Source organism: Acidimicrobiia bacterium (genome assembly GCA_009694375.1).
Lineage (GTDB): Bacteria > Actinomycetota > Acidimicrobiia > Acidimicrobiales > VFJN01 > VFJN01.
Genome location: SHVB01000001.1, coordinates 1 through 57,671 on the forward strand (window position 1 = coordinate 1; position 57,671 = coordinate 57,671).

At 64.7% G+C, this 57,671-nt stretch carries 54 protein-coding genes and 5 tRNA genes (1 of these 59 running past the window's edge); 23 read left to right on the forward strand and 36 right to left on the reverse strand.

The features are described from left to right. The 4 genes from EXQ71_00005 to nadD form a co-directional block, all read right to left on the reverse strand. On the reverse strand, positions 1–534 hold a 534-nt coding region (locus tag EXQ71_00005; GenBank protein ID MSO85890.1), incomplete at its 3' end, for a hypothetical protein. Between the two features lie 26 nt (positions 535–560). Beyond that, positions 561–920 (reverse strand): ribosome silencing factor, encoded by a 360-nt coding sequence (gene rsfS / locus EXQ71_00010; protein ID MSO85891.1) that lies wholly within the window; start codon positions 918–920, stop codon positions 561–563. Between the two features lie 27 nt (positions 921–947). Continuing rightward, complete coding sequence (locus EXQ71_00015) at positions 948–2,162, reverse strand: LytR family transcriptional regulator (protein MSO85892.1); 1,215 nt, start codon at positions 2,160–2,162, stop codon at positions 948–950. After that, positions 2,159–2,809 (reverse strand): nicotinate (nicotinamide) nucleotide adenylyltransferase, encoded by a 651-nt coding sequence (gene nadD, locus EXQ71_00020; protein MSO85893.1) that lies wholly within the window; start codon positions 2,807–2,809, stop codon positions 2,159–2,161. The genes EXQ71_00015 and nadD overlap by 4 nt, the downstream gene beginning before the upstream one ends. A gap of 142 nt (positions 2,810–2,951) precedes the next feature. Between nadD and EXQ71_00025 the strand changes: the two genes are divergently transcribed. From EXQ71_00025 to EXQ71_00040, 4 genes are all read left to right on the forward strand, one after another. Beyond that, positions 2,952–3,782 (forward strand): sigma-70 family RNA polymerase sigma factor, encoded by an 831-nt coding sequence (locus EXQ71_00025; GenBank protein ID MSO85894.1) that lies wholly within the window; start codon positions 2,952–2,954, stop codon positions 3,780–3,782. A gap of 61 nt (positions 3,783–3,843) precedes the next feature. Beyond that, complete coding sequence (locus EXQ71_00030; protein ID MSO85895.1) at positions 3,844–5,187, forward strand: 3-deoxy-7-phosphoheptulonate synthase class II; 1,344 nt, start codon at positions 3,844–3,846, stop codon at positions 5,185–5,187. Between the two features lie 103 nt (positions 5,188–5,290). After that, positions 5,291–7,060: a nitrite/sulfite reductase gene (locus tag EXQ71_00035; GenBank protein MSO85896.1), complete on the forward strand. Its 1,770-nt coding sequence runs from the start codon at positions 5,291–5,293 to the stop codon at positions 7,058–7,060. Beyond that, complete coding sequence (locus EXQ71_00040; protein MSO85897.1) at positions 7,057–7,734, forward strand: phosphoadenylyl-sulfate reductase; 678 nt, start codon at positions 7,057–7,059, stop codon at positions 7,732–7,734. Before EXQ71_00035 ends, EXQ71_00040 begins: the two co-directional genes overlap by 4 nt. A gap of 17 nt (positions 7,735–7,751) precedes the next feature. Here the strand turns inward: EXQ71_00040 and EXQ71_00045 are convergent, their stop codons facing one another. The 3 genes from EXQ71_00045 to EXQ71_00055 all read right to left on the reverse strand — a co-directional run bounded on the left by EXQ71_00045 (position 7,752) and on the right by EXQ71_00055 (position 11,443). Next, on the reverse strand, positions 7,752–9,113 hold the full coding sequence (locus EXQ71_00045) for a VWA domain-containing protein (GenBank protein MSO85898.1): 1,362 nt from the start codon (positions 9,111–9,113) through the stop codon (positions 7,752–7,754). Positions 9,114–9,241: 128 nt separating this feature from the next. Next, positions 9,242–10,150 carry a MoxR family ATPase gene (locus tag EXQ71_00050; GenBank protein MSO85899.1) on the reverse strand — a complete coding sequence of 303 codons (909 nt, stop codon included), beginning with the start codon at positions 10,148–10,150 and terminating at the stop codon, positions 9,242–9,244. Positions 10,151–10,204: 54 nt separating this feature from the next. Next, on the reverse strand, positions 10,205–11,443 hold the full coding sequence (locus tag EXQ71_00055; GenBank protein ID MSO85900.1) for a glutamate-5-semialdehyde dehydrogenase: 1,239 nt from the start codon (positions 11,441–11,443) through the stop codon (positions 10,205–10,207). A gap of 74 nt (positions 11,444–11,517) precedes the next feature. On the opposite strand from EXQ71_00055, the gene EXQ71_00060 reads away from it, so the two are divergent. The 8 genes from EXQ71_00060 to EXQ71_00095 are packed head-to-tail and all read left to right on the forward strand — an operon-like array spanning position 11,518 to position 20,242. Further along, on the forward strand, positions 11,518–12,126 hold the full coding sequence (locus EXQ71_00060; protein MSO85901.1) for an N-acetyltransferase: 609 nt from the start codon (positions 11,518–11,520) through the stop codon (positions 12,124–12,126). Next, positions 12,074–13,561 (forward strand): AAA family ATPase, encoded by a 1,488-nt coding sequence (locus EXQ71_00065; protein ID MSO85902.1) that lies wholly within the window; start codon positions 12,074–12,076, stop codon positions 13,559–13,561. Before EXQ71_00060 ends, EXQ71_00065 begins: the two co-directional genes overlap by 53 nt. Further along, positions 13,558–14,481 (forward strand): hypothetical protein, encoded by a 924-nt coding sequence (locus tag EXQ71_00070; protein MSO85903.1) that lies wholly within the window; start codon positions 13,558–13,560, stop codon positions 14,479–14,481. Before EXQ71_00065 ends, EXQ71_00070 begins: the two co-directional genes overlap by 4 nt. Further along, positions 14,388–16,295 carry a VWA domain-containing protein gene (locus EXQ71_00075; protein ID MSO85904.1) on the forward strand — a complete coding sequence of 636 codons (1,908 nt, stop codon included), beginning with the start codon at positions 14,388–14,390 and terminating at the stop codon, positions 16,293–16,295. The genes EXQ71_00070 and EXQ71_00075 overlap by 94 nt, the downstream gene beginning before the upstream one ends. Positions 16,296–16,337: 42 nt before the next feature. Next, positions 16,338–17,099 (forward strand): hypothetical protein, encoded by a 762-nt coding sequence (locus tag EXQ71_00080; protein MSO85905.1) that lies wholly within the window; start codon positions 16,338–16,340, stop codon positions 17,097–17,099. Then, entirely contained in the window at positions 17,096–18,820 is a 1,725-nt protein-coding gene (murJ, locus tag EXQ71_00085) for a murein biosynthesis integral membrane protein MurJ (GenBank protein MSO85906.1), read from the forward strand. Before EXQ71_00080 ends, murJ begins: the two co-directional genes overlap by 4 nt. A 10-nt stretch (positions 18,821–18,830) precedes the next feature. Further along, the gene (locus EXQ71_00090; GenBank protein ID MSO85907.1) at positions 18,831–19,640 is read left to right on the forward strand and encodes a PspA/IM30 family protein; all 810 of its coding nucleotides are present in this window, start codon (positions 18,831–18,833) and stop codon (positions 19,638–19,640) included. Beyond that, the gene (locus tag EXQ71_00095; protein MSO85908.1) at positions 19,637–20,242 is read left to right on the forward strand and encodes an rRNA methyltransferase; all 606 of its coding nucleotides are present in this window, start codon (positions 19,637–19,639) and stop codon (positions 20,240–20,242) included. The genes EXQ71_00090 and EXQ71_00095 overlap by 4 nt, the downstream gene beginning before the upstream one ends. Positions 20,243–20,265: 23 nt before the next feature. On the opposite strand, the gene proB is transcribed toward EXQ71_00095, so the two are convergent. From proB to tig, 24 genes are all read right to left on the reverse strand, one after another. Continuing rightward, on the reverse strand, positions 20,266–21,360 hold the full coding sequence (gene proB / locus EXQ71_00100) for a glutamate 5-kinase (protein MSO85909.1): 1,095 nt from the start codon (positions 21,358–21,360) through the stop codon (positions 20,266–20,268). Positions 21,361–21,414: 54 nt separating this feature from the next. After that, complete coding sequence (gene obgE / locus EXQ71_00105) at positions 21,415–22,656, reverse strand: GTPase ObgE (GenBank protein ID MSO85910.1); 1,242 nt, start codon at positions 22,654–22,656, stop codon at positions 21,415–21,417. Positions 22,657–22,783: 127 nt separating this feature from the next. Further along, positions 22,784–24,154, reverse strand: a complete 1,371-nt coding sequence (locus EXQ71_00110; GenBank protein ID MSO85911.1) for a hypothetical protein — start codon at positions 24,152–24,154, stop codon at positions 22,784–22,786. Next, on the reverse strand, positions 24,145–24,696 hold the full coding sequence (locus EXQ71_00115; protein MSO85912.1) for a pilus assembly protein: 552 nt from the start codon (positions 24,694–24,696) through the stop codon (positions 24,145–24,147). Before EXQ71_00115 ends, EXQ71_00110 begins: the two co-directional genes overlap by 10 nt. 70 nt (positions 24,697–24,766) lie before the next feature. Further along, the gene (locus EXQ71_00120) at positions 24,767–25,753 is read right to left on the reverse strand and encodes a helix-turn-helix domain-containing protein (protein MSO85913.1); all 987 of its coding nucleotides are present in this window, start codon (positions 25,751–25,753) and stop codon (positions 24,767–24,769) included. Positions 25,754–26,013: 260 nt separating this feature from the next. After that, positions 26,014–28,359 carry a hypothetical protein gene (locus EXQ71_00125; protein ID MSO85914.1) on the reverse strand — a complete coding sequence of 782 codons (2,346 nt, stop codon included), beginning with the start codon at positions 28,357–28,359 and terminating at the stop codon, positions 26,014–26,016. Then, the gene (locus tag EXQ71_00130) at positions 28,352–28,948 is read right to left on the reverse strand and encodes a pilus assembly protein (protein MSO85915.1); all 597 of its coding nucleotides are present in this window, start codon (positions 28,946–28,948) and stop codon (positions 28,352–28,354) included. Before EXQ71_00130 ends, EXQ71_00125 begins: the two co-directional genes overlap by 8 nt. Further along, positions 28,948–29,622: a hypothetical protein gene (locus tag EXQ71_00135; protein ID MSO85916.1), complete on the reverse strand. Its 675-nt coding sequence runs from the start codon at positions 29,620–29,622 to the stop codon at positions 28,948–28,950. The genes EXQ71_00130 and EXQ71_00135 overlap by 1 nt, the downstream gene beginning before the upstream one ends. A gap of 310 nt (positions 29,623–29,932) precedes the next feature. Continuing rightward, positions 29,933–30,187 (reverse strand): 50S ribosomal protein L27, encoded by a 255-nt coding sequence (locus tag EXQ71_00140; protein ID MSO85917.1) that lies wholly within the window; start codon positions 30,185–30,187, stop codon positions 29,933–29,935. A 10-nt stretch (positions 30,188–30,197) separates the two neighbouring features. After that, positions 30,198–30,509, reverse strand: a complete 312-nt coding sequence (gene rplU / locus EXQ71_00145) for a 50S ribosomal protein L21 (GenBank protein ID MSO85918.1) — start codon at positions 30,507–30,509, stop codon at positions 30,198–30,200. 54 nt (positions 30,510–30,563) lie between these two features. Further along, on the reverse strand, positions 30,564–32,489 hold the full coding sequence (locus EXQ71_00150; protein MSO85919.1) for an Rne/Rng family ribonuclease: 1,926 nt from the start codon (positions 32,487–32,489) through the stop codon (positions 30,564–30,566). Between the two features lie 18 nt (positions 32,490–32,507). Next, positions 32,508–33,218 carry a DUF2344 domain-containing protein gene (locus EXQ71_00155; protein ID MSO85920.1) on the reverse strand — a complete coding sequence of 237 codons (711 nt, stop codon included), beginning with the start codon at positions 33,216–33,218 and terminating at the stop codon, positions 32,508–32,510. After that, positions 33,215–35,170, reverse strand: a complete 1,956-nt coding sequence (locus EXQ71_00160; protein ID MSO85921.1) for a TIGR03960 family B12-binding radical SAM protein — start codon at positions 35,168–35,170, stop codon at positions 33,215–33,217. Before EXQ71_00160 ends, EXQ71_00155 begins: the two co-directional genes overlap by 4 nt. An 88-nt stretch (positions 35,171–35,258) precedes the next feature. Next, positions 35,259–36,092, reverse strand: coding sequence for an aminoglycoside phosphotransferase family protein (locus EXQ71_00165; GenBank protein MSO85922.1), 834 nt, complete (start codon positions 36,090–36,092; stop codon positions 35,259–35,261). A gap of 156 nt (positions 36,093–36,248) precedes the next feature. Then, positions 36,249–37,427 carry a rod shape-determining protein RodA gene (gene rodA / locus EXQ71_00170; GenBank protein ID MSO85923.1) on the reverse strand — a complete coding sequence of 393 codons (1,179 nt, stop codon included), beginning with the start codon at positions 37,425–37,427 and terminating at the stop codon, positions 36,249–36,251. Next, complete coding sequence (mrdA, locus tag EXQ71_00175) at positions 37,427–39,475, reverse strand: penicillin-binding protein 2 (GenBank protein ID MSO85924.1); 2,049 nt, start codon at positions 39,473–39,475, stop codon at positions 37,427–37,429. The genes rodA and mrdA overlap by 1 nt, the downstream gene beginning before the upstream one ends. Continuing rightward, positions 39,424–39,951, reverse strand: coding sequence for a rod shape-determining protein MreD (gene mreD / locus EXQ71_00180; GenBank protein ID MSO85925.1), 528 nt, complete (start codon positions 39,949–39,951; stop codon positions 39,424–39,426). The genes mrdA and mreD overlap by 52 nt, the downstream gene beginning before the upstream one ends. Further along, complete coding sequence (locus EXQ71_00185) at positions 39,948–40,787, reverse strand: rod shape-determining protein MreC (GenBank protein ID MSO85926.1); 840 nt, start codon at positions 40,785–40,787, stop codon at positions 39,948–39,950. Before EXQ71_00185 ends, mreD begins: the two co-directional genes overlap by 4 nt. Before the next feature lie 14 nt (positions 40,788–40,801). Continuing rightward, complete coding sequence (locus EXQ71_00190; GenBank protein ID MSO85927.1) at positions 40,802–41,839, reverse strand: rod shape-determining protein; 1,038 nt, start codon at positions 41,837–41,839, stop codon at positions 40,802–40,804. A gap of 140 nt (positions 41,840–41,979) precedes the next feature. Next, a complete protein-coding gene (locus tag EXQ71_00195) occupies positions 41,980–42,393 on the reverse strand; it encodes a nucleoside-diphosphate kinase (GenBank protein MSO85928.1) in 414 nt (137 codons plus the stop codon). 21 nt (positions 42,394–42,414) lie between these two features. Continuing rightward, complete coding sequence (locus EXQ71_00200; GenBank protein ID MSO85929.1) at positions 42,415–43,716, reverse strand: bifunctional folylpolyglutamate synthase/dihydrofolate synthase; 1,302 nt, start codon at positions 43,714–43,716, stop codon at positions 42,415–42,417. An 11-nt stretch (positions 43,717–43,727) separates the two neighbouring features. Beyond that, the gene (gene clpX / locus EXQ71_00205; GenBank protein MSO85930.1) at positions 43,728–45,002 is read right to left on the reverse strand and encodes an ATP-dependent Clp protease ATP-binding subunit ClpX; all 1,275 of its coding nucleotides are present in this window, start codon (positions 45,000–45,002) and stop codon (positions 43,728–43,730) included. Positions 45,003–45,037: 35 nt separating this feature from the next. Then, positions 45,038–45,694, reverse strand: a complete 657-nt coding sequence (locus EXQ71_00210) for an ATP-dependent Clp protease proteolytic subunit (GenBank protein ID MSO85931.1) — start codon at positions 45,692–45,694, stop codon at positions 45,038–45,040. After that, positions 45,694–47,127, reverse strand: a complete 1,434-nt coding sequence (gene tig, locus EXQ71_00215) for a trigger factor (GenBank protein ID MSO85932.1) — start codon at positions 47,125–47,127, stop codon at positions 45,694–45,696. The genes EXQ71_00210 and tig overlap by 1 nt, the downstream gene beginning before the upstream one ends. Before the next feature lie 37 nt (positions 47,128–47,164). On the opposite strand from tig, the gene EXQ71_00220 reads away from it, so the two are divergent. The 5 genes from EXQ71_00220 (at position 47,165) to EXQ71_00240 (ending at position 51,085) form a co-directional block, all read left to right on the forward strand. After that, positions 47,165–47,239 (forward strand) — tRNA-Pro (locus EXQ71_00220). A 45-nt stretch (positions 47,240–47,284) separates the two neighbouring features. Next, the gene (locus EXQ71_00225; GenBank protein ID MSO85933.1) at positions 47,285–48,490 is read left to right on the forward strand and encodes a site-specific integrase; all 1,206 of its coding nucleotides are present in this window, start codon (positions 47,285–47,287) and stop codon (positions 48,488–48,490) included. 87 nt (positions 48,491–48,577) lie between these two features. Next, positions 48,578–48,895, forward strand: a complete 318-nt coding sequence (locus EXQ71_00230) for a hypothetical protein (GenBank protein ID MSO85934.1) — start codon at positions 48,578–48,580, stop codon at positions 48,893–48,895. A gap of 1,029 nt (positions 48,896–49,924) precedes the next feature. Continuing rightward, positions 49,925–50,851 (forward strand): class I SAM-dependent methyltransferase, encoded by a 927-nt coding sequence (locus tag EXQ71_00235; GenBank protein MSO85935.1) that lies wholly within the window; start codon positions 49,925–49,927, stop codon positions 50,849–50,851. Between the two features lie 45 nt (positions 50,852–50,896). After that, complete coding sequence (locus EXQ71_00240) at positions 50,897–51,085, forward strand: hypothetical protein (GenBank protein MSO85936.1); 189 nt, start codon at positions 50,897–50,899, stop codon at positions 51,083–51,085. Between the two features lie 44 nt (positions 51,086–51,129). Here the strand turns inward: EXQ71_00240 and EXQ71_00245 are convergent, their stop codons facing one another. After that, positions 51,130–52,317: a hypothetical protein gene (locus EXQ71_00245; GenBank protein MSO85937.1), complete on the reverse strand. Its 1,188-nt coding sequence runs from the start codon at positions 52,315–52,317 to the stop codon at positions 51,130–51,132. A gap of 618 nt (positions 52,318–52,935) precedes the next feature. Between EXQ71_00245 and EXQ71_00250 the strand changes: the two genes are divergently transcribed. Both EXQ71_00250 and EXQ71_00255 read left to right on the forward strand, forming a co-directional pair. After that, positions 52,936–53,010 (forward strand) — tRNA-Gly (locus tag EXQ71_00250). A 236-nt stretch (positions 53,011–53,246) separates the two neighbouring features. Further along, on the forward strand, positions 53,247–53,810 hold the full coding sequence (locus EXQ71_00255) for a signal peptidase I (GenBank protein MSO85938.1): 564 nt from the start codon (positions 53,247–53,249) through the stop codon (positions 53,808–53,810). Positions 53,811–53,845: 35 nt separating this feature from the next. On the opposite strand, the gene EXQ71_00260 is transcribed toward EXQ71_00255, so the two are convergent. Next, positions 53,846–53,922 (reverse strand) — tRNA-Arg (locus EXQ71_00260). Positions 53,923–54,007: 85 nt separating this feature from the next. Between EXQ71_00260 and EXQ71_00265 the strand changes: the two genes are divergently transcribed. Together EXQ71_00265 and EXQ71_00270 are read left to right on the forward strand one after the other, a co-directional pair. Then, positions 54,008–54,084 (forward strand) — tRNA-His (locus EXQ71_00265). 71 nt (positions 54,085–54,155) lie between these two features. Next, a tRNA-Lys gene (locus EXQ71_00270) sits at positions 54,156–54,229 on the forward strand. A gap of 67 nt (positions 54,230–54,296) precedes the next feature. On the opposite strand, the gene EXQ71_00275 is transcribed toward EXQ71_00270, so the two are convergent. Genes EXQ71_00275 through EXQ71_00285 form a run of 3 tightly spaced genes read right to left on the reverse strand, consistent with a single transcriptional unit; the run spans position 54,297 to position 56,831 of the window. Next, complete coding sequence (locus EXQ71_00275) at positions 54,297–55,025, reverse strand: hypothetical protein (protein ID MSO85939.1); 729 nt, start codon at positions 55,023–55,025, stop codon at positions 54,297–54,299. Then, a complete protein-coding gene (locus tag EXQ71_00280; GenBank protein ID MSO85940.1) occupies positions 55,022–55,657 on the reverse strand; it encodes a sigma-70 family RNA polymerase sigma factor in 636 nt (211 codons plus the stop codon). The genes EXQ71_00275 and EXQ71_00280 overlap by 4 nt, the downstream gene beginning before the upstream one ends. Next, positions 55,650–56,831 (reverse strand): class I SAM-dependent RNA methyltransferase, encoded by a 1,182-nt coding sequence (locus EXQ71_00285; protein ID MSO85941.1) that lies wholly within the window; start codon positions 56,829–56,831, stop codon positions 55,650–55,652. Before EXQ71_00285 ends, EXQ71_00280 begins: the two co-directional genes overlap by 8 nt. 35 nt (positions 56,832–56,866) lie before the next feature. Between EXQ71_00285 and rpe the strand changes: the two genes are divergently transcribed. Together rpe and EXQ71_00295 are read left to right on the forward strand one after the other, a co-directional pair. Then, positions 56,867–57,562 (forward strand): ribulose-phosphate 3-epimerase, encoded by a 696-nt coding sequence (rpe, locus tag EXQ71_00290; GenBank protein ID MSO85942.1) that lies wholly within the window; start codon positions 56,867–56,869, stop codon positions 57,560–57,562. Beyond that, positions 57,559–57,671, forward strand: partial view of a hypothetical protein gene (locus tag EXQ71_00295; protein MSO85943.1) — the beginning only. The gene runs 316 nt beyond the window's last position; only the first 113 of its 429 coding nucleotides appear in the window; it begins with the start codon at positions 57,559–57,561; its stop codon lies beyond the right edge, outside the window. The genes rpe and EXQ71_00295 overlap by 4 nt, the downstream gene beginning before the upstream one ends.

Genomic DNA, 57,671 nt, shown 5'->3' on the forward strand with positions numbered 1-57,671 from the left:
CACCCAGTCGGCGCGTCGGCCGCGGTTCAGGGCCGCCGCACAGATGATGCCTCCGACCAGGACCAAATAGTGGTTGAGCCATGACGGCGACAGGTCCAGGCCGCCGAAGCTCAGCAGCGAGAGCGCCGCGATGGCGGCGAGCGGCGGCGTCAACAGCCGTCGAGTCGTCACGAAGTAGGCGACGGGGGCGGCCAGTAGGCACAGCAGAGCCGTGACCCGGAACGGCCCGTAGGAGAAACCGAACACCTCGAAGAGAGCAAGGTACAAGGCGAGAATCGTGATACTCGGATGATCGTTGAACGGCGCCAGCATCCCGCGGAACGACCCGGACTGCCGGAGAAGCGACCAGTCGTCGCCGTTGAAGTACAGGTGGGTGCCAACCCCAAAGAGGTAGACGAACTCGACCGCGATGATGGCGACGAAGACGATCTCGACCGCGTGGGCAGCCGACCACAAACCGAGCCGCCGCGCCCGACCGACCGCCGGAAGCTCTGCCTGCCCCCGTTCCTGCTGCGTGTGTCCTTTCTGCGGCATGTGTCCTTTCCGCTGCACAGCCGCGTTCAGGCGGCGGGATCGGCCCAATCGAGTCGAGGAACGTCGGCCCAGAGCCGCTCGAGGTCGTAGAACTCGCGCTGCTCCTGCTGGAACACGTGCACCACAACGTCGCCGTAGTCCATGAGCACCCACGAGCGGTCGTCCAAGCCCTCGATTCGCTTCGGCTTCGGGCCGGCCCCCGCATGGATTTGGAGCTCCACCTCGTCGCAGATCGCCTTCACCTGCCGCTCGTTGGTTCCACTGGCGATCACAAACCAGCCACAGATCCCGAGCACCGCCGCCACCTCCAGAATCACCACATCCCGGCCTTGCTTGGCCTCGGCCGCCCGCGCCGCACGAATGGCCCACTGGCGGGTCTCGTCGATGGTGGTGGACTCAGCCAGGGTGTCTCCTCAGGTATCGGAACCGAGCACGACGGTCACATCGAAGGCATCGGTGGGACGAGGATCATCTACCACGACACCCGCTCCCAGCGAGTCGCGGATACGTTCCGCCGCCACTTTCATCCCGGGGCCGTGGTAGCGAATCTCCGTAACGGTGTAGCTGAACCGGTCGGCGTTGCCGGCAATCACGATCTCTGCGTTAGCGGGCACCACCAAGGGAGCCGAACGCGCCACATGATCCGCATCAGTGCTGCCATTGAGGAGTCGCACCCGCGTGCGGGCCCCTTCCACGTCGCCGGTGGGGAAAGGCACGAGGCCGGCGATCATCTCGTCCACCGTCGCCCGATCCGCCCGCAACACCGGAAAACCATAGGCATCGACGGTCTCGACGAGGGGCAGGGTCACGACCCGCGCCGGCCCATTGCCCAAGCCACGAGCAAACCGGCCGATGCCCCCATCAACCTCACCGGGCACGACGTCAGGACGATCTGGATCAGCAGCAATGGCGGCCGCCCACGCCTCCCAGAACAACTGCTGCCGGTACATCCGAGCGAGATCGCTTTCTCCCTCGTTGCCGGCCGCCAACCACGGCCCCACCTGCTCGGGGCTCAGGGACACCGGCCCGATGGGAAACCCCTCTAGGGCGTCGGGGTTCTCCAGGGTCAGCGGCGCAACGGGGCCCACCAACTCCGCCCATCGGGCATCGTCCACCACCACCGCCTCGGAGATCCCCATGCCCAACAAGCCTTGGACACCAACCCGAACACCCGCCGCCGGGGCCTCACCGTAGGCGTAGCTCACCGAGAGGGGACGCTCATCGGCTCCGCTGCCTGCGAGAGTGGCTCCGGGCACCAACATCACCGAGCCCCCCGCGTCACCGTTGTTGAGAGCCACTACGGCGACCGAATCGAGATTGCCGTTCACCTCATGGAGCACCGCCAGCGTTGGCGTGGGGGTGACAAAGGCCTCGAACCCTGGTGCCGTTGGATCCGTCACGGTAGACACAATCCGACCCGCTTTACTCGTGCGCACGGTTTGTAGGCCCACATAGGTGAGCACCAAAGATGCCCCCACGGCCACCACCATGCACGACGAGAACACCGCCATCCAACGGCGCGACGGTCCCCGTGACGCTCGGCGCGCCGAGCGCACCCCAGTGCCGTGCTCGGGCAGTTCGAGCGCCGCCACCAGATGCGAAAGAGGATCGTCTGAAGGACCCGTCATACCGGGTCCTGATACAGATTGTGGGCGGATATCCACTCCACTACTTCCCGGGTGGCGAGGTAGTCGAGCGGCCGCCCGTCGCTAACACGAGCCCGAAGGTCGGTACTGGAAACTTGGAGGCCGGGAACCTCCACGCTCTCCCACCGGAACCCCTCGAGCGGGGTAACCGCAGCGGCCCCGGGACGCTCCACCACCACGATCGTGGCCTGCTCGCGCACCTCATCGAGACGCTCCCAGGTGGGCAGACCAGCCGCCGCGTCAGCCCCGAGCACCACGAAGAAGTCGTCGGTGAGGCTCTCGGCCCTCAACCTGGCCAGGGTGTCGGCCGTATACGACAGTCCACCGGCGTCGATCTCAATGCGGCTGGCCTCCAGGCCGTCCACGTCAGCCACGGCAGCTTCCACCATCGCCAATCGCTGAGCGGCTGGGCTTATGGGCCGAGTGCCGATCTTTTGCCACGGAAGGTCGTTCACCACAAGCAGAACCCGGTCGAGGCGCAGGTGATAGCGAACATTGACGGCGCACACGAGATGCCCGACATGCGGAGGGTCAAAGGTGCCTCCGAAGATCCCAAGTCGCTCACCCAAACAGCACCGGTTCATACATCGCCATCCCCGCAACCTATTCGCTCCGACGGCCTGTGCCATGGCGGCTCACTGAGTGACCAAGGTCACCGCCCGGCCAGGAATCCTCATCTGGCCCCCGGTGTTGTTACGAATACCCCTACGAAGGCAGTGCAAATCGATTGCCTCCGGAAGAAGCCATGCGATAACAATCGTTAGGAACGCTATGACAGATTCAGTAGGTCAATACCTCAACGAAATCGGCCTGGTTCCGCTCCTCACGGCCACTGAGGAACGGGAACTCTCCCAGGTCGTAGAAGCTGGTACCGCCGCCCGAGAGGCCATCGCACAGGGCGATGACAGCGTCGAAAACCGGCGCATCGCCCGCAAGGGGACTGCCGCCAAAGACCGTTTCATCCGGGCCAACCTTCGGCTCGTGGTGTCCGTAGCCCGCCGCTACCCCCTGCCCCCCGCCATGGAACTCCTCGATCTGGTGCAGGAGGGCAACCTGGGGCTTGAGCACGCCGTCGACAAGTTCGATTGGCGCAAGGGCTTCAAGTTCTCGACCTACGCCACGTTCTGGATCCGGCAGGCCATCGGGAGAGCGCTTGATCAAAAGGCTTCCCTCGTGCGTCTCCCGGGGGATCGATCGGCCGGTCTGCGGGCTGCCCTTCGTCAGGTATCTGGGGATGGCGATGAACTCGACGATGAAAATGCTCGCCTCTACCGGCTCACCACCCCCACCAGCCTCGATCGCACCGTGGGTGACGACGACGGTAGCGAACTGATGGATCTCATCGCCGACGATAAGCCTGGCCCCGAAGCCCTCGTGGTGTACGCCGAGGACCAAGCGCTCGTAGGGGACCTCCTCGACGTGCTCGACGATCGGGCCCGCAGCGCCGTAGAGCAGCGCTTTGGCCTGGCCGACGGCCGCAAACGCAGTTATCGCGAGGTGGGCGAAGACCTTGGGGTCACCGCCGAAGCCGCCCGCCGGCTCGTGAAGCGCGCCGTCACCCTCGTGCGCGAAGAAGCCCTCGCCCGCAGCGCCGCCGCCTGAGCACCGACACCGCCAAAGAACTGGCTTTGCCTGTCCGGTCCCCACAGGGGAGGCTGGGGGTGTGACCACTAACTGGGCTCCCTCATCGTGGCTTGCCTACCCTGCCCGCCAGCAGCCGCTCTGGCCCGACGACGCCGCCCTAGCCGGTGTCCTCAAGCACCTCGGCACCCTTCCCCCCCTCGTGTTCGCCGGAGAAGCACGATCCCTGACCAGCGCCCTCGCTCAGGTGGCGGACGGCCGAGCCTTCCTCCTACAGGCTGGCGATTGCGCCGAATCCTTCGATGCCTTCTCCGCCGACGGCATCCGCGATCGTCTCAAGGTCATCCTGCAGATGGCCATCGTCTTGAGTTACTCCTCCGGTGTGCCCATCGTGAAGGTGGGCCGAATCGCCGGCCAGTTCGCCAAGCCTCGGTCCTCCGACACCGAGATAATCGACGGGGTCGAGTACCCCTCCTTCCGGGGTCACATCGTCAACGACATCCCCCCCACCGCTGCTGCCCGCGTGCCCGACCCTGCCCGACTCCTCCAGGCGTACCACCAATCGGCTTCCACCCTGAATCTCCTCCGGGCCTTCGTGAAGGGCGGCTTTGCCGACCTCTCGCAGGTGCACCAGTGGAACCAGGAGTTCGTGGGCTCCAGCCGCGAGGGCCAACGCTACGAGCACCTCGCCGACGAGATCGACCGGGCCTTGCGCTTCATGCGCGCCTGCGGGATCGCGTCGGAAACACAACCCTCGCTGCACGAAGTGGATTTCTTCACCAGTCACGAGGCCCTGCTGCTCGGCTACGAAGAAGCCCTCACCCGCCAAGACTCCCTCACGGGCCATTGGTATGACTGTTCGGCCCACATGGTCTGGATCGGGGAACGCACCCGTCAACTCGACGGTGCTCACGTGGAGTTCTTCCGGGGGATCCACAACCCCATCGGCTGCAAAATCGGACCCACCGCCACTGCCGAAGAGGTCCTCGATCTCTGTGAGGCCCTCGACCCCCATCGAATCCCCGGCCGCCTCACCCTCATTACCCGCATGGGCGCCGATCACATCGAAGACGGGCTCCGCCCGCTCCTGGCGGCGGTTCGCGATGCTGGTCGCAGCGTCGTGTGGGCCTGTGATCCCATGCACGGCAACACCTTCACCGCCGCGGGGGGCCGCAAGACCCGCCACCTCGATGCGGTGCTGGCCGAGATCGGTGGCTTCTTCGCGGCCCATCAGGCCGAGGGCACCTGGCCGGGCGGGGTGCACGTCGAACTGACCGGCGACAACGTGACGGAATGCCTCGGTGGTGCCGAAGAAATCGTCGATGCCGACCTCGAGGCCCGGTACGAGACCATCTGTGATCCCCGGCTGAACGGTCGGCAGTCCGTCGACTTGGCCTTTCGGGTGAGCGAGTTGCTGAAACGATAATTTGCGCAGGATCGGGAATGTTGACCGATCAAGTCAGGTTTGGGATGATTGTTGAGCGATCCACTCAGGATTAGACCGCGACACCCAACCCCGAAAGCCACCCATGTTGCAGCGTGAGATCGACCCGGAAGCCCAGGTCGACATCGAGAAGTTTGAGACACAGTTGGCCCGGTACCTCGCCGGGGAACTCGAAGAAGACGCCTTCCGGGTGTTTCGTCTGAACAACGGAATTTACGGCCAACGCCAGGGTGGCCACCACCAAATGGTTCGGGTCAAGGTTCCCTTCGGGTCGATCAGCCCTGAGCAACTCGACATGTTCGCCCATCTCGCCGAGACCTACAGCCGCGGCTGGGGCCACCTCACCACACGCCAGAACATCCAGTTCCACTTCGTCGATCTCGAGCAGATTCCTGCCCTGATGCGAGACATGGCGTCGGTGGGCCTCACCTCTCGCGAGGCCTGCGGCGACACGGTGCGCAACGTGATGGGTTGCCACCTCGCCGGCGCCTGCCCCCACGAGGCCCTCGACATCAGTCCGTGGGCCGAGGCGGCGCACCAGCACTTCCTCCACAACCCACTCAGCCAGCGCCTTCCCCGCAAGTTCAAAATCAACTTCTCCGGGTGCGAAACCGACTGTGGCCAGGCGATGTTCAACGACGTCGGAGTGATCGCCACCACCCGCACTCTCCCCGATGGCCGCCGCGAAGCCGGCTTCCGGGTGTTCATCGCCGGGGGCCTGGGGGCCAACCCGCACCCGGCGCTCGCCCTCGAAGAGTTCACCGCCCGCGAAGACCTGCTGATCACCCTCGAGTCCGTCCTGCGGGTGTTCTCCAATCACGGCAACCGCGACAACAAACTTCGCGCCCGCATGAAGTGGCTGGTGGACACCATGGGTTGGGAAGACCTGCAGGCCCGTGTCCTGAAGGAACGCAAACTCCTCCTCGCATCCTCCTCCTGGCCCGGCGGCATCCCCGAAAGCGTCCAGCAACACGGCGATGCCCCCGCTGGTCTCGGCCAGGGCGTCACCCCCACCCCCGTCGGGCAGGGCACGCCGGTCACCCTCAGTCGCCGCGACCCTTACCAGGCCTGGGACGATGCCAACGTGGTGCGCGGCGTGGCCAAGGGCACGGTTTCGGCGGTGGCCTACGCCCGCCTCGGCGATGTGACCACCGACCAACTGCGAGCCCTCGCTTCCATCCAGCGGGAACTCCGCGCCGACGTGCGCATCACCAACCGCCAGAACCTGGTGTTCCGCGACCTCACGGAGGCCCAACTTCCCATCTTGCACCAGCGCCTCGCCGCCATTGGCATGGACAAACCCGGGGCCGAGTTGGCCCGGGATGTCGTGGCCTGCCCCGGTGCCGACACCTGCAACCTTGCCGTCACCCAGAGCCGCGGGTTGGCTGACGCCATCGGTGTGGCCCTGGAGGCCGCGGGACTCGCCGAGGTGGATGGGATCCGCACGAATATTTCGGGCTGCACCAATAGTTGCGGTCAGCACCACATCTCCGACATCGGCTTCTTCGGGGCTGAACGCCGGGCCCACGGACAGTCGGCGCCGGGTTACCAGTTGCTGCTCGGCGGCTATGTGGGCCAAGAAAAAATTCACTTCGGGCAAAAGGCCTTGCGGCTGCCGGCTAAAAACGCGCCGGAGGCCGTGGTGCGAGTAGTACAGCGCTTCAACGATGAGCGCAACGCGGGTGAGGTATTCCGCTCCTGGGTCGACCGTGTCGGTGGCGTTACCGCCATCGCCGACGGGCTCCGCGACCTTGATGAGTTCCCCACCCCCGAGGACGGCCCGGAGTACTACGTGGATTATGACGAGACGGGCCCCTACGTCGCCGAGGTGGGCGACTCGGAGTGTGCGACATGAGCACGATGCTCGAGGTGAACCACTTCAGCGATGGGGAGCTGGCCGCACTCAACCGCCGGTTCGAGCGCCTGCCGGCAGCCCAAATCATCCAGTGGGCCGTCGATAGCTTCGCCCCCCATCTGAGCCTGAGCACCTCCATGAACGATGCCGTGCTGATCGATCTGGCTACCAAGGTGCACCCAGGTATTGAGGTCGTGTTCATCGACACCGGCTACCACTTCCCCGAGACACTCGAAACTGTTGAGACGGTGCGCCGGCGCTACGGCCTAAACCTGCGCATCATGACCGTCCCCCACCACGCCGAAGAACTCTGGCGGGTGGACCCGGAGAACTGCTGCTCGGCGGTGAAAGTGGGTCAACTCGACCGAGCCCTCGAAGGAAAAGCGGCGTGGATGAGCGGCCTGCGAAGAGAAGAAGCACCCACTCGGGGGGAGGCCCCGATCGTCGTCCGCGACCTGCGTGGCCTCGTGAAGGTGAACCCACTCGCGACCTGGACCGCGATGGATGTGGAGAACTACATCGCTGAGCACGATGTGCCGGTGAACACCCTCAAGGCGAAGGGCTACCTGTCCATCGGCTGCCAACCCTGCACCTCGATACCCACCGACCCCGAGGACCCCCGCTCCGGGCGATGGGCCGGGGCCGGCAAGACGGAGTGCGGCCTGCACGACTGATCGCCCCCGTACCCCGCTCAGGCGAGGTAGTCGACGAACTTCTCGAGTTGCCGAAGGTTGCGGCACTCGAACGTGCCGTCACAATGGTTGGCGTACTCCCCCACGATGGAATCGCCGGTGTCCCAGTACGACTTCGGCTCCGGGTTCAGCCAGTAGAGGTGCCGCGCCCTCTTTTCGATCTCCTTCAGCACCCAGGCCTGCGACGCGTGATAGTTGTTCCGGGCATCGCCAAGGATCATCACCGTCGTCTTCGAACTGATTTCCTTGCCATAGCGCTGCCAAAACACCTCGAAGGCATGGCCGTAGTCGGAGTGGCCGTCCACCCACACCACATCGGCCTCGGTGTTCACGCGATGGACGGCCTCGGCGATGTCGTCGATGCCCTCGAACAGACGGGTCACTTCGTCGAGACCATCGATGAATACAAACGCCCGCACCTTCGAGAACTGCCCCGAAATGGCATAGACGAGGTGAAGGGTAAACCGGGCGAACGAAGCGACCGAGCCGGAGATGTCGGCTATGACAAAGATCTCGGGTTTCGACGGACGCGGATACTTGAACTTCGGCTCGGCTGGCACACCCCCGTAGGACAGGGAGTGGCGCACCGTATTGCGGAAGTCGAGCGGTCCCTTGCGTCCGTGACGGCGCTTCCGGGCCAAGCGCACCGCCAACTTGCGGGTGAGGGGGTAGATGGCCTTACGGAGCGACGCCATCTCCTCGCGCGATGCATGCATGAAATCCACATCCTCGGGCAGAGGCTTACGCAGCGTGCGCGCCATAGCCTCCACCCCCCGATCCGCCACCAGTACCCGACGGATCTCACCTTCAATCTCCTTCTTCAACTGGTCGATGCGGCTCTGGTATTCGTCGTGCTCGAGACGCTCCTCAAGCGGACTGAGCGCCTCCGGCGAATCCTGCCGGGCCTGGTTCATCAACTTTTCGAGCACTGCGTCGAGATCCAGGTTCCGCAGCGTGCGGTAGAGGTAGTAGGTGCCCCCCACCGGGCGGCCCCGCTCCATGCCCGCAAAGCGTCGTACGGCCTGACGAGCAACCGCTCGCATGAGGGCATCATCGCCCCGCTGAAGTGCCTTGTAGAGCATCTCGGCGATCTCCTCGGGGGTCAGACTTTCGCCCCCTCCCGAGCCATTACGCGGCCCATCACCCTGCATCTCCTCTTGTTGCTCCAGCTCCTCGAGAAGTTGGGCCAACGCGTCGTCGCCCCCATCACCCATGCGGAACTGCGGTCCCCGCAGCGAAAAATACACCTCAAACACGGTCTCAAAGGCCCGCCAGTGGGTGTTGGTCTTCACCAGCGTGGCCGCCAGGGCGTACTTGAACGCCTCCCGATCCTCCAGCGGGATGTGCTTCACCGCTTCCATGGCATCGAGGTTCTCGGTGAGGCTCACCGGCAGTCCGGCTTGGCGGAGCTCTTGGATGAAGCCAGCCAACAACTCCGTAATCGCCTCGCCGGCGGCCCGCTCAGGGTGGAGGTCGGTCACGAACGCTCCTACTTGCCTGCGCTGGCCTTTTGAATGGTGCCGTGCTCTTGGTCGAGCTCGCGCACCGCTTTGGTGATGTCGCTTTGATACTTGAGAAGGATGTTAATCGTGGCCTTGGCTGTCTCGGCATCCACATGCTCGATTCCGAGGAGCAGCAGCGTGCGCGCCCAGTCGATCGTCTCGGAAACCGATGGGGCCTTCTTCAACTCCAACTGCCGAATCGACCGCACGATGCGAGCCACCTGATCGGCGAGGGAGTCGGTGATATCGGGAACCTTGGTGAGGACGATCTCCTTTTCCCGCTCCAGATCCGGGTAGTCCACGTGGAGGAACAAGCAGCGACGCTTGAGGGCCTCGGAAAGTTCGCGGGTGTTGTTAGAGGTAAGGAAGACCAGCGGAATCTGCTTGGCCACGATGGTTCCCAGTTCGGGGATGGACACCTGGTAGTCCGAGAGAATCTCCAGCAGCAGGGCCTCGGTCTCCACCTCGACGCGGTCAACTTCGTCGATCAACAAAACCACCGGATCGTCGGCGGTGATGGCCTCCAGAAGGGGACGGGTGAGGAGGAACTCGTCGGAGAAAATGTCGTCTTCGATCTGCTCCCAGGCGTTTCCCTCGCCCCGCTCGGCCTGGATCCGCAGCAACTGCTTCTTGTAGTTCCACTCGAACAGTGCCTTGGACTCGTCGAGCCCCTCGTAGCACTGCAGGCGGATCAAGCGCGCCCCAGACATCTCCGCCACGGACTTCGCCAACTGGGTCTTGCCGGTCCCTGCGGGGCCTTCCACCAGGATCGGTTTCCCTAGCCGATCGGCTAGGTACACGATGCCGGCGATCCCCTCATCCGACAGGTAATCCACGTTGCGGAGGCCTTCACGAACCTCGGCGACGGACTCGAAACGGTACGTCTGATCAGCCATAGGCGCAGCCTACGGTCTCACTTGACCGGTCGGTCAATCTCATGATTCTGACGCTTAGGAGCGGGTCTGGCCCTGACCGTGGATCACGAACTTCAGGGTGGTCAATTCGCGTAAGCCCATTGGCCCGCGGGCGTGAAGCTTCTGGGTGGAGATGCCGATCTCGGCGCCGAAGCCCAGTTCCTCCCCATCGACAAACCGGGTGGAAGCATTGACCAGCACGGCGGCAGCATCCACCTCAAGACAGAAGCGTTCCGCCGCTCGCAGATCAGTGGTGATAATGGCCTCGCTGTGGCCTGTGCTGTATCGGGTGATGTGGGTAATGGCGGCGTCAAGGGTATCCACTACCCGGATGGCCAACTTCATATCCAAGAACTCGGTTGCGTAGTCGTTCTCGGTGGCCAGGCTCGTCACCCGCTCCCCGAGGATCTCGCAGGTGGCGGCATCCCCCACGAACTCCACCCCCTCGAGACGAGGGGCTAGGTCGGTAAGGAAGGTGGCCGCCACGTTGCGATGCACGAGCAAGGTCTCGGCCGCGTTGCACACCGAAGGCCGCTGCGTTTTGGCGTTCTCCACAATGGCCGCGGCCATGGCCAGGTCGGCTGAGGCATCGACGTACACATGACAGTTGCCATCTCCATCGATCACGTAGGGAACGGTGGCGTTATCGAGCACCGTACGGATGAGAGACGGGCCCCCCCGAGGGATAAGCACATCGATGATGCCGCGTAGGCGCATGAACTCCACGGCGGCCTCTCGCGCCGTGTCCTCCACCAGCACGAGAGAGTCGTGCGGAAGCCCTGCCTTGGCCAGGCCCTCGCGGAGGGCCGAGGCGATAGCGATGTTGGAGCGGATCGCGCCGGAGGACCCGCGCAGGAACGCCGCATTGCCCGACTTCAAGCAGAGTCCGAATGCATCGCTGGTCACGTTGGGCCGATTTTCGTAGATGATGGCCACGACGCCGAAGGGGACTCGCACCCGCTGCACCTTCAGTCCGTTGGGACGGGTCCATCCGTCGGCCACCTCGCCCACCGGATCCGCCAGACCCGCCACCGACCGAAGGCCGTTCGCCATCGACTGCAGCCGGGCATCGTTGAGACGAAGTCGATCGACCACCAACGCGCCTTGCCCAGCGGCCTCCGCCGCCGCTACATCCTCGGCGTTGGCGCCTAAAATCTCAGCATGCCGGTGGAGGAGGACGTCGGCCGCCGCATGAAGGGCGGCGTCCTTTGTCGCCGTGGACGCGGTAGCCAGGACGCGGCTCGCCGCTTTGGCCCGCGCTCCGAGTTCGGCGATGGGGTCGTTAGCCACCGTCGGAGTGTAGAAGGACAGATCGCCCGATGCCCTACTGAATCTGGCAGGCTGGACCTATGGCGCATTCGGCACGGGCGGCGACGACCGAAGACCTCGGCGACATCGCCGAGGCGCTCGCCCTGGCGTTCCTCGACGACCCCCTGCTGTCCTGGCTGTTTGGCCAAGACCCAACCCGCGCCATCCGCTACACCCGGCGCTATTTTCGCAGCGAAAGCGCACGCCATCTCAAGCATCGGCATGTGTACACGACGCACGTTCTCTCGGGAGCCGCCTGCTGGGAGCCACCCGGGCACTGGCGCACCAAGACCACCGACATTATCAAGATCGCCCCCCTCATCCTTCGCGGCATCGGTTGGCGAATGACCCACGCGCTCGGCGGCCTCGCCCGGGCCGAGCGGATCCACGCCACCTTCCCCGAGCACTATTACCTCGCCACCTTGGGGGTCCGTCCCGACCATCAACGCCAAGGGGCCGGAACCGCCATGCTGGCCCCGATCCTCCAGCGCTGCGATCGAGAGGGCCTCGGCGCCTACCTGGAGAGTTCAAACGAATCCAACATCTCCTTCTATCGCCAGCATGGGTTCCAATTGAAGGGCGAAGTGGTCTTTCCCCATGGCCCGAAGATTTGGCCGATGTGGCGCGACCCGCGGCCCCACAATGGCTGAATCACTCGTTGGGCCTTCACACCAGTTCATCGAGACAACCGCCGCCACCCTGGAGTTGCTCAGCGGTGGCGTCGCCGGAGTGGGGTCGGGCACTTGGCGGCAGGATGCGGCCCTGGAGGCGTTCAACCTCGCCTGTGGCCTCGTGGCGATCGATCACCGCATTAGCGACGACGAATTGTGGGCCATCATGGGCGCCTTCGGTCCGTTCCTGCAGACCCGCCTCGCCGGCACTACCCCCGCCGACCTGCGCGACTCAGGCCTGGTGGAGGGCCAACGCCAGTTCACCGCCGCGCCGTCGGCAATGTTCGAGCTGTTCGTGGCGGCCGATGCCGCCGGGGCGAGCAACCACGCCCGGTCCTACTACTCCGCCGCGGTGGAAATCGCCTTCGCCATAGCCGCTATCGACCGGCACACTTCCGAAACTGAACTAATCGCCATCGAGCAGTTCCGGGGAATGCTCCTGCGGGCGATCGAGACCATGGAACGCGATCGCAGGATGGGGACTAAGGCCGCGCTAAGCGACCCCCGGGCCGAGACCCCCGCCCTCGCCCACCCACTCCCCGCCACCCCTGTCGCTCCCCGGCCCCTCGATGACCTCCTGAGCGAACTCGACGATCTCATCGGCCTCGACGCGGTGAAGCACGAGGTGAAACTCGTCACCAATCTGCTGCGGGTGCAGAACATCCGGCGCGAACGCGGCCTTCCGGTATCGGACCAGAGCCGCCACCTCATTTTCACGGGTAACCCCGGGACTGGGAAAACCACCGTGGCCCGGTTACTGGCGCAGATTTACCACAGCCTCGGGGTGGTGGATCGCGGCCAACTCGTGGAAACCGACCGCGCCGGCCTGGTAGCGGGCTACGTCGGACAGACGGCCCCACTGGTGGTGGCCCGATTTGATGAGGCCGACCAGGGTCTCCTGCTGATCGACGAGGCCTATTCACTGGTGCGGGGCGGGGAACGTGACTTTGGGCGAGAAGCGATCGACACCATCGTGAAATTGATCGAAGACCGCCGGGATCGCCTCGTCGTGGTGATGGCTGGCTATCCCGACGAGATGGAAGCCCTGATCGAATCCAACCCCGGCCTGCGGTCGCGCTTCCCGAAGTCGATCCATTTCCCGGACTACACCACCGACGAACTCCTGCGGATTGTCAGCCAACTGGGCGGGGCGGCTGGCTACCAACTCAATGCGGGGGCCACCGCCGCGGCCCGCCGGTGGTTCGATGCCATCGAGCGCGAGCAGGGATTCGGTAACGGACGCACCGCCCGCAACCTGTTCGAATATGCCGTCTCCGCCCAGGCCACCCGCCTCGCCCCCGTCGAACATCCCACCGATGCCCAACTCACCACCGTGATGGCCGAAGACATCCCCCGGCCCGGCACTGGCCCGCTGACCGCCGGAAGGCCCCCCGCTAGTAGTCTTTCTCCGTGATACAGCGGCTGCTGGCGGGACTCGGGGCGGTGGTGATGATCGGCGGGTCAATCATGATGCGCGAAACCCTCGACAGCGGTGACGGCGGGTCCCAGGCCGATGATCGCGTCGTGATCGTCTGCGCCAGTGATCTGGAGACCTACTGCGATGCCTTCGGCAACGAGGTGGAGATTCGTTTGGCCACTGCCGCCGATACCGCCGAGGCAATCCGCACCGGGTCCTTGCCGAGCGACATCGACGGCTGGATTACCTCGAGTGCGTGGCTGGAGGTGCTCGGTGACACCCCCGCTCTGGGCCGGTCAGAGCCGCTGGCCACGTCCCCCATCGTGGTGGCCGGCCTGGCCGACCGGGCTGATGCCCTCTCCACGCTGTGTGATGGAACACCGATCTGGGGCTGTCTGACCGAATCGGCGGGGCTATCGGGAACCGAGTTGAACGTGCCGCTCCCCGGGGTACTCAAGGTGGGGGTGCCGAGCGCCAACTCGGCCCTCGGCCTCCCGGTACTCGCCTCCGTGGCGGCCGGTTCGCTCGGCGGCGTCGGCTTCGCCTCCAACGACTTCGACGCGCTATTTCGCGCCAACCTGGCTGCATTGGTGGGCTCATCGGCGGGCGACGACCGTCATCCCGTCATCACCATGGTGACGCAACGGGGCCGCTACGCCGCCGCCGGCACACCGCAGGCCGTCCTCACTGAATTGCCGCCCGCTGAAGTAGTGGTCTTCAGCACCACTCCGGCAGTGGCCGCCACCGTGGTGCTGGTGGCCTTCCCCGATGGCGACGATCTTCCTTCCACGGAATCCGTCCGTGAGGCGCTGTTCGCCGCCGGATGGGCCCCGGCGGCCGGGCCCGGCGTGGAACCAACGCTCGGGCGTGGTGTGATGTCTGCGTTGCACAACCTCTGGCTGGAGGCCATCCGATGAACCGTTCCCGTGCCGTGCTACTCACCTTGACACTGACCTTGGTGGCGAGCGCCTGCTCGGCATCCAAGGAACCGAGCGCCAACGGCCTGGAGGACCCCGGTAACTGCACCGTCATCGACCTGGCCGTGTCGCCGGAGAAACGCGACTTGCTCACCGAACTGGCCCAGGACTTCAACGCGAGCGACCAGGCCCGCGACGGGGATCGCTGTTTCTTTGCCCGCGTGCAGGCCAAGTCATCCGGGGCAGCCGCTCAATTGTTGTCCAGCGAGTGGGACGAAACCGCTGAGGGTCCCCGTCCGGTTATCTGGTCTCCTTCGGCCTCCACCTGGGGTGCGATTGTGAATCAACGCCTCGAGGCGCAAGCCGAGCCTCCCCTCACCGGCGAATTCACCTCATTCCAACTCACACCGCTGGTCATCGCCATGCCCAAGCCCATGGCGGAGGCGCTCGGCTGGCCCAAAGAGCCGCTGGGCTTTGCCGACATCCTGGCGCTTTCACAGGACCCCGCTGGCTGGGCCGCCTACGGCCACCCCGAGTGGGGCCCGTTTCGCTTAGGCAAGACCAACCCCAACTTCTCTACCAGTGGCCTCTCGGCACTTCTGGCCCAGGCCTACGCCGCCAATGAGAAGACCGCCGGCTTGTCGATCGAAGACCTCCAGAAGCCCAGCACCTCCGTCTTCGCCAGCGCCATCGAGTCGTCGGTAGTGCATTACGGCGACACCACCCTCACGTTCTTGAACAACTGGTACCGAGCGGACCAGCGGGGCAACCCCTACGGCTACGTGTCGGCGGTGGCGGTCGAGGAAAAGTCGGTGATCGACTACAACCGGGGCAACCCCGATGGCGTGCTGCAAGACGGCGAGCAGGCCCGGCCTCCTCGCGTACCGCTGGTGGCGATCTACCCCGAGGAAGGCACGGTGTATTCCGACAATCCCCTCTACGTACTCGATGCCTCCTGGGTCGATAGTGCGCAGAAGAAGGGGGCCGACCGCTTCGTGGACTTCCTGGGCCGCACCGAAAACCAGAAGAAGATCCTCAAGTTCGGTTTCCGCCCGGGAAACCCGAAGGTGGAAGTGTCTAGCCCCATCGACGCTCGCAACGGGGTAGACCCGAATCAGCCCCAAACGCTGCTCGAGATCCCCGAACCAGAGGTTCTGGTGCAACTCCTCGCCGACTGGCAGGAACAACGCAAACCGGCCCGAGTGCTCCTTCTCGTCGATGTCTCAGGCTCCATGGGAGAGGTAGCCGACCCCGAAACCGGAGCCACGAAACTCGATCTGGCCAAGAGCGCGGCGATCACCGCCCTCGATGAGTTCAATGACGACGACGAAGTGGGACTCTGGGTGTTCACGACCGGCCTGCCCGGGGTCGACGGGAAACCCCTCGATCACCTCGAACTAGTACCCCCCGGTCGGGTGGGCGACGTGGGTGAGAAACTCAAAACCGAGTTGCGCAGCCTCATCCCGCTCGAAGGTACGCCCCTATACGCCGCCACCCAAACGGCCTACCAGAACCAGGTGGCGTCGTATGATCCAAGTCGGATCAATGCCGTGGTACTGCTGTCTGATGGCATCAATGACGACGGCGACCCCGATGATGACCGCAAGCAGTTGCAAGCGCTCCTCGCCGCCCTGAGTGAGGGATCAGAGGGACAGGCGAGCCAAAAGGTGCGCGTATTCACGATCGCCTACGGGGAAAGCGCCGATCTCTCCACCCTTCGTAGCATCGCCGAGACCAGCCAGGCCGCTCTCTACGACTCCAGCGACCCCCGCAGTATCAACAAAGTCTTTGTGGCGGTGGTATCCAACTTCTAGGCCCACCCCAGTTCACCCCGCCGCCTGTCGTAGCCTGCGGAGATGGCTGGGCTGTCGCTGCGGGATCGTTTCTTCACTCCCCCGGTAGCCCGGGCCGTCACCTCGCCCTCGGGAATCCTGTTGCTCGGAGCGGGCGCCAGCCTGGGGATCCTGGTCGGTGGCGGTGTGATCGGTGCGGTTGTCCTCGGCGCCTTGGCCTGGGGCGGTCGGGTGGCGGTCGCCATTCCGCGGCCCCAAGCCACGGAGCAGATCGACCCCTTCGCCCTCGCAGACCCGTGGCGGAGGTACGTGGCCGACGCCCTCGGGGCCAAGGCCCGCTTTCACACCGCGATCAACAGTGCCCGGACCGGTCCGCTCCAGGACCGCCTGCGTGAGATTGAAGACCGCGTCGACACCGGGGTACGCGAGGTGTGGGGTATCGCCCGCCGCGGCCACGAACTCGTGGATGCCCTGCGCCGCATCGATCCCGCTTCGATCCGCGCCGAAGTGGCCCTCTGCACGGACAAGGCCACGGCGTCAGGCTCGGCCACCGATCAACGCACCCTCGAGTCCCTGCGGGCCCAGTTGGTGATCGGCGAGCGTCTCGAGGCGGTCATCGGCGATACCGACAGCCAACTCCGTCTGCTCAATGCCCGGCTCGATGAGGCCGCCGTGCGCACTATCGAACTTTCCGTCCAGGCCGAGGACGTCGCCGACCTCGGCGGCCTTCGGCACGACGTCGATCAGGTGGTGGAGGAGATGGAAGCCCTCCGCCAAGCCATCGACGAGACCGGTGGGGGGCCCACCCCTTCTACCGCCACATGAGTGACATCGCCGGGGAGTTGAACGGACCGCTCGACAACGTAGAGGCGCCCACCGGTAGCGGATCCATCCCCCACGACGGACGACGCGGCTCCTTCCTGGTGGGCGCGGGCATCCTGCTGTCACGCGTGGCGGGTCTGGTGCGGGAGATGACCATTGCGGGATTTCTCGGCGTCGGCGGCACCGCCGATGTGTTCAAGGCGGCCCTGCGGATCCCAAACCTTCTACAGAATCTTCTCGGTGAGGGCGTGCTGTCGGCCTCGTTCATCCCCGTGTACTCGCGACTCTTAGAGAAAGACGAACGGGAAGCCAATCAACTAGCGGGAACGATTCTTGGGCTCCTGTTGATCGTAATGACCGCAGTGGTGTCGATCGGGGTGATCTTTGCCGGCACGCTGGCCCGGGTGATCACCCCCGGCTTCTCCGGCCAACGCCTGGAGTTGGCCACCACGTTGCTGCGGATCATGTTTCCGGCCATCGCCTTCCTGGTGCTGTCGGCGTTTTGCACCGGCGTACTCAACAGCCACCGGCGGTTCTTTCTCTCGTACGCCTCACCGGTGATGTGGAATGCCACCCAGATTGCCTTTCTGGTCACCGCTGGCATCATGGGTACCAGCAACGTGGGCCTCGCCCACGCGCTGGCGTGGGGTGTACTCGTTGGCTCCGTACTGGAGGTAGCTATTCAGGTGCCCGCCGTACGTCGCCTCACCGCTGGGGCCCGACTCTCGGCGGATTATCGCTCGCCCAATGCGCGTGACGTACTCAAGCGTTTCGCACCCGTTGCTCTCGGGCGGGGGGTCATTCAGATCCTCCTCTACGTCGAACTGTTCCTGGCCAGTTTGCTGGCCGCCGGTGGTATCTCGGCGCTCACCTACGGACAGGTGCTCTACCTCTTGCCCATCAGCCTGTTCGGAATGGCCGTGGCCGCCGCCGAGCTCCCCGAACTGGCTCGCCTGGGCCAGTCAGGGCATGCCGCCATCAAGCAACGACTCCACTTGGGTATCGAACGCATCGTGTTCTACGTGGCCTTCACCGCCGCCATCTACATCTTCGCCGGCGACATCATCGTGGCGGCACTGCTGCAACGAGGCCGCTTCAGTGCCTCCGACACCATGCTGGTGTGGTTCGTGGTGGCCACCTTTGCTCTCGGTCTGCTCGGCACGACGCAATCCCGACTCCTGCAGAACACCCTCTATGCCCTGAACCAACCCACGACGGTGGCGCGTATCGCCGTGGCCCGGGTGGCGCTCGCTGCGGGCCTCGGGGCGCTGTTCATGTTCCCCCTGGATCGCTTCGTCATCGTGAACTCCCAGATCAAACAAATCGCCCCCATCGCCTTTCGCCCTCTTCCGGACTACCTGCGCAACCTCCCCGACGGGCCTCCCCATCTGGGGATCGTGGGCTTGGCCCTCGGCGCCGCGCTGTCGTCCTGGATCGAATACCGCCTGTTGAAGGCGGCTCTCGAGCGCCACATCGGTCCCCTCCCGACCTTCAGTCGCGGTGCTCGCTGGTCTCTGGTGGCGGCCTTGGTGGCGGGCGTAGCGAGCATGGGTCTGCGGATCGCCTCCACCGGCCTCCCCCCGCTGGTTACTGCGGTACTGGTGGGGGTGCCTACCGTGCTCATCTACCTCGCCATCACCGGGGCGGCGGCCGTGCCTGAATCCGTGGCGTTGCTTCACCGCTTGGGCCGATTCCTGCCTGCTCGTGACTCCTCGAGGCGATAGGGTCCGCCCTATGTTCAAATCCCTAAAGCGGTGGTGGAAGTATTTCGTTGCCAAAATCAACTCGTCCTTCAATGCCAAAGCAGACCCCAAGATCCAACTGGAACAGGCCATCACCGAGGCGCAGGAGCAACACCGTCGTCTGCGGGAGCAGGCGGCGAACGTCATCGCTAACCAAAAGCAGACCGAAATGCGCCTGGAACGGGCGATCGAGGAGCTGGAAAAGGTCAACGGAAACACCAAACAGGCTGTGCTCATGGCCGACGAGGCCAGCAAGAAAGGCGAGACTGCCAAGGTCGCCGAGTACACCTCCGCCGCCGAGTCCTTCGCCACTCGTCTCATTGTGATCGAGGGTGAGGTGGAAGGCCTGAAGCAACTAGTCTTGCAGTCCGCCCAAGCCTCTGATCAGGCCAAGGCGGCTGTGCAGCAAAATGCCACGCTGCTCCAACGGAAGTTGTCGGAACGCCAGAAACTCCTCTCGCAGCTCGACCAGGCCAAGATGCAGGAGCAGGTCAACGTCGCGATGGCGTCGCTGCAGGAGACCGTCGGCCAAGATGTGCCCACCTTGGCCGAGGTTCGCCAGAAGATCGAAGCCCGCTACGCCAAGGCTCGAGGGATGGCCGAGCTCACCGGGTCGTCCGTTGAGTCGCGGATGCTGGAAGTGGAGCAAGCCGCCGCTAACAGCGAAGCCCAGACACGGCTGGCGCAGATTCGTGCACAACTCGGTCTTGAGCCGGGCCTCGAAACGGCCACCGAGCCTGCGGCCACGGAGCCTGCGGCCGAGGAGCCTGCGGCCGAGGCCGGCGAGGCCGGCACCAACTGAACCACGAGATCGGCGTGGGACCTCACCCCACGCCCTGGCCCAACGATCCCCGCCTCGATGCCCGGTTATTGGCCGACGGCGACCGCCGTAACGTGGTGGATCGGTACCGCTACTGGACCGTGGAGGCCATCGTGGCCGACCTCGATCGTCGTCGCCATTCGTTCCACATTGCGATCGAAAACTGGACCCACGACCTCAATATCGGCACGGTAGTTCGGAACGCCAACGCCTTCGGGGCGGCCGCCGTGCACATCGTGGGACGCCGCCGCTGGAACCGGCGTGGGGCGATGGTGACGGATCGCTACCAACACTTGTTGCACCATCCCACCATTGATGATCTGGTGATCTGGGCCGCCGGCGAGGCCACCGACTTGGTAGGAATCGACAACCTCCCCGGTGCCGTCCCCATCGAGACCACTTCTCTTCCAGTCCGATGCGTGCTCCTCTTCGGCCAGGAGGGCCCGGGCCTCTCCCCCGCCGCCCACGCCGGGTGTTCGCTGGTGTGTTCCATCACCCAGTATGGATCCACCCGGTCCATCAACGCGGGCGTTGCGTCGGGCATTGCCATGTACACCTGGCTGCGCCAGCATCCGCCCGCCTGATCCGAACCACGGCCCCTCCTCGCTCAAGGCAACACAACCAGATCGTCGCGGTGCACCACCTCATGCGGCATGGCCTCTGGTAGGTCGGCAGTTCGCTTTCCCGCCACCGTGGCCAGGTCCAGGGAACTCATCCGGGTGAGCCCCTTGGCAAACACCCGTCCGTCGGGACCGGCGATCTCCACGGCATCGTCAACCTCGAAGCGACCCGTCACCGCGTGCACCCCGACGGCAAGTAAGGAGAGACCGCGGTCCACCAAGGCGCCGCGGGCGCCCTCATCCACCACGATGGTGCCACTGGACCCCACCGCGAAGGCGATCCACAATTTGCGGGCCGGGAGCCGACTGCTCTTGGGCAGCACCACCGTCCCCGCCCCCGCCGCCCCTTGCACTGCCGCTTCCAGCACTCCATCCCGCGAGGCCTGGGCGATGACGGCTCGCACCCCAGACCAGGCGGCGATCTTGGCGGCAGCCAACTTGGAGGCCATCCCGCCGCTCCCACGCTGCGAGCCGGTTCCTCCGGCCATCGCTTCCATGGATTGATCCACCTCCACGATCTCCTCGATGAGCGAGGCGTTGGAGTCCAGCCGTGGGTCGGCGGTAAGCAGACCGGGAGCATCGGTGAGCAGAACGAGGAGGTCGGCGGCCACCAGATGGGCAACCAACGCCGCCAGACGATCGTTGTCTCCGAAGCGAATCTCGTCGTCAGCAATGGCATCGTTCTCGTTCACGACCGGCACCACGCCGATTTCCAGCAGACGGCCAAGGGTGGCCCGGGCATGGAGGTACTGCTGACGCACCATAAAATCCAGCGGAGCGAGCAGGATTTGGCCGGCCACGAGACCGTGGTCGGCGAGGGCGCTTTCGTAGACCCGCATCAATCGTGTCTGTCCCACCGCCGACGCCGCCTGGAGCGTCACGGCATCACGAGGCCGGTCCCCGCTGGTGTAGCCGAGGGCGGGAAGGCCCGACGCAATGGCCCCGGAGGTCACGATGACCACGAGATGACCGTTCGTGCGCAGGGCGGCCACCTCGCCACAGAATTTGGCGATGGCGGCGGCGTTGATCTCGCCCCCGGCATCAGTGATCGACGACGTACCTATTTTGGCGACAACGATCATGGGAGCAGGTTACGTGGCGGTGGCTCTCTCCCCGCACTGGAGCCGCCTTTAGTCTTAGGAGTCGTCTTCGTAATCGAAGGCGAGGCGGCCGATATGCACGGTCTCGCCGTGCTTCGCGCCGGCCCGCGCGAGGGCCTTGTCGATACCGATGGCCTTGAGGCGACGGTGGGCCTCATCGAGGGCTTCCACGTTGGTGAGGTCCGATAGGGCCACGGCCCGCTCAGCCTGCCGACCGATCACTTCCCAATCGCCGCTGATGTCGCGCTGCACGCGATACCCCTCGGCCGCAGGACGATGCACCACGAATGCATCCGGCTCGGGCAACTGCTGCCGCGCCTGCTGCACCATCTGTGCCATCGATAACACCAGGGGGCGTATCCCCCGGCCGGTCACGGCGGCGATCCGTTCCCCGTCGAATTCCAGGGCAGGGTCAGCCAGATCGGCCCGTGAGCCCACCACGATCCGTGGTCGGTCGAGCAGGTCGGGTTGATACTGGCCCAGTTCGTTCAAAAGGATGCGTTGTTGCTCGGCGGGTCGGTGTTCCGCAACCGGGGCGAGATCGAGCATCACCACGAGCACGCGAGCCCGTTCTACGTGACGCAGGAACTGGTGTCCAAGGCCGCGTCCTTCGCTGGCCCCCTCGATCAGGCCGGGGAGGTCGGCCACCACAAACTCGCTGTCCTCCCCTACCCGAACCACCCCGAGGTTTGGCTCGAGGGTGGTGAAGGGGTAGTCGGCAATTTTGGGTTTGGCCGCCGAGATGGTGGCGATAAGGGTGGATTTGCCGACGCTGGGGAACCCCACGAGGGCGACGTCGGCCATCAATTTCAGCTCGAGCCGCAGCCAGTGTTCCTCGCCAATCTCACCCTGCTCCGCAAAGGCCGGGGCGCGGCGCCGGTTCGACAGGAAGCGAGCATTACCGCGTCCCCCCCGGCCACCGTCGGCGGCCAGCCAGCGGTCGCCCGGTTGCACCAAGTCCGCCAGCACCACCCCGGCCTGGTCTTTCACCACAGTACCTTCGGGTACCGACACCAGGAGGTCGCCGCCGCCTTTCCCATGCTTTCGTTGGCCCTGACCATGCGTCCCTCCCTTGGCCGCCCGATGGGGGTGATCCTTGAACGCAATCAGCGACGAGACGTTGCGGTCCACCACGAGCCACACTCCGCCGCCGAGGCCGCCGTCGCCACCATCGGGACCGCCGAAGGGGACATGCGCTTCGCGTCGGAAACTTACCGACCCCGCGCCTCCATCCCCGGCCTTCACATGGAGCCCACATTCGTCTACGAATTGCGACACGCCTGCAGGTTAGGGGAGCGGTCTCCGGGTGGGAGAACCCACAGGGCACATCTCCGGTACCGCGTTCCTCCCGCCGCGGCGATCGCAGCGGCGTTCACGCATAAGCCCAGGGGCCAACAAACCCCTCCTAGAGCTCAAGACCGATATCGAGCAGCGGCTCGGTGGTCGGGCCAGTGGGCGACGTATTGACCGTCGTCTCGCTGTTGCCCTGGAACTCGTACGATCCGGCCACGACGATTCCGTCGACGACACGGTCTGCGGTTCCTCTCATAGTCATCTTCGCCCCAAACGCGTAGATGCTACCCAATCCGCTGCCTGCGGTGCCGCCGAGGCTCATCCCAGTGACGTTGCTCCGCCGTTGGTAGATCGACAGTCCGGCATAGGTGGAGCCGGCTGTCTGTCCGGCCTGGTAGGGAAGCAACTGCACGGTGCCATTACCATTGTTCGACAACGACCCGTTGTAGAAGTACATCAGCACCCCGCCCGCACCGGCGCTGCACGTCGAGCATCTCACGTTGTTATTTCTCGGGTCGAAACTGCCATTGAACCAATACACCCCTGGCGTCATGTTGACTGTGTTGTTGCCGTTGGGCGAGGAGCAACCGGAGCCAAAGTAGCCCGGGCCCATGGCCAGACCACAGACCCCCACTGCCGTGGGCACCGACGGGTTGGCACCGCTACAAGCAGTGGCCGCGGCAGGAAGACACACGGTGTCGGGTAGAGATACGAACGGGTCGGGGAAGGAATCGGCGCCCTCGACCACGCTGCCAACGTTCTGAGCATCCACGCAATCGGTAATGGTGCCCCCGGCGGCTACCAACTCCGCGGTGAGCGTGAAATTGGCACAACCACCACCATTCATGCACATAGCAGGGTTCGACGTACTGTTCGAAATCAGGGCGCCGCCCTGGATCACGACCGCAGTGTTGCCGTTGAATTCCACCGTACAACCGGTTGGGTTCATTGCCATCATGCCAATACCGGTCCCGGGGGCTGCCTCAACCTGACGGGCGACGGAGGCCCGGCACACGGAGATCGGGGCCGCTGACCATACCGTCGAAAACAGGGCCGGGGTGTCCTCACAGATCTCCACGCGCACCAGGTTGTAGGAGGGGACCGTCGAACCGGCTAGCACGTAGGGCGTGGTGGCGGTCACGGTGGCGGCCCCCACGGTGAAGGTACAGGTGTTTCCCGCTTGGTAGATGCAGGCCGCTCCCGCGGCACTGCCACCCAACGACGCCACCGCGTAGTCCCGGGCCGTATTACGGGCTGTGAGCGCCATGGTTGAATCTGCGGCCTCTGAAGGGAGGTCCTGGGACGCCGCCAGGGCGGCGGCATCGGCTGTCCCTTGCGTGTGGCGGGCGGTCTGACGGGCATTGCCGAGGTCGACAACGAACGCCGTCAGCCCGAGCAAACTCGTCATCAACAGGACTGAGAGGATCAACACGGCTCCCCGGTCCCCTCGGACGGCGGTGATTTTCGGATTCGTTAGCACCATGACCAGTTGGCTCCTGAGGGGTCGGATTCCTGCCACGTTGAGATATTTCCGAGATCAATGGTGACGCCCATCGATTTTTCGGCGCGCATCGTGATCTGCGTACGCAGCGGAAGATTACCCGTGAACGGAGTAAACAACCCGGTGATCGACCCCACTAGGCGCGTCTCACAGATCTTCACTGAATTGCCCTTCCACTGTGACTCGTTGGGATCCGCCACAACCCTCACCGCCACCCGCACGGAGTTGCCCAGGCCCGTTCGGGCCTTGGTTTGGCAGATCATCCTCTTCACGTCGTCGATGGCGCCGGCGGCAGTGCCATCGATTCCGCAACTCGTCACCGCTCCGTAATTCGTGACAACCGCCTCCCGGGCGCCTTCTCGGGCTCCCTGCCGGATGGACTGATAGTCGTTGAAGGCAAACCCAAATTCGATAATCCCGAATAACAGGAGAAACAGAATTGGGACGATTAACGCAAACTCCACCAAGGAGGCGCCTCGTTCGCCAGCGGCGCGCCGCGAGGCGGTGGACGCCGTTGCGCTCATTGAACTTCGGGCACTGGATCGGCGACACCGCCATTGAGTAGTCATTCGGTTCCTTGTGCTTCGGTTGATGTCATGCCGCCTGCGCCGCCGCTTCGACCACGTTGACGTAGGGCATCTGGAGGGCGTCGGCCAAGCGGACCAGGTTGCGGGGCACCGGACGGCTCCGGCCGTGCACCCAACGGCTCACGGTTGCCTCGGTGGTGCCCACCAGATCGGCCAGGTCCGCAGAACGCAGCCCCAGTTCGCGCTGGCGAGACAGGATGAGATCGCCCAGGGTCGTGGTGACTACCCGCCGGGGCAGGGCGGCGACCAGCGACGCCATCTCCACCGACAATACGGCGGCCAAGCGGGCGAGTTGTTTCGGCCCCGGAACCCGGTAGCCAAGTTCCCACGACACCACGCTGCGGATCGACACGCCCAGGGCCTCGGCCATGTCCGCTCGGTTGAGCCGGAGTTCCTGCCGACGGGCACCGACGAACTGACCGAAGGCGGGCCATCTGGCAAAGTCCACGACGAAGGGAACGGCACACAAGGTGGCCACTGCGACCTCGCTGATGCCCAGGAACGTTCCGATCTTGGCGAACCATTGAATCCCGGGGGCTGATCGGCCGGTCTCCCACCCGGCGTAGGTGGCATGGGGAACGTCCATAGCCTTCACAACCGCCGCCTGTGTCGTGCCTCGCTCTTTCCGCTCGGCGACAAGTCGACGAGCGATGGCGGGCAGTTCGGGAACAGGATCGGACGTCGCCGGCCAATCAGCGGCTCCCAGGGAGACGAGGGCGATCAACCGCACCAACCGTGCTTCGGAGGGCTGCACCGAGCCGTTCTCCCATAACCGGATCGTCTCCTCGCTCACCCCCAACTGGGCGGCCAGCTCGGTACGACGCATGCCCGCTGCTCGTCTGGCTGCCTCCAGGTGGCCCCCGAGACGGGGAGACCACAGCAGCGGCGCTTCATCAGTGCCCACGAAGACTCCCCTTCGGTCTTCCCGGCGGCGGGACGACGACGATTCCCGGCCCCCCACCGACCCCGACACTACGCATGATTTGGGTAACATGCACCATTATTCCAAAGAGTATGACCAGGCCGGATCAGCCTGTCAACCCTTGATTCCAGAGCCAGCGACCACCTGCGCTGATAATCCGTGTAGTAATACTGCCAGAAGGTCTAGCGGAGTGGCAACGCGCTACGCCGCCTCATGGGGCCACACGGGAGGAGCATCCCGCTCTTTGGAAACGGCGGCGGCGGACGAGCCCGAAGCCGCCGCCTTCGGAACCAAGAGTGGGGCACGCGGTATCGGAGACGGATCCGATCCGACTACTTCGTGAGCCGCAGGGGGTTGCCTTCGATCCGGGCCGTCCACGTGGTGGCGTCGGTCGCATCGTTCTCGAAGTCGTATTTGATCCCCCACCAGCAGGAGTTGGCGGTCGTCTCTGGGTCTACCCCCATGGTGCAGGTGTAGGTGGTGGGGATCGTGATGCGGATCTGCAACCATTCGCCGTTGAATTTCCGGTCGTCGGTGCGCACCATGCACTTGGAGTTGTCGTCGGAAGCCTGCGGTGCCACCACCTGGGTGCCGGTCCCTCCACCATCCGAATTGTTCTGCGCAGAGTTTGGGTAGGGCGATGCGGTGTATTTGCAGGTTGCGGCCGGCACGTGGACGGTGGGTTTGGGCGCCGAGGTCGCGGGCTTCATCACATAGAGATCGGCGTCACCGTTCACATCACCAGCATCGTAAAGATTGACCACCAGAACTCGACCGTTGTATTGCTGGCCCACCTCAGCAAGGTAGAAGGTGGATTCGCCCTCCGTAACGTTGTTAAAGATGGCCATCTCAGAGATTGCGGCCAGCGCTGGCTGCAATGCAGTGTCACAATTGCCCTGTGCACAAGCCTGCACGGCGTAACCGTTCAGACCGGAACCGGTAGTACCATTGGTGCGAACGTTGAGGAGATACGTCTCTCCCGACGAAACCCCGTTGAGCGTGCACAAGGTGTTCCACTGCCCCCTGAAGCCCGACTCCGAGCCGAGTTTCCAGTGACAACTACCCTCGGTTGTGTCGCCAGGGCTCGACCCCACCCGGCTGCGCACTGAAAAATCAAGAGCGTTGTTCTGCTTATACATCGTGTATTCCGTCTCGAAGGCCCCATTGACCGCCGCATTCGAAACATTGCTCGATGCATCCCCCGCCAGTGTGGAGAGGCTTCCCGACGGGTTGTTGCTCCCATCAAACACCGACACAACAATCGCGCCGCTCAAGCCAGTAGGAATTTTGATCGAGTACCAATAACCCCTGTTTTGATCGCTCGAAGGGCGATACATCAGATTGTCCCCACTGGTGCAGTTGGCGGTGATGTAGCAGCGAACTGAGTAGGCATCCCCATTTGGGGCCACCGTGCCCGGACCCTCAACGAGTGCCCAGAAACCAGGGCTGCGGGTGGAAGCGATCGGATTCGTACCGGGTATGGGCGGATGTTGGGTAGTGACGATGGTGGCGGCGACAGGGTTAGTGGTGATGATGGTGGCCGTCACCAACCAATTACACAACCTGTTACCGTCACTGGCTTTCCCAGCGACGGCCTTATCGGCGTTGCCGCCTCCGTCTTTGAGAAGTTGATAATCACTCGAACCGGAACCCTTGAACCATCCCGACCCAGCCGTCACGCCACTCCCCCGCAGGTGGGTGTCGTTCGGCTCGTAACCAGTGCGGCACTTCGCATTCGTCGGCGCTTGGGTGGCATATACCGAGGGCAGCGACGAAAGAATAGTGGTCCATTTCGTCCAACTACATTTCGTGGTCGGTGCGCCGCTCGTCGAACTGCTGTAAGTGGGGACAGTCGCGATCACTTTCCACTGGTCCTGTGTGGTGTTCCCGCCGTCTGTCTTCACGGCGCAGGGGGACGAGAGCGGCGGTCGGGTCGTATAGTCCGACGGGGGAAACGAGTTAGATCCGGCCCCGGAGCCAGTGGTGGGCGATCCGACGGGCACGACGTTCCACTTACACTGAGAGGCCCCGGATGTCCAGCCGGTGGCGTCGAAGGACCCACTGGCCGGCCATGTGCCGAGATTCTGGCTGGAACTTGTCCCAATGTTGCACGGACGAGTCGAGGGGGCCACCGTGGCGTAGGTGGTCGGGGTCTGCACGGAGTACGTGTCGGGTTGGGGGATATCAGGCTGCGCCGTCTTTGTTTGATCACCTCCGAAGTAGTGCAGGGGACTCCCCATCGGTATCGGGAGGTGGAATACGGCTTCGGAGGTACGGACGATCGTCTGCTTGCCTCGAAAAACCTGCGAAAAATATCGATCCACGTCGGTATCAGTCAATGTGACGATGAGCGAGTTCTCGTCGGCTCCCTGCACGGCGGTCACCAACAGGCTGTCGATTCCGTCCTCCAGACCGTTTTGCTTCAGAATGGCGTCAACCACTGTGTCGGCCCTGGCGAGGTCGGGCATATACGGCGAGCCCGCCAGGGCCGCTGCGTCGGCGGCGGTTTGAAGGGTATTAGCCCTCGCATACCAACTGGCGAGATCCACCCCAAAGGCTGCGAAAATCATCATCGGGACCAGCAGCAATGACGTTAAGATCAGGGCGAGTCCCATCTCACCCACACCCCATTGGCGTTTCGGTTTGGTCATCGAGCGGTCGTCCATCGTCCTAACCATCTATATCCGGTTGAAGGCGGAACACGTTCTGGTGTGTAAAGGTAAGGCTGTTGAACAACAACCCCGTCTTGGCCGCGTAGGTGGTTCTGATGTAGAGCCCCAGCGAGTCGGGCGTGCCAGCCAGGCTGTCAACTCGGGTGGTTCCCGACCAGTAGTCGTCGGCGGCACCAAGGGACGTGCTACTGGTCACGCTTCGCACGGTGCCGCCCGTGTAGGTGTTGCAGGAGGCGGACACACCGGTCTGTACTTGTGATCCAACCGCCTGAATGCAGTTAGCCGGCACCGTGCCGCTGGCGGCGGTGGACTTATAGATCACCACTCGGTCAAGGTTGGCGAGAGCCTCGCTGGACAGGGCCGCTCGCAACGCTACGAGAATGGTGCGGTCGGCGTTGGCGTTGGCCCCCACGCTGGCACCCACTCGAGTAGCCGTTGCCACGGCTGATTGAACCCGGCTCTTGGCGGTCCACGCCAAACCCATCTCAACCGTCCCAAACACCATGAGGCAAAGAAAAGGCACGACCAGAGCGAACTCAAGCAGCACAGCACCCCGGTCATTGCGTCGGCGGGCTCGGCGGGCGGTCCTACCCATCAGTTGGCGTCCTCTACGGAATAGATCCGAGGCTCAAGCAGGACAACGGCGCTGCCAGTGATCGTCTTGGTGGTGCCGAAAAACCCGGTGTAGTAGTGGTGAGTGGACCCGATGGCCACCCCGAGGAAATCGGCGTATATCGGGTTGCCGGTCGCGTCGCGCGGGGAGATCGCCACCTTGCGATTGGTGGCCGCCCATTTGCAGTCCACTTTGTTAGCCGCCGCTGCGTCGGATGGGCCGCTGCATCCGAAGTAGTAGGGGGCGGACTGCGCGGCGGCTCCCCTCGCCATGTCCAACGCTCCACCGGGGAGGCCGGGCTTCACGTACACATTGCACGCCCCGGCCGAACTCGTGCCGCCGTCGTACACGCCTCGTGAAGAAGTGTTGACTGCGCCTCCCGCAACCTGGTTCACACAGGCGTCCGGAACGGCCTCACCCGTAGCGAGGGCCTTCCAGATAATGATGTACTCCATTTCATCCGTGGGAATCCCAAAGGTCTCTGCGGACATGCTCGCTAAGATGGACTGATCGGCCAAGGCGTCATTGCCGGCGATACCCGCAGTACGGGCCCCCATCGCCGCGGAGTGGGACGCCGAGGAGTGCGACTTCATCAGCCCACCCATCTCGATCACCCCGAAAAGCAGAACCATCAACAGCGGACCGACCAGCGCCATCTCTACCGCCGAGACCCCGCGATCGGGTGCCGCCCCCGACCGGTTGCTCGCCCAACGGAGCCCACGAGGCCTCCATGCGCTCCAACGTGATAGCGGGTTCGGCACCCTCGGCCTCCTCAACACGGCACCGCCCCAAAGCGGCACGCCATCGAATTTGTCCTCTAGAACTACAGAAAACCGTACCGATGGCGGTAGGGCTGCGCATGAGTCAAAAAGACCTATTCTCCGGCAGATCCCTCGGGATTGGGCGCGCCGAAGCTACGGGGGCGGGCCCTCGGGCCGGAGTGGCTAGGACAATGCGTCCCGGGAGCTACTCGACGAGAAGAATATCGACGAGTTTGCGGCCCTTCCGGCGGCCGAACTTCACCTTGCCATCAGCCATGGCAAAGAGGGTGTCGTCGCCACCCTTACCCACGTTCTCGCCGGGGTGAAACTTCGTTCCACGCTGGCGCACGATGATCGTGCCCGCGGTTACCGCCGTGCCGTCGTAGCACTTCACGCCGAGGCGCTGTGCGTTGGAATCGCGCCCGTTCCGGGTGGAACCGCCGCCTTTGGTCTTAGACATCTGGTGCTCCTCAGCCCGTAGAGATGCCGGTGATCTCGACGGCGTCGTAGTGCTGACGATGACCCCAACGCTTGCGCTGGTTGCTCTTGTTCTTGTACTTGAAACCCGTGATCTTGGGGCCCTTAGCTTCGCCCACCACCTTGGCGGTAACCGACGCACCGGCCAACTCACTGGGCGTGGCGAGAACCGTGTCACCGTCAACGACCAACACGGGAGTGAGAATGAGGTCGTCGCCCACTTCCTTGCCCAGTTTCTCGACATTGAGAACTTGGCCAGCCTCGACCCTCTCCTGCTTGCCACCGGTCTTGATCACTGCGTACATGCGACTTCTTCCTTGCGTGGGACATCCGAGCCTACCGCGGGAGCCACCAAACGCTCAATCCGGGGGGAGAAGTTGGGGGTCGATCACCAAACCGCGCCCATCGCAGTGCGGACAGTGGCCCGCGAATGACTCCAGCAGACCCTCCCCGATCCGCTTTCTCGTCATCTCGCAGAGCCCCAGGTCCGAGATTTCAAACACCTGGGTGCGGGTCTTATCACGGGCCAACGCCTCCCGGAACACCCGGATCACTTCGCTGCGGTTGGGACGGATCTCCATGTCGATGAAATCCACCACGATGATTCCTCCCACGTCCCGCAGCCGCAGCTGACGCGCGATCTCCTCGGCCGCCTCGAGGTTGTTGCGGAACACCGTTTCCTCGAGATTCGAGGTGCCCACATTCTTTCCTGTATTCACATCGATCACGGTGAGGGCCTCGGTGTGCTCGATGATCAGTGACCCTCCCGACGGAAGCCACACCTTGCGATCCAGAGCCTTGTGTAACTGCTCATGAATCTGGAAACGCTCGTACAGCGGAAGCGCCTCCACCTCCGTATCGAAGTACTCAACCCGGTCAGCCACCTCCGGACTAATCGATCCCACGTAGTCACGTACGGACTCGTAGAGATCCCTGTCATCGATCACCACCCCGCGGTAATCATTAGTGAATTCCTCCCGAATAACCCGCAAGGCCATGTCGGGTTCGCGGTACAGCAGGGCCGGGGCCTGGCTTCGTTTCGCCAGCGCGGTGATCTGGTTCCACTGGTCAACCAGCCGAAGAACGTCCTGTTCAACCTCCTGATCGGTCACACCCTCTGCGGCCGTTCGCACAATCACTCCGTGCTCCGCTGGCTTTACCCGATCCAGGATCGAACGCAAACGCTTGCGCTCGTTATCCGACACTCGCTTCGAAATGCCATAGGTGGAACTGTTGGGGATCAGCACCACGAAGCGGCCGGGAAGGGAAACCTCCTGGGTGAGACGCGCCCCCTTTGCTCCAATCGGGTTCTTCGTAACCTGACAAATGATCGTCTGCTTGGCCTTCAGCATCTGCTCGATGCGCATGTTGTTGCTCTTCCGCGCTTTGCCGCCCTCTACCTCGTCGGCATCAACCTGCACGTCGCCTCGATACAACACCGCGTTCTTCGGCGTGGCGATATCCACGAAGGCTGCCTCCATGCCTGGGAGTACAGTCTGTACTTTTCCCAGATAAATGTTCCCGTGTATCTGGCCAATGTCATCGGTCGGCCGAGACACGTAGTGCTCGATGAGGTTCCGGCCCTCCAGCACCGAGATCTGCGTAGCTCCCTCAGCTACATGCACGCACATGAGGTACCGCCCGACCGGTCGGCCATTACGCTCTCGGCCGCGGCGGGCTTCAAGGATGTCATCGCCGAGGTGGATGCCGCCGGTGGGCAGCACCGCCTCGATCGGTGAACCACCCCGTCCACCGCCGCGGTTACCACCGCCGCCCTGGCCTGAGCGGCCCCCACTGGCCCCTCCCCCGCTTGACCGACCACCACCGCCAGCACCGCCAGCACCGCCAGCACCGCGGCCACGACCCCCCCGACGGCGCTTCCGCTTCGGGGCCTCCCCCCCAGCGGGAGCCGGAGCGGGGGCCCCCGGCAACGGTCGCGAATCACCGATCTGCGGTTTACGCACCTCGGCGGAGTCGCCCTCCTGACGGCGCACCAACGAGGCATCAGCCGCTTCCGGGGAACTGGGACGTCCCTCGTGAGGCAAATCAGGTAGGTCGGGGTTCAGATGATCATCGCTGGCTACCGCATCGTCAGGGCTCGACCGCGTGCGGCTGCGTCCCCCCCGCGACCCACGGCGTCGCGGGCTGCCCGGCGAGGATGTATCCCCACCGCTCGCTCGAACATCTCCCGACGAGGGGCGATCAGGCGGAGGAGAGACGGCGGGCAGGCGGCCAGGATCCGACGGCGTTGTGCCGCCGGAGTTGCCAGTGGGGAGATCGGTCATCGGGGGAATCCCTTCTTGTCACACACGCGCTCCCGCGTGCGGGGTCGGCGTCGCGCCGCGCGAACTGAAGTCCCCGAAAGGAATCGGTTCGCGGCGGGCGCCGTCGACCAGCGTCCATTGGTGAGTACGTAACACTCGGCCCTCACCCCAGGTGGGATCGATGGCTCGAAGAAGTTCGGCCGGGCGAAGGCTGCGCGGCTGGGAAGCCAACTCGGCCTCCAACACCACATCATCTTGGCTGAGCGCCAGAATGGCCGGCCGCGCGTCCAGGGTAATTTTGTTGCCCTTTCGCTCCACCACAATCGGCAACTCGTCGGCCCCCATCACTCGGGCGAGGCCCTCAGCAACCTCATCGGCTTCGATGTCGGCAAGGGCAATACGCCAACTCGAACTGGTAACGGCCTGCTGAAGGGAAAGGATGCCCGGCTCAATTGGAATAGCAATCTGCGCCTCCATGCCACTCGGCAGAGACGGATTCACGATTCCAGGGAGTTCCACCGGATCAACATCCTGTGCGAGGTCGATGTCCAGGTACTCCCCCAGGCTCTCGTGCCCGGTAGACAACGCCAAACCAAAACTCAGGCGCGGACGGGGGGAGAAGCCCTCGCTGTAGGCCACCTGGACCCCCGAGCGACGCAAACTCCGTTCCCAGATACGAGCCAGGTCGCGATGAGATAGGAAGCGGATTTTTCCAAGTTTCGTGAACCGAACGCGCTGCTGGATCTTCATACCGGGACCTGAACCGATCTTCGGGATCCTAAGACCACGGGAACCTCAGTCCCCCACAGCAAGTTCTGGCCGGTGCCCTGGCTTCCACCGGCCGGCGGCACCGCCGAGGCCACCACATGCTCGATGCTGTAACCGGTACAGGCTCCGCAGTCGTAACAAGGTGTCCAGCGGCAGTCCTCCAACCCCAGTTCATCAAGGGAATCTCGCCAGTCCTGCCAGAGGAAATCCTTGTGCAGTCCCGCCGAGAGGTGATCCCACGGGAGCACTTCGTGCTCGGTGCGATGGCGATGGCAATACCAATCCATGTCGAGGCCATGGGCCTCCATGGCGGCTTCCCATAGATCCAGTCGGAAATGCTCGCTCCACTCCTGAAATGTGCCCCCGGCCCTCCACACGTGCTCGATCACCGGGCCCAAACGCCGATCCCCGCGGCTCACCAGACCCTCTACGAGACTGGCGCGGGTGTCGTGCCACTTCAACTGCACACCCTTGGCCTTGCGCGCCGCATCTCTCAGAAGGTTGACCTTGCGGCGCAGTTCCTCCTCGGTGTTCATACCAAACCATTGAAAGGGCGTGAATGCCTTCGGCACAAACCCGCCGACGCTCACCGTAACGGAACCGTTATGCCCCTTCTCCTTCGCCAACTGCAGGCAACGACTCGCCAACTCGACGATTCCCAACGTGTCTTCGTCGGTCTCGGTGGGCAGTCCCACAAGGAAGTAGAGCTTCACCCGGCGCCAACCCTGACTAAAGGCTGAGTCCACCGCGGCGTAGAGATCTTCTTCCGTGATCAACTTGTTGATCACCTGACGCATCCGCCAAGAACCTGCCTCAGGGGCAAAAGTGAGGCCGGTGCGGCGCGCCTTTTGGATCTGGGCCGCCACCCCCACCGTGAAGGCATCCACCCGCAGGCTCGGGAGGCTCACCGACACATTCCCACAGCCCACCGAATCATCCATGGCCGACGTCACCACGTCTTCGATACCAGAGAAATCGGCGGTGGATAGGCTGGTGAGAGCTACCTCGTCGTAGCCCGTGCGGCGGATGCCCTGCTGCACCATCTCACGCACCTGATCGGCGGGGCGCTCCCGCACCGGGCGCGTAATCATCCCGGCCTGACAGAACCGACAGCCCCGGGTGCACCCCCGGAAAACCTCCACGTTGAGGCGGTCGTGCACCACCTCGGTGAGGGGCACGATCTGTTGTTTCGGGTACGGCCAATCAGCCAGATCGGCGATGGTGCGCTTTTCCACAACGGCGGGAGCGGCCGCATCGATCGGGGCCGTGACTTCCAGGCAGCCGTCGGGCAGGTAGCACGGCTCATAGAGGGCAGGGACGTACACGCCCTCAATCCCCGCGAGGGCACGGAGCACATCGATACGGGCCGTCCGGCCACCGGCGATCCATGCCGCCACGACGGCGTTGATCTCCCCCACCACCTCCTCGCCATCGCCGAGCACCACAAAATCGAGGAAGTCGGCCAGCGGCTCGGGGTTATACGTGGCATGGCCACCGGCCCCGATGAGGGGATGCTCAACCCGTCGATCCTCCGACCGCACCGGCACCCCCGCGAGATCGATGCAGTTGAGCACGTTCGTGTACACCAACTCGGCCGACAAATTGAAGGCGATCACATCGAACTCGTCGGCGCTGCGGTGGGTATCTACGGAAAAGAGGGGAATGTTCTCCCGTCGCAACACCTCCTCGAGGTCTGTCCAGGGGGCATAGGACCGCTCGGCGCGGGCATCCGGCCGCTCGTTGAGGATCTCGTAGAGGATCTGTAGGCCCTGATTAGGGAGACCGATCTCGTAGGTGTCGGGGTACACCAACAACCACCCGACCCGGTGCGGGGCGGGCGGCGGAACCTCAGCACAGAGCTCGCAGCCGATGTAGCGCGCCGGCTTCTGGACCGAGGCGAGGTGCGGCTCCAGGCGAGCCCATACATCTACCATCGTGCCCCCCAGGCTACCGGACCACCCCCGCCGAGCCGACATTCCAGGTCAGCGGGGTGGGTGGGAGTCCGATAAGGGCTGACGACGCTCAATCGGGGTCGTCGAGCACGGCCGCCAGGGCGTGCTGGCCCAGCGGTATGACCCGGTCGTCGCCGCCGAGATGGGCGATGGCCAGGGCAAGAGCCCAGCCCTTAGCCCGGCGCCAGGTGTCCTCATCCACGCCGCCGTAGGCCGAGCGGAACGCGTCGCGCACTGACGCCGGCAGCCAGAACCATGCCACGGAGAGGTCCACCGCCGGGTCTCCCGCCGTCATGTCGCCGAAGTCGACCACCGCCGCGAGCCTGCCTTCGTGCACGATGATGTTGCGCGGGTGGAGATCCCCGTGGAGCCAGACCTTGGGCCCGGGCCACTCGGGCGTGGCAACCAGGGGTGCCCAGCGCTCCTCGATCTGCGCTCGATCGACGGCATCGCCCGCTTCGTCGAGGCCCTCGACGAAGCGGGCGGCCCGGCCGGCGAGCGGAACCCCCCGGTACGGGTTCGGCGGCGCATCACCCGGAGCCGGCTGGTGGAGGGCCACGAGAAAGGCGGCGAACCGCTCCGCGGTGTCGGTCCAGTCGGTGGGTTCGGCCCGAGCGGCCTCGTCGCCGCGGAACCACGGGACGATTGCCCATGGCCACGGGTAGCCGGGGCCGGGTTCGCCGACGAACACCGGAGCCGGGACCGGCAAGGGCAAGTGGTGGCTGAGCTCGGCGAGCCACCGCTGCTCGTTGGCGGCGAGGACCACTGCGACGGCTCTCCGGGGAAGGCGCGTTGCGAGGTCGGCGCCCACCCGGAAGACCACGTTGTCCCACCCTGAGGCCACCTCGCGGATCTCGAGATCGGCCAGGTCAGGGCGCTGGGACGCTAGCAACGAACGGACCAGCGCGACGCTCACCTCGATCTCCGCGTCGGGTGCCGCCACGCGCCGATTCTCGCGCGGAACTCCCCCGATCTCACGCCTCTGATCCCTATCCCTGTCTGATCCCCACGAACCCGAGCGCGAACCACCCGAGTCCCCCCGGGGGCAGACCCCGGGGGGTTAGTTGAAACGGCGCATGTGGACGTTCATGACGAGACCCACGGCGACGAAAGCCGTGAGGGTGCTCGATCCGCCGTAGCTCATGAACGGCAAGGGGATTCCGGTGACCGGCATGATCCCCATAGTCATCCCCACGTTCTCGAACACCTGAAACACAAACATCGACAGTACGCCGACGCAGATCAGGGTGCCGAGGGGATCACGCGCCAACTGGGCCGCCCGCCAGATGCGCCAGGCCATCACCCCGAGTAGGGCCAGCAGGGTACCCGAGCCGGCAAAGCCCAACTCCTCCCCCACCGCTGTGAAGATGAAGTCGGTGTGCTGTTCGGGCACGATGCCCAACCGCGTCTGGGTTCCCTGGCCGAGACCGGCGCCCAGCCAGCCGCCCGACCCGATCGCCACTTTGGCTTGGTCCTGGTTGTACGACGCGTCGCGCTCGATACACACCCGGCTCTCTGTCTCCAGAAAGGAAGTGAAACGGCACTTCTGATACTCCTGGAGCATCCCCGAGTTCAGCACGACGGCCACGCCTGCGATGCCCAACAGCGTGAGCGCAGCAATGTGCCGGCTCTGCACACCGCCAATCAGGAGCATCCCCATCGTGATGGCCACAAATACCAGGGCCGTCCCGAGGTCGGGTTGCAACATGATCAAGGCCATTGGCAGGCCCGGGACTGCCAACACCATGACCAATCGTTGAACATTCAACTCATATTTGAACTGCTCCAGCAGCGAAGCCAGCATCACGATCACCACGATCTTGGCCGGCTCGGAGGGTTGCAACTGGAACGGCCCGAGTTGGAACCATGCCTGCGTGCCCTTGCTCTCGCTTCCCAAACCCGAGACGACCAGCAACAACAACAGCGACACCACGCCATAGGCCACCGGCGCCCATTCCCGATAGCGGCGGTAGTCCACCGAGGCCACCACCGCCATCAGCACAATCCCGATGCCTATGAAGAGCACCTGCTTCGCCACGAACGCAGTGTCGAAGGCGGCAGGGTCGCTTCCCCGCGTGGAACTGAAGACCATGAGACAACCCAGAACACACACGGCCAGCACACAACCCAGCAGCAACAAGTCGATGTGGCGCCAAGGAGCTGACGGGTTACGGGAGAGCCGACCGGCCGCTCCCGGGGCGACCTGATTGCGGGATGAGAAATTGGTGGGGGCGGCCATCAGTCGCGCACGTCACCCGGTTCGGGAGCCAGCGTCGCCAGATCATCGAGTTTGCCGCCCGGGGGAGCTGGAACCAGCGGAATGGCGCCGGACAGCACGTCGTAGAGCCGACGTGCAATGGGGGCGGCGGTGGTACCGCCATAGCCCGCCTCCTGGAGGAGCACCGACATTGCGTACTGCGGATTGCCAGCGGGGGCGAACGAACCGAACACCGCAGTGGGTGCTTTCTTGGTCCCCACCTGAGCCGTTCCCGTCTTCGCCGCCACCGGGTAAGCCGCCGAATCGAAGCCGCTGAAGGCGCCGCTGGCGGTGCCACCCTCGCTGGTTGTCACTCCCTGCAGGCCATCAACGATGGCGGCGCGCCACTCAGGGAGCAGATCCACCCGGCTCAACTCTTTCGGCTCAATCGTCTCGATGACTTCACCAGTGACGCCGTCAAGGATCTGCTTCACAACGTGCGGAGTCCACACGATCCCGCCGTTCCCGATGGCGGCGTAGGAATTGGCGATCTGTAGGGGGGTGAGCAGGACCGACCCCTGCCCCACCGCCATGTTCACGTTGTCACCCGTGCGCCAGGTGTCCTCGAGGCAGTCCACTTCCTCACAGAACTTGGTGAGCCACAACGGAGAGGGAATCCGACCCGACTGTTCATAGGGGAGATCGATACCGGTGTCTTTGTAGAAACCCCAGCGCTCCAGGAGGCTCCGGAACATTTCTGGGCCTCCCAGGGCGTCCTGTTCCCGCCAGAATCGTGCCCCCAGGCCGTAGTAGAAAACGTCGGAGGACACCGTGAGGGAACGACTCAGGTTCACCGTGCCATAGGCCTTGCCGTTGTCGTTCTGGAAGGTGCAGGAGTCGCCAGAACAACCGGGCACATCAAACGACCCGGTGTCGTTGATGGTGGTTTGGGGGGTGAGAATCCCTGCCGACAACCCAGCCGCCGCAGTGAAGGGTTTCAGGGTAGAACCCGGCGCATACTGACCTTGGATGGCGTAGTTGTTCTGAGGCGCGAAGTTGGCCGGGTCGTCGAGGTAGGCAAACTCTGAGTCACTGATCCCGTCGATGAAATCGGCTGGGTTGTACGTGGGATAGGAAGCCATCGCCACCACCCCGCCGGTGCGCGCATCGAGCACCACGGTGGAACCCACCTGGGCTACTACAGCACCCTTACATCCAGCACAGGAGCGGCCCTGGGCAAAGGCCAGGCCAGTCTTGAGCGCCTGCTCGGCCTGGGCCTGCACGTCGATGTTCAGGTTGAGGACCACATCGTCGCCAGGAATCGGCGCCTCACCACCGATGTCACGAATCGGCTCGTTTTGGGCATCCACTTCAATCTCGCGAGTGCCAGGGGTTCCGCGTAGATACGCCTCGTACTGCAGTTCCAGGCCGGACTTCCCGATTTCGTCGTTCAGCGTGTACGGCTTATCGGAGTTCGCCATGCTCTCGAACTCGGTGTCGTTGATCTGGCCGGTGTAGCCGAGGACATGGGAAGCGAGGCTCCCGTAGGGGTATTGACGCACTGCGACACGCACCGCCGATACCCCCGGAAGTTCGGCGCCACGTTCATCCAACCAGATCTTCAAATCCTCGGGTACGTCCCTCGCTACCGGCACCGGCACATACGGGCTGTAGCGCTCGTTGGCCAGGTCGGTCTCAATGTCGGCCACCGTCTTCGCCTTCGAGGCACGAGAGAGCGCCTCGGCAAGAGCGGTGAGGACCCGCGTGCGCTCGTCCTCCTCTAGTTTGTCGAGCACGGTGCGGTCAATGGTGACCTGCACCGAGATGGCATTGTCGACGAGTACTTTGCCCGTTACGTCGAGGATGCGGCCGCGTGGCGCCCCCACCGGCACCACCCGCACCCGGTTGGCCTGGGCCACCACCTGGAACTCGTCGGTGACCATGACCTGGAGGTACCAGAGCCTGGCAAACAGCGATGCGAACAGAGCCACCACCACGATGCCCAGGATCGACAGGCGCATACCCGGAGTGTCTTTTTTCATCGGTACACCGACCGAACCCGCAAGCCCCCACCCGGAGCGGTGGCCCATCGCATCACGGGCACCACGATCGGCGCCGCGATGGCATTCCAGAGGGCCACCACAAGGGCGACCCTCAGCAGCGAGAGCGACACAAGATCCTGCCCCACCATGGTGTCGAACACGCCATACAGAATGACACCGATCCCGCTCGCCGCGGCCGCGGTCGCCACCGGTATCCACCAGGCCGCTCTGATGACCAAGTGCTGGAGGTGCCCCACGGCGTAGGCCATCAGAGCGAATGTGAGGGCCGACAGGCCCAGAGGCGTCGACAAGCCCAGGTCATAGATCAGGCCCACCACAAAGCCGATGGTGGCCCCTCGCTCCGGACCGGCGGTCATACCAGCCGCAATCGCAATAAGCAGCATCAGATCGCCATGCACGCCGAAGAGCTCGACACGAGGGGCGATAGCCAACTGGAACGTAAGGGCGACGACCATGACCAACGACAGCCGCGCCGCCACCAGAAAGGAATCGGAGGGTGTCACGGGCCGCCCGTCCAGAGCAGCACCGTTACGAAGGCCAACTTCTCGGTGTCGGCTAAAGGGCTGACCACCAGGTTGAGGGTGAGACCACCACCGGCCTCCTTGGTCTCCTTCAACCTGGCCACCGGGATGGTTTCCGGGAACACACTCTCATCGATGCCGCTGGTGGTCGTGGCGGCGCCAACTTCGGGGATATCCGTTCCGCCGGGGGCCAGACGGGTGTCCACAATGAGATCCTTGCCCCGACCCTGGCCGCGGGCGGTACCGGTAACCCCATTCAGGAAGCGGACACCCACGGCAAACTCGGGGTCGGTGATGAGTTGCACCGTGGTCCGATGGGCGTTGACCTGCACCACCTTGCCCACTAGCCCCGCGCCGTTCACCACCGGCATCCCCACCTTGATGCCATCACGCGAGCCCTTGCTGATGTCGATCGTCTCAGCGAAGTTCGAGACCGGTCCGGCCACCACGCGCGCCCGGACCGTTTCGATGGCGCCGATCCACTCGAGGTCGAGTTGGGCCGTGAGTTCGAGCATCTGCTGGGCGGCGGCGGCATTGAGTACGTCCTGCCCCTCCAACTCAGCCACGCGCTCACGCAGGCGGTCGTTCTCACTCTTGACATCCCCAAAGTCGGTGATGCCCCGCCAGGCGTTGGAAAAGGGAGCGCTTACCGTCTCTCCCACCCCCTTGAGTGGAGAAAACACCGATCCGGCGGCATCGCTAGCAGTGCGAACGAGGACGGAATCACGAAAGTCGAGCGTGAGCAAGGTGAGGGAGGTGAGCACGAGCAGGGCCAGGGTGAAGCGGGAACGGCCGCCGCGTCGACGGGAAACAGCCACGAACTAGGCGGAGATCAGTGGTTAGCGGACGAGAAGAGTACGCCCTTGAGGGCCTCGAACTCTTCCAGGGACTGGCCGGATCCGATAGCCACGGCGTGGAGTGGATCGGGGGCGATCAGGATCGGCATGCCCGTCTCGTGGTGAAGTCGGGCCTGGAGGCCGTGCAAGAGTGCTCCACCGCCGGCCAGGGTGATGCCCTTTTCCATGATGTCGGCGGCGAGTTCCGGGGGCGTTTTGTCGAGGGTGAACTTCACTGCGTCGACGATGGCCGAGACCGGCTCCCCCATGGCTTCACGAATCTCCTCGGTGGTAGTAACAACCGTCTTGGGCAAACCGGTGACGAGATCACGACCACGGATCTCAGCGTGGAGTTCCTCCTCAAGAGGCCAGGCCGACCCGAGAGCGATCTTCACTTCCTCCGCGGTGCGCTCGCCCACCGCAAGGCTGTATTCCTTCTTGATGAACTGGATGATCGAGTCGTCGAGTTCGTCGCCCCCCACGCGTACGGACTGGCTGGCCACGATGCCGCCCAGTGAGATCACCGCCACCTCAGTGGTGCCACCGCCGATGTCCACGATCATGTTGCCGGTGGGTTCCTGCACCGGGAGGCCCGCACCGATCGCGGCCGCCATGGGCTCTTCGATGATGTAGGCGGGCTTGCGGGCACCGGCATACTCGGCGGCTTCCATAACCGCCCGTTGCTCCACTCCGGTGATACCCGAGGGCACGCAGATCACCATGCGGGGCTTGCTCCAGCGCCGATTGTTGACCTTCTGGATGAAATACCGGAGCATCTTCTCGCACATCTCAAAGTCGGCGATCACGCCGTCTTTCAGCGGTCGAATGGCCTGGATGTGTGCCGGGGTGCGGCCGATCATCCGCTTGGCTTCAACCCCCACCGCAAGCGGTTGACCGTTGCGGACATTGATGGCCACCACCGACGGCTCGTTCAGCACGATGCCGCGCCCCCGTACGTACACGACGGTGTTCGCCGTGCCGAGATCGACCGCCATGTCGCGGCCCAAAATGGAGGAAAGAAGGTTCTCGGACATCGGGGCGGGACCCTCTCCGCTAGCTACCACGGACGTTGTGTGCATCGTACTCGCACAAGATTGCAACCGGAAGGTCAACCTTTAGTCGACCCTTCGCCTGCTGATCTCCGAGTCTAGGGCCTGCAACCGAATCGTAACAATCAGTGGCCCTGGGGGAACCACAAGGCGATTTCCCGGACGGCACTGTCGTGGCCGTCGGAGGCGTGAACAAGGTTCTCACTGGTGATGGTGGCGAAGTCGCCTCGAATGGTGCCCGGCTCAGCGTCGTCCACCTTGGTGGCCCCCACGATCTTGCGGACGAGGGAGAACGTGTTGTCGGCGGGACCCTCCAGGATCATGGCCAACACCGGCGAGCGAGTGAGGAAACTCACGAGCTCTCCGTAGAACGGCTTATCGGCATGCTCGGCGTAGTGCGCCTCGGCCAAAGCGACACTGGCGGTGCGCAACTCGGCGGCCCGCACGGTGAAACCCTTGCGCTCGAAGCGGGCGATGATTTCCCCCACGAGAGAGCGCTCAACGGCATCGGGCTTACACATAACAAAGGTCTGGTTCATGACGACCGAGCGTAGGAGGGCTCAGGTGTCCAAGACCAACCCGTGCACCCGGGCGGCCCGGCGGGCCGCGCCCACCGTGTAGAGCGACCCGGTGATGAGGACCACATCGGATACCGCCGCCGTCGCCAGAGCCAACGCGACGGCTTCCCCCACATCGGGCACCACCCGCGCCCGCCCTCCGAGACGCCTCACGACCGCCGCTAGGTCCGCCGCCGGAAGGGCTCGGGGCGAATCCGGGGTGCAGCACACCACCTCAACCGCGTCCTCCGCCCCCAATATCTCGAGCAATTCGCGAGGGTCGCGCCCGTCGAGCACGCCCACCACGAGGTATCGATCACCGCGCACCGCGAACCCACTGGCCAGCGCCTCGGCTACCGCCTGCGCGCCGCCGGGATTGTGGGCACCGTCGAGGATCACCAGCGGGTCGCGCTGTAGCACCTCGAACCGGCCTGGGTTGCGAACCGATGCAAAGGCTTCGGCCACCAGATCCCCGTCGAGGGGTCGGCCGAAAAATGCCTCGGTGGCGGCCAGAGCAAGGGACGCATTGTCGCCTTGGTGGGCACCATGTAGGGCGAGGAACACCTCGTCGTACCGCCCCCCCGGCGTGCGCAGATCAAGCATGCGCCCGCCCACCGCCAACGCGTTCCCGGTACAGGCAAAGTCCACGTCGCGGTACCAGGTGGCCTCTGCGGGGGTAGCGGCAAACACCGCCGCGAGAGCTGGATCGGTTTCGCCCACCACAAAAGTGGACCCCTCCTTCGCGATGCCCGCCTTCTCCTCGGCGAGCCGACCCCGCCAATCACCCCGACCATCGGTGTGATCACGGCCGATGTTCGTAAGCACCGCAACAACTCCGTCCACCACGTTGGTGGCATCCCAGCGCCCGAGTAATCCCACCTCCACCACTGCCGCCCCTACCGCTTCATCGGAGAACCAGCGAAAAGCCGCCGCCGTGAGCAGTTCGAAGTAGGACGGGCGATGCTGCAAAAGCGGCTCGACACGGGACAGATCGGTCAGCACCTCCGCCAGAGCTCTATCGGAGATCGCCACGCCATTGCGAGAGATGCGTTCGTTGATCGTCTCGAGGTGTGGGCTCGTGTAGGTGCCCACGGTGAGATCGTGGGCGCCGAGCAGGGCGGTGACGAGTCGGGCCACCGAGCCTTTCCCATTGGTACCGGTGATGTGGATGGTGGACTGCTGGCGCTGGGGGTCGCCGAGGACAGCGCACAGCTCCCGCATCTGATCCAGCTTCAGACCCTCAACGCGACCGGCCACGGCCGGGCTTGTCTCGAGATTGATGTGCTGGCCCAACCAGGCCAACACCTCGGGGAGGTTCAGGAGGCTGCTCGCCGCGGGCGCTGCTGGGTTGGCGCGTCCTTGCGCTTCACCAGAGTGGGGTTGACCTTATCCAGCACGACATCGCGGTCGATGACGCACTTCTGCACGTCGGTGCGGGAGGGGAGGTCGTACATCACATTGAGGAGCACCTCTTCGAGGATGGCCCGAAGGCCACGAGCACCCGTGCCGCGCAGCAGGGCCTGATCGGCCACCGCGTCGAGGGCATCGTCGGAGAACTCCAATTCGACGTCTTCCAACTCGAAGAACTTCTGGTACTGCCTCACCAGGGCGTTCTTGGGCTCCACCAGGATCCGGACCAAGGCCTCCCGGTCGAGTGGCGCCACCGCGCTGAGTACCGGCAGGCGGCCGATGAACTCGGGGATGAGACCGAACTTGATGAGGTCCTCGGGAAGCACACTGGCCAGCGCCGCCCCCGGGTGCTTTTCCTCATGCTTGCGGATGTCGGAGGTGAAGCCGATGCCATTGGAACCAAGACGACCCTCAATGATCTTTTCGATCCCAGCAAACGCTCCGCCGCAGATAAAGAGCACGTTGGTGGTGTCGATCTGGATGAACTCTTGGTGGGGGTGCTTGCGGCCCCCTTGCGGCGGAACCGACGCGGTGGTCCCCTCCAAGATCTTGAGGAGAGCCTGCTGCACACCTTCGCCCGACACATCGCGGGTGATCGACGGGTTCTCGCTCTTGCGGGCGACCTTGTCGATTTCGTCGATGTAGATAATCCCTGTCTCGGCCTTCTTCACGTCGTAGTCGGCGGCTTGAATGAGCTTGAGGAGGATGTTCTCCACGTCTTCTCCGACGTACCCCGCCTCGGTCAGAGCGGTGGCATCGGCGATGGCGAAGGGCACGTTCAGCATGCGAGCGAGCGTCTGGGCCAGGAGGGTCTTTCCGCAACCGGTGGGACCGAGCAAGAGAATGTTCGACTTCGCCAGTTCCACCTCTTCGTGGTGGCTGGCACCGAACTGAACTCGCTTGTAGTGGTTGTAGACCGCCACCGCGAGGATCTTCTTGGCGTGGTCCTGACCGATGATGTAGTCGTTCAGGAACTCGTAGATCTCCTGGGGCTTGGGGAGTTCATCGAAGCGCATCTCCGATGTCTCGGAAAGCTCCTCCTCGATGATTTCGTTGCACAGATCGATGCACTCATCGCAGATGTAGACCCCCGGGCCGGCGATCAACTTCTTCACCTGCTTCTGAGACTTACCGCAGAACGAGCACTTGAGAAGCTCGCCCCCATCCCCGAATTTGGCCACGTTGCTGACCCCCGTTTGCCTCTCGTACCTGCTGGTTAGCTAGCCCGAGTGATCGGGCCAGCATTGTCGGCCAAGGTTCGGGCCGTGATGACTTCGTCGATGATGCCGTACGCGAGCGCCTCATCGGCGGACATCACGAAATCTCGCTCCGTATCCTGGTGGATCTTCTCGGAGTCTTGGCCGGTATGGTCGGCCAGTAACTCGTCGAGTTGGATGCGCATCCGGAGAATCTCACGGGCCGCCAGCTCCACATCAGTGGCCTGCCCGCCGGCTTGGCCCCACGGTTGGTGGAGTAGCACCCGGGAATGGGGAAGGGCCAGCCGCTTGCCCTTGGTGCCGGCGGCGAGGAGCACGGCGGCCGCACTAGCAGCCTGCCCGAAACAGATCGTGCTGATGTCGGGCTTCACGAAACTCATCGTGTCGTAGATGGCAAACAACGCTGTGATGTCGCCACCGGGGCTATTGATGTAGATGTTGATGTCGCGGTCGGGGTTCTCCGACTCGAGGTGAAGCAACTGAGCGCAGATCAAGTTGGCGATCGTGTCGTCGATGGGCGTGCCCAAAAAAATGATGCCGTCTTTGAGGAGTCGGCTGTAGAGGTCATAGGCCCGCTCGCCGCGGTTGGTCGACTCAACGACCGTGGGAACGAGGTAGTTCCGGATCACCGTTTCGTGCTGCCCGATGATGTCCATCAGTCTTGGTCGTCCGTTTCGTCGGCGACCTCGTCGGTCGCGGTGAGGGGGATTTCGTTGGTATCGGCTTCTTCAGGTGGGATCTCAAGCTCACTACGCTCGATTTTGACACCCTCGGGGTCGAGAAGTTCGACCTTTTCGAGTAGCCACTCCAGCGCTTTGCGCTTCTTGATGTCTGAGCGTACCGCCGAGATCTGCCCCACGCTCTCGAAGCGCTCGCGCACCTCATCAACACTCTGGCCTACCCGCTCAGCCACCTCTTCGAGTTCGGTGAGGAGGTCCTCATCGGTGCAGTCGATTCCCTCGGCTACCGCTACCGCTCGCAGCGCCAGGTCCACTTTTACCCCGGAGGTGGCGGTGTCGCGAAGTTCCTGGCTGAACTGCTCCGGGTCGGTGCCGGTCATCTGCAAGTACTGGTCAAGTTGCATGCCCTGGGCTTGTAAGCGCATGGCGAGGTCTTGGAAACGCTCCTGCATCTCGTGGTTCACCATTGCTTCGGGCAGGTCGTCGGTGACCAGCGCCGCGAGGGCTTCGCCGGTCTTTTCGCGCAGAGCCATCTGGGCTTGGGCGGTCCGGACCCGCGTCATGCGGTCGATGAGGCTGGCCCGGAGTTCGTCGAGCGTTTCGAACTCGGATGCCATGGCAGCCCAGGCATCGTCGAGGTCGGGAAGAACCTTCTCCCGCACGTCCTTGAGAGCAAGTTCAAAGAGCAGTTCGCGCCCTTCGTCGGGATCGGGGTGGGTGGCCGCGAAGGCGAGCGCCGCACCGGCGGTGGCCCCGAGGAGGTTCTCGTCAACCTCCGGGCTGATCGCTCCCGAGCCCACCGTGTAGTTGTAATCGTCGGCGGTGAGCCCCGATTGAGCCTCGCCATCCAGGGTGCCGGCGATGTCGATGGTGACGGTGTCGCCGTCTTGCACCGGCCGATCAACCGACTCGAGGGTGCTGTTGCTCTCACGCATACGACCGAGTTGGGCGTTGATGGCGTCGTCGTCGGGGGCGGGACGTTCCAGCGTGACCGACAGCCCGCCATACCCGGGCACCTCGATGGAGGGCCGCACCTCCACGACGGCATCGAAGGCCACGTTGCCACCCTCGTGCCCGCCCGTCACATCAATCTCAGGAGGAGCGATGACATCGACGTCGTGTTCGATGACCGCGGCGCTGTAGTACTCCGGAAGGGAATCCTGCATCGCCTGCTCTCGGCCCACCAGCGGGCCAAGACGGGCTTCGAGGACCTTACGGGGGGCTTTACCGGGCCGGAAACCCGGGAGGCGCACCTCCTTGGCGATCTTTCGGAAGGCGACGGTGATGGCCTCTTCGAACTCGGCCGCCTCCACCTCAACGGACAACTTGACCTTGTTCCCCTCGAGGGGTGCGACGGTGCTCTTCATGTGGACCCCTACTGTATCGGCCGACGCGAGGGTCCCCGACATGCACCTGCCCTCCGAGGGCCTATCGTGCACCCCGTCACGGGGAGTAGCGCAGTGGTAGCGCACCTGCTTTGGGAGCAGGAGGTCGGGGGTTCAAATCCCCCCTCCCCGACCACTCTGACCAGGTGTTATACTGACTCAGCGAGCCGGCGATCATCGCATGTATCAGCGATGTATCAGAATCCGGCGGGAGGCAGCCATGGGCTGGAAGGCCATCGGAGACCCCACCGTCCGCAGGCAGCGTGACAAGTGGGTGGTGCGCGTCGATGGAATCGACACCGAGACGGGCCGGCACAAGTCGCGGCAGCTCGGCACGTTCCCGTCCAAGCGAGCGGCAATCAACGCCTCCCGGTCGACATCGTCGGAGGACCTCGTGTCGGAACGGGGCACCCTCGGCTGGCTCGTCAAGCGATACGTCGCGTCCCGCACCGACGTCTCGGTCAAGGCGCGCGAGCAGTACGGGTGGGCGGCGTCGCACATCGAGACGGGGCTCGGTGCTATCCGCGTCGACCGGCTCGAGCGCGAGGACATCGCTCGGTGGCTGGACGAGATCGCCGCGGCCGGCAAGCTCTCGCGGCGCAGCGTCCAGATCTGCCGCAACGTCCTCCGAGCCGCTCTGGCCGACGCTGTCGATGAGGGCCTGCTACGTCGTAGCCCAGCCACGCGCGTGGCCATGCCGCGCCATGTGGCCAAGCCAGTGCGCGAACGAGAAGTCAAGGCGTGGAGCGCCCAGCAGGTCGACGGGTTTCTCGCCACCACGAACGAACATGCGTGGGCGGCGGGGTTCCGATTGGCGGTCCTTTACGGCCTCCGCCGCAGCGAGCTGCTCGCTCTGCGCTGGGACGACTTCGCCGCGAAGGAGGGAACCATCCGAATCGACGAGGGCCTCGTGGCGACCGCAACCGGGGCTACGTGGACCGACGCCAAGAACACCCGATCGCGCCGGGTGATCCCGCTCGACCAGGAGACGGTCAAGGCCCTGGCCGCTCGCAAGCGGGCCCAGGCCGAGGAGCAGCTGCTCGCCGGGGCTGGCTGGAGCGACCAGAACCTCATCTTGACGACGCGCACCGGCAACGCGGTGATGCCCCGGAGCTTCGACCGAACGCTGGACGTGCTCGTGAAGCGGTCCGGCGTTCCCCGCCTCAGCTCCCATGGCCTCCGCCACACCGCCGCCACCCACATGGTGAGCGGGGCGGCTGATCTCGGTGAGCTCCGGGCCGTCGCCGACATCCTGGGGCACAGCCCGGAGATCCTGTTGAGCGTCTACGCCCACGCGCTGCCCGCCAGCGTGCGCGCCGTCGCCGATCGGATCGGCCAACGCAGCGCCGTCCTGCGGACCGAGCCAAGCGGTCCGTCCCCGTCGTGACACCTCATCCAGGTCCGGCACCTTGGTGGAGACTCGCCCTCGTAGGCGTAGCCAACCTTGCGCTCAACAATCAGCCATGATGAGGTGATGGACACCCCACAGCGAAGCGCCGTTCGCCGGACGGTTGTGCCGGTTGCGCTGGGCGCACTAGCGATGCTGGCTGCCCTCGTCGGCCCCGGGTGGCTCTCGGGGGCGGTGGCGGTGGTTGGAGCGCTGGTTGCGGGTGCCTTGAACCCCAACGAACCTGTCCGGGCAGGGGTGCTCACTGTGGCCCTTCCCGTGATCGGTGGGCTTATCCGTGTCCGGACCTGCCCGGCCAACGACTGGGCGCCCCACGCCACGTTCCCGCCGGACTCCTGGTGGGACGCCCTCGACGCGGCCGACCTGAACCCCCCTCGACTCTGAAAGGCCCCGAATGTCCACCAGTGTGAACGACTCCGCCATCGTCGCCGCCCTCGCCACCGGGCTCGGCGACCACGAGACCGCCCGCGTCGCCAACTGCTCCCCCAAGACTGTCCAACGGAGACGGGCCCTGCCAGACGCCACCCGCCGTGAACGTGGCCGCCTTGCGGGTGGTCGTCACCGCCTACGGAGACCTCACCGACCGCGGTGATCTCCTCGACCGCCTCGATGCTCTGGAAGCCGCCCTGTACCGGGACCAACCGCTCCGGGTCATCCGATGAGCCAACGCCCGCCCGATCCGGCTACCCGCGTCGCCAGGATCGCGGCGACCATGGCCTGCACCCGGTGCGAAGGAACCGGGATCGAACCGGCCCACGTGCCGATGCCCCAGTCCCGGAAGGACGAACTCATCGCGGAGATCAGACGGATAGCGGCCCGGATGGAGGTCGACCGGGAGGCCGATGTCAGACGACTAGCGGCCCGGCTGGCCACCGACCGGGTTCCGCCCCCTCCGCAGAGCAGCCCCCGCGTCGGTACGTGAGCCCAGCGGGTCAGCCGAGGGCGGCGAGGTACCTCAGTCCCCGGCGGGGTTCCGGCACCACGCCTGCTATCAGAGCAAGGGGCGACATCGGCGGCCGCTACGACATCGGCGCAGGCCAGGTCGTCGCCGGGGGTCCGCGCCGTCGCCATTTGGCATCAGGTTGGGCATCACGGGCCTCCCAGGAGGAGCCGCCTAGCGTCCAGCATGATGACCCGAACCGAAGTCCTTGTAACCGTCGGTGTCGCGCTGGTCGGAGTAGTGCCGTCGACGCCGGGAGCGCCTCCACCGGCCGCTGACCCGCGACGTTCGACTGTGCGACAAGGGAAGCGTCGACAGGCGCCTCGGGTCGTCGGCCTCCCCTCCTGTTCGCGGGCTCGGGAACAGGAGGGAGCGGCAGAGCAGAGTGGCCACGTGGGAGCCTCGGTGAGCACTGCGCGTGCGGAACCACCGCTCCGGACGACCGCGGCGAGAGGGTCTGTATTGTCGAGCCGATGGTCGAGTGCTCGCTCTGCGGATCGAACGTCTGGCGACATCTCCACACCACGAAGGACGGCGTCGCAGCGTTCACCAAGGCAGCGACCTTCAACATCTGTGGCACCTGCGGTCTAATTACGCGACACCCGGTCCCGGACTCGACCGAGGACTTCTACCAGCTTGAGTACTGGGGGGACCGGCCAACCCCCGATCTCCTGTTTCGCTCCGGGGAGAAACAACGGCAGCAGGCCGAGGCAGTACGCGAAATCACCGGGGACCTGTCCCGCACAATCGTTGATGTCGGATGCGGATTCGGCGCCCTAACCGGCGCCCTGGCTGACGTATTCACGGACGCAAGAGTCGTAGGCGTAGAACCCGACCTGAGGCTCAGTGAACTTCTTGCCGAGCACAATCAGCGACCGAACGTGAGGATCGCGGCCGCCCCCCTTGAACATCTCACCGAGATCGGAGCTGAGGTAGCGGACCTTGTGGTGCTGTCGACGGTGTTCGAGCACCTGATCGATCCGGTCGCTGCGCTCGCGACGCTCAGGGCGGTCACCTCCGAGAGGGGATGGCTTCTCATCGTCGTTCCCGACGTCGATCACCCTGGTCGGTTCGGTCTCGACTGGTTCTTGCGAGATTTCCATCTTCGGTACTACTCCGAACGTACGTTGACGGCGATGCTCGCCACAGGCGGATTTGAGGTGACGGCCCGTCTCGCCAACCCCGTATTCTCCGGCACGGGGGTTCCGTTCCTTGCGGTCCTGGCCCGCCCAGCCGATCGCCCGCCAATGCCCGAGCTGGGAGGTGAGGCTGCCCGCATCGAGAAGCACGTAGATGCCTACAAGAGGCGGACGCGACTCGTGGGACCGGCGCGCTTCGTATGGAACTACCGGCTCCGACGTCCAATCAGCAGGGCGGCCGTCCGCCTCTTGCGTCGCTGATCGCCTACTCAGGCGGGCTCCGGGATCGAACCGGCTCACCTGCCCGTGACCGAGGACCGCAAGGCCGAACTCATCGCGGAGATCCACGGGATATCGGCCCGGATGGAGGCCGAGCGGGAGGCCGAGATCGTGCGGCTAGCGACCCGGATGGCCGCCGACCTGGCGAGCGGGCCTCCCCCGAATCCCGAACCGCTACCCAATGGGCGTCGATCGAAGGCGACCGGGGTGGAGTAGTTCCGCGTCCGTCTCGCCCGGCGGCGCGTGCGGCACTCCGGCAGCTATGCCCGCTTCACCCGGAGTCCTTGCGTGCAGTGCTCAGGGGGTGGTTGTACCAAGTAGCGGTCGATGAGGGGGCCGACTTCATCGGTGCTGGTCGAGCCCGGGAAGCCGATCTCGTCGGATCGACCATCCGCGATCAGGCACCTGTTCCGCGCACCCCAGAACTCCTGAAACTTAGAGTGGTCGCTGACGTCACTGGGCACAAGGAGAACAGCCAATCCGACCGCAACAACTCCGCCGATGGCGGTAGCAACCGTCGCGACGCGTGACATCCGCACTGGCTGGGATGGCACGCAGGCGAGCAGGACGAAGATCAGGGCGATCAACTGGTAGCGGTTGTATACGTTGTCGAGACCGCGGTCGCGTTCCAACGACAGGCCGACCGACCACGTCAAGAGCGCTGCGGTCCACGCAAGCCACGTAGCGCCAGCTCGAATCCCTCGTCGCAGTTGGAACGCTCCGAGGCAGACGAACCCTGCCATCAGTAGCAAGTCGATGTGCCACAAATCAAAGGGGGACAGAGCGACATTCCTCGAAGCCCGCAAGACAGCGACCAGCGTCGGATCGGTAGTGGGCTGGAACTTCGAAGAATCGTGTCTCGTTACTAACCACCAGAGGGCCCAGACCGCCGCGGGGGCCAACGTAGCCACCCACTGACGCCATCGTGCCCGCGTGCAGGCGCAATGCACCAGACACGCAACCGCGACGGCCACGCCTCCTGTCGTGCCCAACAGCGCCAGCGCCAACCCACCGGCCAGCCACCCGCTCTTGTCCCGTCGAAGCGCCCAGCCGCAAACCACTGCCCCAAGCCCAACGATGTAGTGGTTGAGGTTGGCTGCCTGGGTCGCGAAGGTCGGCAGGGCAAGCAGCGCCACGACTCCCCCAGCTGCCAATAGGGGCGAGAGCTGCTCCCGAGTCGTGAGGTACCACGCCACCACGATCGCGAGGAACCACAGCACGGCCGCGACCCGGAACGGCGTGTAGTCGAGCCCGAACACCTCGACGAGCACCCGGTAGTTCCCGATGATCAGGATGCTGAGGTGGTCGTTGTACGGCTCGACCAGCCCGCCCCAGTGTTGACCCTGGACCAGTAGCCCCCAATCATCGCCGGCGAACGACAGCCTCCGGCCAGCCCACAAGACGTAGGCACTGAATGCGACAAGGCTGCCGAGGACCGCCGCGTCCACCACCCGTTCGCCCGCTCGTTCGTTCATCCGTCCTTCGCCCGTCTCACGCGGGCATCCTGCCCGGTATGGGCGCCTCTGTCATGCGGGGGCGGTGTCCAAGCCCCTGGGCCGCCACGCTGCGGGGATGACCCCGCAAGCCCCCAGGAGGGCCTCCGGGGTCATCGGCGTCCAGCCAAGCGGGTCTTGGCCCCCGGGGTGGTGCCTGAGCCCGGACCGATCCGCACGAGGGGCCCCGGGCAACGATGCACGGGGCAGGCGGCCACGGGGCCGTCCGCATGGATCAGGTGCCCTCTGGCGCACTGGTACTGGTACGGCGGGACGTACTTGGCATCGGCTCGCGTGGCCATGGCGATCCTCTAGGCCGTGGTGCCGTTGGCATCACTGTTGGCATCACCGGGGCAGCCGAGACCGGCCGACACCAGCCGACAGAGCCACCGGGTGATGCCCGGAACCCCAGGTAGAGCCGACAAAGGCCGACACCAGCCAACGACCGGAGGTGCTTTGGGAGCAGGAGGTCGGGGGTTCAAATCCCCCCTCCCCGACGGGAACATCGCGAAGATCCGCCGGCGAGGTCCGGTCGAAGAGGGGGGCGGGAGGGACTACCCTCTCCGAAACCCTGCGGGTGTAGCTCAACGGCTAGAGCCCCAGCCTTCCAAGCTGGTGGTGCGGGTTCGATTCCCGTCACCCGCTCCACGCCACCCACCGCAGTTCGTTGGCCGACCCGCCAACCCCACTGGGGCTGGCTTGGCAGCCGCCAGAGTCACCCGATCGGCTGGACGCAATGCGCCGGAACGCTCAAGTAATCCCTGGCTCCCGCCGACAACTTGAGGGCGCACCCAGGCGCACCACATCCAGGAGCTGACATTGTTCAACGCTCACCCCACCACCAAGACTACTGGTCTGACATCGACGCAGAAGCCGATGCACTCATGATGGCCACCACGCAACTCACCGCCTCTGGGCATCCCATCGAGACGCGCCACATCATCGGCTGGTACGCCGGTCGAGGAGTCCGGATCGTGGTGGCGGCCGCCGCCGCCCTCGCCGTCATCGCCACGATTTCGCTCCTGGCGCTGGCAGGCAGCAGTTACCGCCCGATGATTGTGCGAGGCGAAGGCATGGAGCCAACCTTCAATACCGGCGACGTCGTCGTCAGTCAGGTGGTGGCGGCCTCGTCTATCAAAGCGGGTGACGTCGTGACCTACATCGATGGAATGCGCGGAGGCGCGCTGGTCACCGAGCGAGTGCTTGAGGTGACGCCGAGCGACTCCGAGTACTCCTTCACCACGATGGGTGCCGGCAAGACCTCCGTTGAGCACCTCGCCGTTGCCATCGACGGCGAAATCGGTCGGATCACCTACCAGCCCCCCGGGCTTGGTCGGATCCTCGACCTGACCACCTCCCCCTCCACCCGACTCGCGGCCATGGCGGTCGTCGCACTCCTCTTGCTCCGTCCGGTGGTACGACGAGGCCGCTTCGAACTGAACCTCTAGACGGCGGCGGCGGCACCTGGCCCTCATGGGGCTCGGGGCGCCTCCGGCAGGATTCGAACCTGCGGCCATCGGAATAGAAATCCGCTGCTCTGTCCAGCTGAGCTACGGAGGCAGAGCCGAGCGTAGGCCGCGAGGTGGGCCGGTTGATCACGGTTGAGGCGGGGACTTCCCCCTAGCCTATGCTGGCACCTCCCGTGGTGGCCGTAGCTCAGTTGGTTAGAGCGCCAGGTTGTGATCCTGGATGTCGGGGGTTCGAATCCCCTCGGTCACCCCAAACCACTGGTAAGCCAACCACCAGTGGGCTTCGTAGCCTGGGCCAACAACGCCTAGGCTGCTGGCCCACTTGCCCCTCTAGCTCAACTGGTCAGAGCGTCGGACTCTTAATCCGTAGGTTCTGGGTTCGAGTCCCAGGGGGGGTACGCCGTTCCTACCAGGGCTTTCCAGCGCGAAGGCCCTGGTGCGGCGGGGTCCGGCCGGGCGGCGGGGTCAGTCGAAGTTGCCCGACAACACAGCGCTGTTTTTGGACTTCGCCACACCGCCGGCCTTCTCCTGGGTGACCGCCAGACCGGTGACGTGATCTCCCGCCTGGAACACCACCGCCCGGTCGGGGTCTGCTCCCAGCAGACCCAGCGAAATCACCCCAGTATCGGTTACACCCCACAGCTGATACGTCTCCTCGGTCGTGAGGGCCGGGAGGGCCTCGGCGAGGAGGTAGCCCGTCCCGTTTGACAGCAGGACCGCATCCATGGTCATCGTTCCATCGGCGGAGGACAACGCGGCGACACTCGTAGGCAAGATGGCCGCATCAGACTGCGCCGACTCCAAGTCCTGGATACGGGTGTCCTGTCGCACCACTACCGCCCCCATAACCCCGATCAGCACAGCCGCCGCGATGCCCAGCACCGCCAGCGTCACTTGGCTCGGTCGACCCCGCGACAGCCGATCAGCGGCCCCCGCCATCGGCAGCACACCCAGGCGCAGGGCCGGAGGTGAATCCTCTAGTTCACCCACAATGCGTTCCCACAAACCCACCGGGGCATCCTCGCCCGAATGGCCCAACAGGGCGGCGACCTCACGATGGACGAGCACCTCCTGCGCGCAACGCGGGCAGACACCGAGGTGGTCATCGACCAGTTGGCGCTCAGTCTGGTCGAGGGCATGCAGGGCATACACGCCCAGAAGCTCTTCAATGTCCGCATGCTGGTAGTCGCTCACCGGTCCGCTCCTTCGAGCCCCGCAGTAAGAAGGTCGCCGCGCAGCCGCTTCAAGCCGGAGCGAATCCGGCTCTTCACGGTGCCCTCCGGCTGGTTGAGCAGTTCGGCTACTTCCCGGTAGGTGTGCCCACTGAAGTAGGCCAGGGAGATCGCTTGGCGCTCCATTTCCGGCAGCCCCGCGAGGGCTGTCTGCACTTGGTCGGCCACCAGCAGATCAACCACTTCGTGCTCGAGGTCGTAACCCGACTCTGCGGTGCGGCGGGCGTCGCGCTCCTCACGTAATCGGCGAGACGACTCCGCCCGCAGTAGATCAACCGACCGACCATGGCTTTGCGCCAACAGGAACGACCGCAGTGAACCTCGATCCGGATCGAACTTGTCGGGCTGGTTCCAGAGCCTCAGGAACACCTCCTGCACAACCTCCTCCGCCAAGTTGACGTCGACCAGCAGGCGACGGGCCAGCGCAAAGACCGCCCCGGCATGACGCCGATACGCCTCAGCTAACGCGTCTTGGCTGTAGCGCGAGATACCCACCACGAGGACGGCATCGCCGCTGACGCTCAGATCCTCGAGAAAGTTCACACCCGAAGATTCGGCGCCGATGCCACCGCCGGATGAATCAGGCTCAGGCATGATCAAACCGCGAGACAACCTCGACGTGGGACGTGTGGGGAAAAAGGTCGATCAACTCGGCATGGCGGAGTTCGTACCCAGCCTCGGCCAGCAGGCGAACATCCCGGCCGAACGACGCCGGATCGCAACTAATCAGGGCCAATCGACCGGCCCGGGTGGCCGCCACCTTGGCCACACCGCTAGCCCCCAGCCCGGCCCGGGGCGGATCGGCCACCACAACCTCGGCCCGGGCGGCGCCCCAGTGATCTACGTCGGTTTTCACGATCCTCACTCCCTTATCAGCGAGATTCACCCGGGCGTCGGCCACCGACGACGCTCCGATCTCCACCAGGGTGACTGGCCCCGAGGTGGGCAGCGCGCCCGCCAAGAGCCCCACCCCGCCGTAGAGGTCAACCAGGTGACCCCCATCGGCCACGCCCGCCATGGCCGCGCTCACCGCTGCGACTAGCGCCTCAGCCCCGTCAGGCCGGGACTGAAAAAACGAGCGGGCCGAGATCCGCCAACGCCGTCCGGCCAACTCCTCGAAATACCAAGCCCGCCGCCCCGCCTTCAGTTCCCCATCGGTCACCACCCGCACGCCGTCGGGCACGGAAGTGTGGTCGTCGTCGTGACTCACCACCACCAGTCGCTCGCCGGTGCCCGCTCCGGCCCGCAGCACGACCTCGCCATCGGGGAAGCGCCCGTGGGCGATCAGTTCCGCCAGCAGCGGGTGCACCACGAGGCAGGGGTCCACCGGGACCACCGCGTGAGACGACCGAGGCCGAAATCCGAAACGTCCGTCCACGGCCACCCCCCGGACCGAGGTGCGATAGCCCGTGGCGGGAAGATCGGGCCCGAGGCCGATCTCGATCTCCTGGTGCGCCTGCCGCCGGAGGGCATCGGCGACCATGGCCGCTTTGAGGCGACGCTGAGCGGTGGCCTCGATGTGTTGCCAGTCGCAGCCCCCACAGCCCGCCGCCACAAAGCGACAGGGCTCGGCCACGCGGTCGGCTGAGGGCTCGATCACCTGGGTCACCGTGCCACGGGCGAAGTCTTTTTTGGTTTGATGGATATCCACCGCAACCCGCTCACCGGGCAGCCCGCCGGTGACGAAGGTGACCCGGCCGGTCTCGTCGCGGGCCAGCCCATCACCCCCGGCCACCATCCCCGTGATCTCCAGAGTGACATTGTGCACCCGCGAACCCTAGGCGGCGCGCGAGGATGGAGCCGATGAGTGACCACCCTGGCACCGACCGGCCCATCGAGATCGCCCCGAGCGTGCTCCCCGCCGACTTCGCCAAACTCGGTGAGGAGGTAGCCGCCCTGGAAGCGGCGGGCGTGGACCGCATCCAGTGGGACGTGATGGATGGGCGTTTCGTGCCAAACCTCACCTTCGGGCCCGAGGTGATTGCCGCCTGCCGTCCCCACGCCTCGGTTCTCTTCGAGGCCCACCTGATGGTGGAGCAACCCGACAACTTGGCCAGCCGCTACGTCGACGCCGGATGCGGCTTGATCATCGTGCACGCCGAAGCCTGTGTGCACCTGCATCGAACCCTGAGCCACATCGCCGGACTGGGCGTCGGGGCGGCGGTGGCGCTCAATCCGGCCACGCCGGCGGTGGTGCTGACCGACGTGCTGGACCTCGTGGACCTCGTGCTGGTGATGACTGTGAATCCCGGCTTCGGGGGACAGTCGTATATCCCCACCATGGAGCCGAAGATCGCCGAGGTGCGGCGAATGGTGCTGGAGGGCGGCCACGACGTGGACATTGAGGTGGACGGGGGCATCGGTCCGAACACCATCGAGGCGGCCGCGGCAGCGGGCGCCAATGTTCTCGTGGCCGGCTCGGCCCTCTACCGCGACCCCGAGGGTCTGACCCACGCCGTGAGCCAACTGCGCCAGATCGCTGAATCCACCCGTCGATGATCAGGCCCACCCGCCGGGGGCCGCTGCTGCTGCTGCTGCCCCTGGTAGCGGCCCTCGCCTCCTGCACCAGCGACGAGGGGAATACCGAGGCGTTCTGCAAAACGCTGGC

Bases quoted from the DNA above. Each gene is read 5' to 3' on its own strand.
- EXQ71_00015 (MSO85892.1), bottom strand. From the start codon at position 2,162: ATGACGGGTCCTTCAGACGATCCTCTTTCGCATCTGGTGGCGGCGCTC.
- nadD (MSO85893.1), bottom strand. From the start codon at position 2,809: ATGGCACAGGCCGTCGGAGCGAATAGGTTGCGGGGATGGCGATGTATG.
- EXQ71_00025 (MSO85894.1), top strand. From the start codon at position 2,952: ATGACAGATTCAGTAGGTCAATACCTCAACGAAATCGGCCTGGTTCCG.
- EXQ71_00035 (MSO85896.1), top strand. From the start codon at position 5,291: ATGTTGCAGCGTGAGATCGACCCGGAAGCCCAGGTCGACATCGAGAAG.
- EXQ71_00040 (MSO85897.1), top strand. From the start codon at position 7,057: ATGAGCACGATGCTCGAGGTGAACCACTTCAGCGATGGGGAGCTGGCC.
- EXQ71_00045 (MSO85898.1), bottom strand. From the start codon at position 9,113: ATGGAAGCGGTGAAGCACATCCCGCTGGAGGATCGGGAGGCGTTCAAG.
- EXQ71_00050 (MSO85899.1), bottom strand. From the start codon at position 10,150: ATGGCTGATCAGACGTACCGTTTCGAGTCCGTCGCCGAGGTTCGTGAA.
- EXQ71_00060 (MSO85901.1), top strand. From the start codon at position 11,518: ATGGCGCATTCGGCACGGGCGGCGACGACCGAAGACCTCGGCGACATC.
- EXQ71_00065 (MSO85902.1), top strand. From the start codon at position 12,074: ATGGCCCGAAGATTTGGCCGATGTGGCGCGACCCGCGGCCCCACAATG.
- EXQ71_00075 (MSO85904.1), top strand. From the start codon at position 14,388: ATGGGCCCCGGCGGCCGGGCCCGGCGTGGAACCAACGCTCGGGCGTGG.
- EXQ71_00080 (MSO85905.1), top strand. From the start codon at position 16,338: ATGGCTGGGCTGTCGCTGCGGGATCGTTTCTTCACTCCCCCGGTAGCC.
- murJ (MSO85906.1), top strand. From the start codon at position 17,096: ATGAGTGACATCGCCGGGGAGTTGAACGGACCGCTCGACAACGTAGAG.
- EXQ71_00090 (MSO85907.1), top strand. From the start codon at position 18,831: ATGTTCAAATCCCTAAAGCGGTGGTGGAAGTATTTCGTTGCCAAAATC.
- proB (MSO85909.1), bottom strand. From the start codon at position 21,360: ATGATCGTTGTCGCCAAAATAGGTACGTCGTCGATCACTGATGCCGGG.
- EXQ71_00110 (MSO85911.1), bottom strand. From the start codon at position 24,154: ATGGTGCTAACGAATCCGAAAATCACCGCCGTCCGAGGGGACCGGGGA.
- EXQ71_00115 (MSO85912.1), bottom strand. From the start codon at position 24,696: ATGAGCGCAACGGCGTCCACCGCCTCGCGGCGCGCCGCTGGCGAACGA.
- EXQ71_00120 (MSO85913.1), bottom strand. From the start codon at position 25,753: ATGTTACCCAAATCATGCGTAGTGTCGGGGTCGGTGGGGGGCCGGGAA.
- EXQ71_00125 (MSO85914.1), bottom strand. From the start codon at position 28,359: ATGGTTAGGACGATGGACGACCGCTCGATGACCAAACCGAAACGCCAA.
- EXQ71_00130 (MSO85915.1), bottom strand. From the start codon at position 28,948: ATGGGTAGGACCGCCCGCCGAGCCCGCCGACGCAATGACCGGGGTGCT.
- EXQ71_00135 (MSO85916.1), bottom strand. From the start codon at position 29,622: ATGGCGCTGGTCGGTCCGCTGTTGATGGTTCTGCTTTTCGGGGTGATC.
- EXQ71_00140 (MSO85917.1), bottom strand. From the start codon at position 30,187: ATGTCTAAGACCAAAGGCGGCGGTTCCACCCGGAACGGGCGCGATTCC.
- rplU (MSO85918.1), bottom strand. From the start codon at position 30,509: ATGTACGCAGTGATCAAGACCGGTGGCAAGCAGGAGAGGGTCGAGGCT.
- EXQ71_00150 (MSO85919.1), bottom strand. From the start codon at position 32,489: ATGACCGATCTCCCCACTGGCAACTCCGGCGGCACAACGCCGTCGGAT.
- EXQ71_00155 (MSO85920.1), bottom strand. From the start codon at position 33,218: ATGAAGATCCAGCAGCGCGTTCGGTTCACGAAACTTGGAAAAATCCGC.
- EXQ71_00160 (MSO85921.1), bottom strand. From the start codon at position 35,170: ATGGTAGATGTATGGGCTCGCCTGGAGCCGCACCTCGCCTCGGTCCAG.
- rodA (MSO85923.1), bottom strand. From the start codon at position 37,427: ATGGCCGCCCCCACCAATTTCTCATCCCGCAATCAGGTCGCCCCGGGA.
- mrdA (MSO85924.1), bottom strand. From the start codon at position 39,475: ATGGGCCACCGCTCCGGGTGGGGGCTTGCGGGTTCGGTCGGTGTACCG.
- EXQ71_00190 (MSO85927.1), bottom strand. From the start codon at position 41,839: ATGTCCGAGAACCTTCTTTCCTCCATTTTGGGCCGCGACATGGCGGTC.
- EXQ71_00195 (MSO85928.1), bottom strand. From the start codon at position 42,393: ATGAACCAGACCTTTGTTATGTGTAAGCCCGATGCCGTTGAGCGCTCT.
- EXQ71_00210 (MSO85931.1), bottom strand. From the start codon at position 45,694: ATGGACATCATCGGGCAGCACGAAACGGTGATCCGGAACTACCTCGTT.
- tig (MSO85932.1), bottom strand. From the start codon at position 47,127: ATGTCGGGGACCCTCGCGTCGGCCGATACAGTAGGGGTCCACATGAAG.
- EXQ71_00225 (MSO85933.1), top strand. From the start codon at position 47,285: ATGTATCAGCGATGTATCAGAATCCGGCGGGAGGCAGCCATGGGCTGG.
- EXQ71_00230 (MSO85934.1), top strand. From the start codon at position 48,578: ATGGACACCCCACAGCGAAGCGCCGTTCGCCGGACGGTTGTGCCGGTT.
- EXQ71_00235 (MSO85935.1), top strand. From the start codon at position 49,925: ATGGTCGAGTGCTCGCTCTGCGGATCGAACGTCTGGCGACATCTCCAC.
- EXQ71_00255 (MSO85938.1), top strand. From the start codon at position 53,247: ATGATGGCCACCACGCAACTCACCGCCTCTGGGCATCCCATCGAGACG.
- EXQ71_00280 (MSO85940.1), bottom strand. From the start codon at position 55,657: ATGCCTGAGCCTGATTCATCCGGCGGTGGCATCGGCGCCGAATCTTCG.
- rpe (MSO85942.1), top strand. From the start codon at position 56,867: ATGAGTGACCACCCTGGCACCGACCGGCCCATCGAGATCGCCCCGAGC.